Genomic DNA, 57,671 nt, shown 5'->3' on the forward strand with positions numbered 1-57,671 from the left:
GAAAAATCAGAAGAGAAAAATCAGAAGAGAAAAATCAGAAGAGAAAAATCAGAAGAGAAAAATCAGAAGAGAAAAATCAGAAGAGAAAAATTAGAAGAGAAAAATTAGAAGAGAAAAATTAGAAGAGAAAAATTAGAAGAGAAAAATTAGAGCAAACAGATATATTTTTTAGTCTACTCTTAATTATATTTTCGTTATGTAGTAAAATATTTATTTACATATAAGTATATAACTAAATAGTGTATGCTAAAAATATGTTTAGCTTATGGTGTTTTTTCTATCGAGGTTTATAAGTTGTAAAAGTGCCGTCTTTGTAAAAAACAACAATTTGTTCTATGTCTGAAGAAGTAAAAAAATCGGGTATACTTCTCGTTGAATTTGTTTCTTTTTTACTCTCGATTACAGGTGTGGATAGAGGGGGAGTGTCGACTTTATTTTGCACTTCTTCCGAAAATAAATCCGCCGATGTAAGAGGAGAAACTTCCTTTTTTTCTTCCCCAGAAAAGGTGCCATTTCCCTTAATTAACCATTCGATATGTAGGGCTGGAAAAGCGTCGTTTATCTTCAAAATAAAATCCAAACTCGCCTTGTTTCGACCTGATAGAATATGAGATAAACTCGAGCGCTGAACGCCAATTTTATCTGCAAATGCAGAGGCAGATAGTTCGTAATGCTCTAATAAAAATTCCAATCTGTTTACAAAATTCTCCATAGATACAAATGTGTATTTTTAAATTAAATGGTTTACAAATGTAATTAAAAAAATGAATTAACAAATGTGTACACAATTAAAAAAAGAACATAATGTTGTATTATATGTTTAAGTAAAGTTATTTAACCGATTGATAATTAGTGGATAATAGTTATTTTAATTTATTTGTTAAATCTTCTAGTGTTCCTTTGTTGGGAAAGGGTAAATTTTGTTGACAAATGTAAAACAGAAAAAACATTTCAATGTTTACATTTGTAAAAAATGAAATGTTTACATTTGTAATATTGTAAACAAAGGGATAAAATGAACGAACAACACCTAGCAAAGACTTATCAGGTTAAGACCTGTAAAGGCAGGTATATAACCAACGAAAAAATAGAACAATTCTTAACCAACTTAAAGCATTACTTTAAGATTGAGGTAGTCGGGAAATCAGTTGAAAATCGCCCTATATTTTCAGTTGAGTTTGGCTGTGGAAAAACTAAAATTTTGATGTGGTCTCAGATGCACGGAAATGAATCGACTACGACAAAAGCCGTGTTGGATTTGCTGCATTATCTCAACGAATTAACAGCAGAAGAAGTGACCGATTGGCAAGCGAAATTCACGCTGACGATCCTGCCAATTTTAAATCCTGATGGTGCTTTTTACTACACAAGAGCCAATGCAAATCAAGTTGATTTGAATCGAGATTCCGTGGAGTTGACTCAACCTGAAAGTAAAGTATTGCGTCGTATGTTAGAGGAAATTCAACCTGACTTCGCCTTTAATTTACACGACCAACGCAGTATTTTTGGTGTAGGTGACACAGGTAAAGCGGCGGCAATTTCATTTTTAGCGCCTGCTTTTAATGAAGAACGAACAATTAATGAGACGCGAAAAAGGGCTATACAGATCATCGAGGCGATGAATGAAGCGGTTCAAAAAGTAGCCCCAGGACACGTAGGTCGATTTGATGATTCCTTTAATAGGAACTGTATTGGTGACTATGCACAAGCAATGGGGATTCCTACTATATTAATAGAGGCAGGACATTTAGGTACAGATTACCAGCGCGAAAATACACGTGAACTAACTTGTATCAGTCTCTTGCGTGCTCTACATACTATCGCAAATCATACCTATAGTACCTACTCAATGCAAAGCTATTTTTCTCTTCCTGAGAATACAAAGAGCTTTAACGATGTCGAATTGCGAAGTGTCGTAAACGCCTCTTCTACAAGAAAATTTATACTGAAAATTCAATATAAAGAGATATTATCGGAGGGAAATGTTAAATTTTGCCCCATTATTGTGCATATTGATGAAAAAGAAAGTAAATTTGTGCATACTTTAATAGAAAAGGAGTGTCAGTTAAAATCTTTATTTGAACAAACGGACGATATTTTGGAGCAGAATTTTGAGGATGTTGTAGCGTTATCAGTTGAAGAGGTTAATTATTTATTAAAAAAATAGATAAAATTGCTATTTTTTGAATAAATAAGATTTTTTTTTATTATTATTGTACTGAAATATAGATTTAGAATTAACATAAATAATTGATTTATGAGTAAGTTTCGTTTAGATGAAATCGACCACCAGATCTTAGATATGCTGATCGATAATACGAGAGTGCCTTTTACAGATATCGCTAAGAAATTATTAATTTCAGCAGGTACAGTTCACGTACGTGTGAAGAAAATGGAAGACGCTGGAATTATCCAAGGTTCGTCATTAACATTAGATTATGAAAAATTAGGTTATGCATTCATTGCGTATATCGGAATATTTTTACATAATACCTCTCAAACTAAATTCGTTTTAGAGCGTATTAATGAAATTCCATACGTGACAGTGGCTCACGTAACAACTGGTAAGTTCAACGTATTCTGTAAAATTAGAGCGAAAAACACACGTCATGCTAAAGAGGTAATCTACATGATTGACGATATCGATGGTGTATACAGAACAGAATCAATGATTTCTCTAGAAGAGAGTATCAACGATAAAAAACGATTAATGCATACAATTTTTAAAGAATTATAATCAATTTTTTTAAAAAAGCAAATGAATAAAAAACTGCCTTTGTGCAGTTTTTTTTTATATTCGTTGCTGATATATTTAAAAAAAATGGATTCGTTAACTCAAATTGTCTTAGGGGGAGCAGTTGGGAACGCTTTATTAGGGAGAAAGTTAAAAAACAAAGCTGTTCTCTACGGCGCTATTGCTGGAACGATTCCAGATCTGGACGTCTTAGCTGTGTTTTTTACTGATCCTATCAGTGCGCTGGAGTTTCATCGTGGTCTTACTCACTCTATTTTATTCGCCATCTTTGGCGCTTTCTTTTTCGGTTACCTGCTTTACGCATTGGAAAAAAAACGGGGAGTAACCTATGAAGAGAGCTGTTGGTTCTTCTTTTGGGGGCTTTTTACTCACGCTTTATTGGATGTCTTTACAACCTGGGGTACTCGCGTACTTTGGCCTATGGAGTATCCTTTTGCCTTTAAATCAATCTTCGTTGTTGATCCTCTGTATACCCTGCCTTTTGCCTTTTTTCTACTCTGGTCCATGAGAGAAAAAATAGACCTCGATAGACGAATGCGTCTCAATCGTTGGGGACTCTATTGCAGCAGCGCCTATTTGGGCCTTACTCTGCTACTAAAAGCGCTTGCCTTTTATAGTTTTACCGAAGCCCTAGATCAACAACATACCTCGTATAAAGCCATGTCTGTAAAACCTACTGCGCTAAATACTATCTTGTGGACTGCTATTGTTGAAACTGATGACGCTTTCCTCATTGGAGAATATTCTTTTTTTAGCGAAGAACCTATTGTGTTTCAAACCTATCCTAAAAATCATCACTTGATCGGAGGACTTGAAAAACACGATCTTATTATGCGATTAGTTCATATCTCAGAAGGTTATTATACGTTTACTGAAAAAAACAACGATTTTTACTTTAATGATCTGCGCTTTGGTGTGCTGCGCGAGCAAGGAGACGAGGTGCAATTTGCATTTAGTTATAAATTCTATATAGATGAAGAGGGCGAATTGAGAGTAAAAGAAGTTGAGAAAGACAAAAGAGACGGAGTGAAGTTGTTGAAATCTATTTGGCGAAAGATTTGGGGATTGAAAGAAGATTAAGGGAAGAATACTTATATTTGAAAAAAAAAGAAGATGAAGATTGTTGTGTCACCTGCCAAGAGCTTGGATTATACTACAGAAGTACCTTTTACAGCTACCACAGAACCTTTATTTAGTAAAGAAAGTAAGCTTATCAATGCCGTATTAAAAGAGAAAACACCTGCTGAATTGATGGAATTGATGAAAATTTCAGCTAATCTTGCAGACTTGAATTGGCAAAGAAACCAGTCGAGAAGTTATAAGAAAAACAAAAAGAACGAAGCGGATTTTAAACAAGCCGTATTCGCTTTTAGCGGAGATGTATATGTTGGTCTTGATGCTTATACTTTAAAGGAGGATAAAATGGAACGCCTCCAAAATACACTGCGTATCTTGTCTGGTTTATACGGTATTTTACGCCCTTTTGACGAAATAGAACCCTATCGATTAGAAATGGGAACAAAAATGCCGGTTGGCGATAAAGCAAATCTATACGCTTTTTGGAAACCTATTCTCGTCGATTACCTCAATAAAGAAATGAAAGAAGGGGAGTTGTTGGTTAATTTAGCCAGTAACGAATACTTTAGTGCTATTGACCAAAAGAAATTAAAAGCGAAGCTGATCGTACCTGAATTTAAAGAATTGAGAGATGGCAAGCTGAAGGTTATTAGTTTTTACGCAAAAAAAGCTAGGGGTATGATGGTGCGTTATATCATAGATAACGATATTAAAGATTTGGAAGGGTTGAAAAAGTTTAATCTCGACGGATATGCCTGGAGTGAAGAGGAGTCTACAGCAACCCAAATCGTGTTTACTAGATAATAAATAAAAGAATATAGCCAATAAAATTATGGAAACAGTACATTATATAAGTTCAGATGTATTTACAATTGAGAAGTTAAATGAGATTATTACCCAAAACCAAAAGTTGGATATCTCAGAAGAGGCTCGTGCTAATATTGTCAATTGTCGTGCTTATTTGGACAATAAAATGGAAACGCATAAAGATCCAATTTATGGAATCAATACGGGATTTGGGTCATTGTGCAATGTAAAAATTAACGACAGTGATCTAACGAAGTTACAAGAGAATCTAATGAAATCTCACGCTTGTGGAACAGGAGAAATTGTTCCAGATGAGATTGTGAAAATCATGTTGTTGTTGAAGGTAAAATCATTGAGTTACGGAAACTCTGGGGTTCAATTAGAAACCGTAGAGCGCTTAGTGGATTTCTTTAATCACGACATTTTACCAGTAGTATACACCCAAGGTTCATTAGGTGCATCTGGAGATTTAGCGCCTTTAGCACACTTAACGTTGCCGTTAATTGGAGAGGGTGAAGTGATGTACGAAGGATTTAGACAACCGGCAAGCAAGGTGTTGGAGAAAATGGGATGGGCGCCAATACAGCTAAAATCAAAAGAAGGTTTAGCCTTGTTGAACGGAACGCAATTTATGAGCGCATACGGATGTTATGTGTTGATAAAAGCAAAGAAAATGTCTTATTTAGCAGATTTAATTGGGGCAGTATCTTTGGAGGGGTTTGATGGAAGAATCGAGCCATTTAATGAGTTGATTCACCATGTAAGACCGCACCGCGGACAAATTGAAACGGCTGCTTTCTTTACTGAAGTGCTAGAGGGTTCTGAGTTAATTGGCCGTCATAAAGAACACGTACAAGATCCTTATTCTTTTAGATGTATTCCGCAAGTACACGGTGCGTCAAAAGATGCGATTGAGTATGTAAGCAAAGTATTCAAAACAGAAATCAATTCTGTGACCGATAATCCCAATGTCTTCTACAAAGAAGATCTAGTGGTGTCTGGAGGAAATTTCCACGGACAGCCTTTGGCGTTGGCTTTCGACTTTTTAGGAATCGCTTTAGCCGAATTGGGGAACATCTCAGAAAGACGTACCTATCAGTTGATCTCTGGTTTGAGAGCATTGCCTGCTTTCTTAGTGTCAAATCCAGGTCTGAACTCAGGTTTTATGATCCCGCAATACACAGCAGCAAGTATCGTTAGTCAAAATAAGCACTTGGCAAACCCAACAAGTACAGATAGTATTGTGTCTAGTAATGGACAAGAAGATCACGTGAGTATGGGAGCTAATGGTGCAACTAAAACACTGCGTATTATCGATAACCTAGAGCGTATTTTGGCTATTGAGTTGTTGAATGCTGCACAAGCTTTAGAATTTAGACGTCCAGCTAAATCAAGTGATTTTATCGAATCATTTGTTAAATCATATCGACAAGAAGTGCCTTTTGTATCAGAAGACCGCATTTTGCATTATGATATTGAAAAAACTATTGCGTTTTTAGGGAGTTTTCAAATCGATTTAGAAGAATAATCTCGCATTTTTAAAACCGTTGATATAAAAGCTACATCTTTTTTTGAAAAAGAGATGTAGCTTTTTATTATATTGCTATCTTTGTTTCACCTAGTACAAAATAATTTATCATCGTTGATTACAAGTAATAAATTAAAAATACTGAATGATCCTATTTATGGATTTATTTCTATTCCCAATTCATTCGTTTATGATTTGATCGAGCATCCTTATTTTCAAAGATTAAGGAGGATTTCTCAAATGGGGGTTTCTTATTTAGTCTATCCCGGAGCTCATCATACGCGATTTCACCATGCATTAGGGTGTATGCATCTCATGCAAAAAGCAGTCCAAGTACTTCGCTTTAAAAGCATCGCTATTTCGGAGGAGGAAGAAACAGCACTATATGTAGCTATCTTGCTACACGATATAGGGCATGGTCCTTTTTCACATGCGATGGAAGAAAGTATTGTGGAGGGCGTACATCACGAAGCCATTTCCCTTTATTTTATGCACCAACTCAATAAAGCGTTTAAGGGAAAACTAGACCTAGCTATTCAAATTTTCAAAGGAGAATATCATCGCCAATTTATGTTGCAATTGATTTCAAGTCAGTTGGACATGGATCGTATGGACTATTTAAAACGAGATAGTTTCTACAGCGGTGTAGCAGAAGGAGATATCAACTCTGAACGATTAATTCAAATGCTAAACGTCGTGGATGACCAATTGGTTGTAGAGGAAAAGGGAATCTATTCGGTAGAGATGTTTTTGGTGGGACGTCGTTTAATGTATTGGCAAGCTTACTTGCACAAAACAAGCGTTTGTGCTGAATTAATTCTTGTGCGTATCCTAAAAAGAGCTAAAGAACTCGTTAGTAAAGGAAAAAAAATATGGGGTAGTAGTGCCCTTTTGTTTTTTCTGGAACACCAAGGTGTTTTTGACGATTTTGAGCAAACCGCCTTAGAACAATTTGCTTTACTAGATGATTCCGATATTGTTAGCGCTTTAAAGGAATGGCAGTTTCACGATGATTTTGTCTTGTCTCAATTGAGCAAGATGATTGTCAACCGAAAATTGTTGCGCATCGAAATACTAGAGGATAAGAAATTAGTGCAAGAAAAGCTAAAAGAACGATTAGAAGACGTTCAGCTAAAATATAAGCTATCTGCTGAATTAGCTAGCTACTTTGTGTTTAAAGGAAAGGTTAAGAATCAGGCTTATAGCAAAGATAAAGAACCGATTATGATAGTGAGAAAAGATGGACAAGTTGCAGATGTTTTGTCTGTTTCAGATCAATTAAATCTCAAAGCATTAACCAAACCGGTAACAAAGCATTTCGTTTGTTACCCAAAATTCGTTTTTGAAAGTTAATTTTCAATTATATTTTATATTTTTGCGGTAATGAAAATAACAGCAGAACAAATAGCGTCAGTATTAGGAGGAGAAGTTGTAGGGAATCCTCAAGAAGAGGTATCTACCTTAGCCAAGATTGAAGAAGGAGCAAAAGGCGCCATCTCTTTTTTAGCTAACCCTAAATACGTCCACCATATATATACGACCAAGGCATCGGTTGTCATTGTGAACAAAACGTTTGAACCCGAGCATAAAGTGGAGGCAACATTAATTAAAGTTGATGATGCGTATAAAGCCTTTTCCAAACTCTTGGAATACTACAATCAAGTCAAATTAATGAAGTCGGGAATCGAACAACCTAGTGTGATTTCTGAAGGAGCTACATATGGTACAGATTTGTATCTAGGTAGCTTTTGTTATGTAGGGAAAAATACCAAGATTGGAGATAATGTAAAAATTTACCCCAATACTTTTATCGGTGATAACGTGGTAATCGGTGATAATACCGTGCTTTTTGCAGGTGTTCGCGTATATTCTGAATCGATCATCGGAGCAGGCTGTACCTTGCATGCGGGTACGATTATCGGATCGGATGGCTTCGGTTTTGCCCCTAATGGCGATGGAACCTATAGTAAAGTGCCGCAAATTGGAAATGTAATCATAGAAGATAACGTCGAAATCGGTGCCGCAACAACAATTGATCGCGCGACCTTGGGATCAACTATTATCCGAAAAGGTGTTAAATTAGACAACCAAATCCAAATTGCACATAATGTGGAAATTGGTGAGAATACAGTTATTGCTTCTCAAACAGGTGTAGCAGGGTCAACGAAAATTGGCAAAAACTGCATGATCGGTGGACAAGTTGGTATAGTAGGTCACCTGACTATTGGCGACAATGTTAAGATACAAGCCCAATCAGGCGTGACAAAGAATTTAGAATCCAATATTGCCGTACAAGGTTCTCCAGCGATCGGACATACGGATTTCTTAAAATCTTACAGCCACTTTAGAAACCTACCGAAAATCGTAGATGACCTAGAAGAGCTAAAAAACGGAAAATAATAACCTATCGAAATACAAAAAGATTTTATTATGGTTAAGCAAAAAACCATCCAAAGTGAAGTTACCTTAGAAGGAGTTGGACTACATACAGGACAAAATGTTGTTATGACATTAAAACCTGCGCCAATTAACAATGGGTTTACTTTTGTTAGAGTGGATTTAGAAGGGCATCCTGTGATTGAAGCAGATGCAAACTATGTTGTTAATACACAGCGCGGTACAAACCTAGAAAAAAAGGGCGTACGCGTGCAAACAACGGAACATGTACTTGCAGCTTTTGTGGGGTGCGATCTTGATAACGTAATTGTCGAGTTAAATGCATCTGAACCACCTATTATGGATGGATCTTCCAAGTATTTTGTTGAAGCTGTTGAAAAAGCAGGTATTGTTGAACAAGACGCAGAAAGAGATGAATACATCGTCAAAGAAGTAATCTCTTATGTTGATGAAGCAACAGGTAGTGAAATCATCGTAATGCCAGCAGATAGTTACCAAGTTACCGCTATGGTTGACTTTGGAACAAAGGTTTTGGGAACACAAAACGCTACGTTAAAAGACCTAAATGACTTTAAGGTAGAGATCTCTGAAGCGCGTACATTTAGTTTCTTACACGAATTAGAAGCCTTGTTAGCCAATGGACTAATTAAGGGCGGAGACTTAAATAACGCTATTGTTTATGTGGATAAAGAAATATCTCCAGAAACAATGGGGCATTTAAAAAAGGCTTTTGGTAAAGATGAAATCAGCGTAAAACCCAATGGTGTTTTAGATAATCTGACGCTTCACTATCCAAACGAAGCCGCTAGACATAAATTGTTAGACGTAATTGGTGATTTGGCCTTAATCGGTACTCGTATTCGAGGAAAGGTAATCGCAAACAAACCAGGACACGCAATAAATACGGGATTCGCAAAGAAAATGTCCAAAATTATCCGCAACGAAAAACGAAATCAAGTTCCTACGTATGACCTACATAAAGAACCGTTGATGGATATTGTGAAGATTATGGAGTTTTTACCCCATAGACCGCCTTTCTTATTAGTGGATAAAATCTTAGAAATGTCCGAAAATCACGTGGTAGGATTGAAAAATGTAACCATGAATGAGTCTTTCTTTGTTGGACATTTCCCAGGTGCTCCTGTTATGCCAGGGGTATTGATTTGTGAAGCTATGGCACAATCAGGTGGTATCCTGATCTTGAGTACGGTTCCAGATCCAGAAAATTACTTGACCTATTTTATGAAAATGGACAATGTCAAGTTTAAAAACAAAGTAGCACCTGGTGATACCTTGGTGTTTAAATTAGAATTAATTACGCCTATCCGTCGAGGAATATGTCATATGCAAGGTTATGCCTATGCTAATGGTAAATTAGTAGCTGAGGCTGAGCTGATGGCTCAAATATCAAAAGTTAAAAATTAAATATAAATAGTATGAATCAGCCTTTAGCCTATGTTCATCCAGGAGCAAAAATAGCTAGAAATGTCGTAATAGAGCCATTTACTACGATTCATAATAATGTGGAAATCGGTGAGGGAACTTGGATTGGTTCTAACGTTACCATCATGGAAGGTGCGCGTATCGGAAGAAATTGTAAAATTTTTCCTGGTGCCGTTATTTCAGCTGAACCACAAGATTTAAAATTTGAAGGTGAAATTACTACTGTTGAAATCGGTGATAACACAACCATTCGCGAGTGTGTAACGATCAATAGAGGTACAAAAGATAGATATAAAACAGTGATTGGAGAAAATTGTTTAATCCAGGCTTATAGTCATATCGCACATGACTGTATCATCGGAAATAACTGTATCTTCTCTAACTCTAGTACATTGGCAGGACACGTTACTGTAGGGGATTATGTGGTACTAGCTGGTTTAGTAGCTGTACATCAATTCTGTACCATTGGGTCCCATTCTTTTGTTACTGGTGGTACATTGGTTCGCAAAGACGTTCCTCCTTATATCAAAGCAGCAAGAGAGCCTATTTCTTACGCAGGTATCAACTCAGTTGGATTGCGCAGAAGAGGGTATGAACCTGAGAAAATCAGAGAAATACAAGAAATTTATAGAATTTTATTTCAAAAGAACTATAATACAAGTCAAGCACTAGAAATTATAGAAACAGAAATGGAAGCAACTCCAGAACGAGATGAAATCCTTATGTTCGTACGCAATAGTTCAAGAGGAATTATGCGTGGGTATTCAGGAATGTATTAATAATATAATAAAAGATTTAAAAAATGGCAACAACTTCAGATATCAGAAATGGTTTGTGTATTCGTCATAACAACGATATTTATAAAATCACAGAGTTTTTACACGTAAAACCAGGAAAAGGACCTGCATTTGTTAGAACTAAAATGAAGAGTTTAACAACAGGAAGAGTATTGGAAAATACGTTTTCGGCTGGACATAAAATTGACCCAGTTCGCGTGGAAACACATAAATTCCAATATTTATACCCAGAAGGTGATCAGTTTCACTTCATGAACGTTGAGTCTTACGAGCAAATTACCTTGTTAAAAGATATTTTGGACTCTCCAGAATTATTGAAAGAAGGAGAAATGGTAATGGTGCAGATTAATACTGAAACCGATATGCCATTAGCAGTTGATATGCCTGCTTCTGTTATCTTAGAAGTAACCTATGCAGAGCCTGGAGTAAAAGGAAATACAGCGACTAACGCTACAAAACCAGCTACGGTTGAAACTGGAGCTTCTGTAAACGTGCCTTTATTTATCAACGAAGGAGATAAAATCAAAATTGATACGGCTACAGGATCTTACATCGAACGTATCAAAGAATAGGGGTAGATAGAAGATGCGTTTTTCAAAAGTTCAACATTTAGAAACGATAGCTGAAATTATCGGTTGTCAATACGTAGGATCTGCGGATTTTCCTGTGTACGGAATGAATGAAATTCACGTCGTACAAGAAGGAGAAATCGTATTTGTGGATCACCCTAAATACTATGACAAAGCCTTACAATCGAATGCTTCTATCATCCTTATTAATAAAGATGTTGAATGCCCAGAAGGAAAAGCTTTGTTGATTTCTGACGATCCTTTTAGAGATTTTAATAAGCTGTCAACTTATTTTAATCCCTTTAAACCTGCAACTCAATTACAAGCTAAAGATGCAGTAATAGGAGAGGGGACTATCATTCAGCCAGGAACATTTATTGGTAACAATGTTGTGATTGGTTCGAATTGTGTAATCCATCCTAATGTTGTCATCTATGACGGTACAGTGATCGGCAACAATGTTGTCATTCACGCCGGAACTATCTTAGGAGCCGATGCTTTTTACTACAAAAAGAGACCAGAAGGATTCGATCCTTTAATCTCTTGTGGTCGAGTGGTTATTGAAGATAATGTAGGAATTGGTGCAGCATGTACAATTGACCGTGGTGTTACAGGAGATACTACCATCAAAGAAGGAGCTAAAATTGACAATCAAGTGCATATAGGACACGATACCGTTATTGGGGTGCGTTGTTTAATTGCCGCACAAGTAGGAATCGCTGGTTGTGTTGTGATTGAAGATGAAGTAACGCTTTGGGGGCAAGTAGGAACTACGAGTGGAATTACCATTGGTACAAAAGCAGTTGTTTTAGCCCAATCCGGTGTTTCTAAGAGCTTAGAAGGAGGAAAAGTCTATTTTGGTTATCCTGCAGAAGAGTCAAGAGAAAAACTAAAACAAATGGCTAATACCAAGAGAATACCTGCCATTCTAGAAGAGCTGAAAAAAATACAGAACAACTAGACTCCGTACAGGTAAAAGAATAGATAATTAATCGTTAATTGTTAGGCTTATTTGACTAAGATTGCAACTAAAAAGTTTTAAAGCTGATTAGAATTGTTTATTTTTGTCTAAGTAAGTTTTAAAAATAAATTAAAAACAAGATCATGAGTGTTTTAGTAAATAAAGATTCAAAAATAATCGTTCAAGGATTTACTGGAAGCGAAGGTACTTTTCATGCTTCTCAGATGATTGAATATGGAACAAATGTTGTAGGTGGTGTAACGCCAGGAAAAGGTGGAACTAGTCATTTAGATCGTCCAGTATTCAATACTGTTTCAGAAGCAGTTGAAAAAGCTGGTGCAGATACGTCAATCATTTTTGTACCGCCTGCATTTGCTGCAGATGCTATTATGGAAGCTGCAGACGCGGGTATCAAAGTAATCATTTGTATTACAGAAGGTATTCCAGTTGCGGATATGATTAAAGCTTATGACTACATTAAAACAAGAGATTGTAGATTAGTAGGACCAAACTGTCCTGGAGTAATCACACCAGGTGAAGCTAAAGTTGGTATTATGCCAGGATTCGTATTCAAAAAAGGAACGGTTGGAATTGTTTCTAAATCAGGTACTTTAACTTACGAAGCTGCAGACCAAGTAGTAAAAGAAGGTTTAGGAATTACAACAGCAATCGGTATTGGTGGAGATCCAATCATTGGAACAACAACAAAAGAAGCAGTTCAGTTGTTAATGGCTGACCCAGAAACGGAAGCAATCATTATGATTGGTGAAATTGGAGGACAGTTAGAAGCTGATGCTGCAAGATGGATTAAAGAAAACGGAAACAAAAAACCTGTTATCGGATTCATCGCTGGAGAAACTGCACCTAAAGGAAGAACAATGGGACACGCAGGTGCTATTGTTGGTGGAGCAGACGATACGGCAGCAGCTAAGAAAAGAATCATGAGTGAGTGCGGTATTCACGTGGTTGATTCACCAGCTGAAATTGGTAAAAAAGTAAAAGAAGTTTTAGGATAATAAAAAAAACCACATCTACAGATGTGGTTTTTTTTTACGGTTAACTAGGATCGTAACTAAAAAAAGCTGTCGTTAGACAGCTTTTTTTTATTATCTCAATTGAGCTCCAATATTATTTTCTAATTGGTATTGGATTTTACCCATAATCTTCTCAATTTGGCTTTCAGTAAGCGTTTTTGTACTGTCTTCCATTAAGATTGAGATGGCATAGGACTTTTTACCTGCTTCAATTTTATCCCCTTGGTAAACGTCAAATAGGGTAACATCTTTAATGATGGCTTTGTCTACTTGTTTTACGATAGTGAAGATTTCGTCAAAAGTAACCTGTTCGTCCAATAACAAGGCGTAATCTCTTTTTACTGTAGGGAATTTGTTCAAGTCTGTGAACTTGATTTTGCCACTTACTAATTTTAAGATAGCATCCCATTTGAAGTCAGCATAAGCCACCTCTTGTTTAATGTCAAAATGCTTTGTAATAGCCTTTTTAAGCACGCCAAAATCAACAATCGCCTCTTTGCCTACGTAGTAAGTGATTCCTTCTGAAAACACGTCATTTTCCGTTGGTTGCGTTGTGAATTTTCCAATGCCTAAACGATTTAAGATACTTAATACATATCCTTTAAATTCAAAGAAGTTGCTTGCTTTTTGTGTTGCGTTCCAAGATGCAGGTGTGCTGTTTCCTGTTACGAATAAAGCGAAGTGTTTGTCTTCTTCGAAGTTATTCAACATTTTGTGGTATGTTTTTCCAAATTCAAATAGACGCAAATCACTGTTCTTTCTATTGATGTTGTATGAGATAGACTCTAATCCACCGAATAGTAAAGATTGTCTCATAACAGCAAGATCAGCACTTAATGGATTGACAATATCCACTTGATAACTGTTGTTGATGCTTTCTGTAAGTGCGCTATACGTTGGCGTAGTCAACGAGTTGTTCATGATTTCATAGAATCCTTGAGCTACTAATTGATTGGCGATAATGTTTTGTACGCGGTGATCTTCTGTTCTGGAGCTATTTGAAATAGTCGCATTTAACTTAGAAGAGAAGCTAATGTTGTTGTAACCGTAAACGCGCAAGATTTCCTCAATCACGTCAATTTCTCTGGTTACATCTGCGCGATACGCAGGTACAGTAATACCTAATCCAACATCAGACATGCTGTGAACTTTAATATCTAAAGAAACCAAAATTGTTTTGATTGTCTCTTTTGAAATAGCCTCACCCAAAATGCGGTTGATGTTGTTGAAATTCAAGAATACAGAGTGATCTTCTACTTTTTTCGGGTAGAGGTCAACAATATCTGAAGTGATTTCACCACCAGCAACACTTTGAATCAACAAAGCAGCGTGTTTTAGTGCATATTCGGTAATAGATGGATCAATTCCTCGTTCAAAACGGAAGGAAGAATCGGTATTCAAGCTATGTCTTTTTGCTGTTTTTCTAACGCTTACGGGGTTAAAGTAAGCACTTTCTAAGAAAATAGTTGTTGTGTTTTCTGATACGGCTGATTTTAATCCACCGAATACACCAGCGATACACATTGGCCCATTTTCGTCACAGATCATTAGATCGTCTTGGTGTAAAGTGCGTTCAACACCGTCTAAAGTAACGAATTTCGTTCCTTCTTCTACGGTTTTAACGATGACTTTACCTCCTTTTATCTTAGCTGCGTCAAAAGCGTGTAGGGGTTGCCCTAAATCGTGTAGCACGTAATTTGTAACGTCTACGATATTGTTTTTAGGGGTGATGCCGATTGCTTTCAAGCGGTTCTGTAACCACTCAGGAGAAGTTTTTACTTCAATTCCAGAGATAGTTACTCCACAATAACGCGGTGCTTTTTTATAATCTTCAACGCTTACATCCATTTTAAGCGTTCTTCTTTCCACTTTGAATTTGCTTACAGCAGGTGTAATTAATTCTTTGTGTGGGGTTTCTATTTTAGGGTTTTGCAATAAACCTGCGCGCAGATCTCGAGCTACTCCCCAGTGGCTCATAGCATCCGAACGGTTTGGTGTAAGCCCAATTTCAAAAACCTGATCGGTTGTAATATCGAAAATAGTTGCCGCAGCTGTTCCAGGAACCACAGATTCATCGAGTACCAAAATACCACTTCCGTCTGTGCCTATACCTAGTTCAACGGCAGAACAAATCATTCCAAAGCTCTCTTCGCCTCTGATTTTACCCTTTTTAATTTGAAATGCATTTCCTTCGGCATCGTACAATTCTGTGCCAATTGTTGCAACTGCTACTTTTTGTCCAGCAGCTACGTTTGGAGCGCCACAAACAATTTGTACAGGTTCCCCCGTTCCTAAATCGACTTTTGTAACATTTAATTTATCTGCATTGGGGTGTTTAGTGCAAGATAATACATGTCCTACAACAACTCCTCTTAAACCTCCTTTTAGACTTTCGTATTGAGTAATTCCCTCAACTTCAAGACCTAAATCCGTTAAAACCTCTGAGGTTTCTTCTGGGGTGATGTCTAACTTAATGAATTGTTTTAACCAATTGTATGAAATATGCATTCGAAAATAATTTTGTTGTAGGCAAATATACGGATTGCCTGAGTTTAAGTAAAATAATTTTGTTGTTAATATTTAAAATTCCAAGTTTGTATGATTATAAGAATTTTTTGCGAATTGACTCATCGGGAATCATACATTGGTCTTTTTTTCCGTACCATTTATAGCGATTTTTTGCGATAAAGTCATAAAGTGAATCGGCTAGTTTGGTCGGCAATACGAGAAAAGCTGTCAGGAGGTAATACCATCCACCCAGGTATTTTGCTATCATTAAAGCTGCCTGAGATTTGATGTAATACGCTTCTCCGGGTTGGTATAAGACTATGCTGTCCGTTTGGGATCGATCTACGCCAATTTGTTGTAGGATCTGTTGGCCAAGTTCGGAATCTAAGGAGGTAAAGCGAAATTGATCGCGGTGATCTGCTTCAATAACGCGCTTAACGACATTGTCGCACAAATTGCAAACACCGTCAAAAAGGACGATTTTCTTATCTTTTGGGAGTTGTTCTATCATTTTTTGCGTTCTACCATTTCCAGTTGATCAATATTGACTTTAGATACAAAGAATCCGTAATTAACAGTAGCTGTGTTCTTCTCAATATTGTCAATCGTTCCAACAGCACGACCTTCTGTCATGCGCACGCGATCGCCAACTTTGAGCGGAAATTTCGTCTTGTTGCTCGCTTCTTGTTGCTTTTGGATTTCTTTTTTCTCTTTCTTTTCCTTGCGGATTACTTCTACTTTTTTCTCTACTTCTTGAAGTAGAACCTTTTGTTCTGCTTCTTTTTTCTTTTTTTCTTGAAGCGTTATTTTCTTGCGCTTTGAATTCTCTATCTCAACAACTTTTAGGATTTCGCTAAAAAGCGTTTTCTTGCTTTTGTTGTTGAAATACTTCTCGGATAAATCGTCTAGCTTTTGTCCTAAGTATACCAAGCGCTGATTCGAATCGAATAATTCTTGGTAACGCTCTAATTTCTCTTGCACTTTTGCATTGATGCCTTCTAGTTTTTTGCCCTCTTCTCTGGCTTTTGTCTCTTCTTCTTTTAGATTTTGAGACGTTCGTTCCAATTTGTGTCGTTCTTTCTGCAGGTTGGCGATGGTTTTGTCAAAGCGCACCTTTTCGGTTTCAACTTTTTTCTTTGCCCGGTTGATCAGGCTAAAGGGAATGCCGTTTTTCTGTGCTACTTCAAAAGTAAAGGAACTACCTGCTTGTCCAATGTTTAACTTGTATAAAGGCTCTAATGACTGTTCGTCAAAGAGCATGTTGGCATTGGTAGCAGAAGGCAATTGATCGGCCAAGATCTTTAAATTCGTATAGTGGGTGGTAATAATACCATAGGCTTCTCTATCGTAGAACTCTTCTAAGAAAACCTCGGCTAGTGCACCTCCTAATTCTGGATCAGAACCCGTTCCGAATTCGTCTATCAAAAACAAGGTGTTTGCATTGCATTTCTTTAGAAAGTAATTCATGTTTTTTAAGCGGTAACTGTATGTACTTAGGTGATTTTCAATAGATTGATTGTCGCCAATGTCAGTTAAAATACGGTCAAATAAAAACGTATGGCTGCGTTCGTGTACCGGAATTAACAAGCCCGATTGCAACATCAGCTGTAACAAACCAACGGTTTTTAAGGTGATACTTTTCCCCCCAGCATTCGGACCTGAAATAACGATAATTCGACTATCTTGCTCCAATTGAATCGTTTGCGGGTGAGTTGTTTTGCGTTTTTCCTTGTTGTTGAGCCATAAAATCGGGTGATAAGCCTCTCGGAAATAAAGCGTTTTTTCATCGCGTATTTCGGGTAGCAATCCGTTGATTTTTAAAGCGTATTTTGCCTTTGCTGCTGTGATGTCTAAGGAGGTTAAATAGGTGGTGTAGTCCAATAGCAAATCTCTAAACGGACGAATGCTGTTGGTCAACGCCTTTAAAATACGCACTATTTCTTCTCGTTCTTCGTATTCTAAATTGTTTAGCTCTCTGGAGAAGTGCAACGTTGCCTCGGGCTCAATGTAAACAATACTACCTGTTTTGGACTGTCCCAGTACGCTTCCTTTTACCTTGCGGCGGTGCATAGCAATAACCGCCAGCACGCGGCGATTGTCGACAATCGTTTCTCTGATGTCATCCAAATAACCAGCGCTGTTGTACTGTGACAAGGCAAAGCCAAAACTCTGGTTTATCTTGCCGCGAATTAAGTTGATGCTCTTGCGAATCGACAGTAAGTCAACAGAAGCGTTGTCTTTGATCTCTCCATATTTATCCAAGACATTTTCAATTTCCTTTACAATGCTTTTTTCTAAGGTAAGTGCGGCGTTGTCTTCAGCTAAATGCGGGTAATAATCGCTAAACTTTTTAAAGTACGCAATCAGGTTACTCGTGGTTTCTGTTAGGTTGTATATCTTTTTAAAACTGCTGATTTCCAAAAAACTGTCTTCAATCCCCAAGAATTTCAATTCATAGTCAATAGCATCAAAATAGTGATTAGGAATGACGTTGTTATTGGTAAAAGAAGCTAAATATTCTGACGTTTGTTTTAAGGCGTGTAAGGTCTGTTCCTTTGTTTTAAAAGGAACAATTTCCATCGCTCCCTCTTTTCCGCTTTCTGTGACGCATAGGCTAGAAACGAGAGATAAGACGGTATTAAATTCTAAATCTTGTAATGTTTTGTTGTTAATCGATGTCATGTGTTACAATGAGATTATCTAGCAAAAATACTATTTATTTATGGAAAAAAGGAAAGGAGGAATAGAAAGATGCCCCGGTTTTTATTCCGCTTTGCGTTTACTTGAGATTGATTCACCTTTTGTTGTTTCTTTTGTAAAAAGCGATGTTTTTTAAGATAGTATGATCAATATCAGTTCTTTTCTTTGTTAAAAATCAGTAATTTGTGCTTGTATTAAAGCAAACAATACTTAACTTTAAAAAAAAATAAGAACCTATGAAATACGTAACTGCTCAAGAAGCTGCAAAAGTTGTTCAATCAGGGGATCGAGTATACGTCCACGCAGCAGCTGCAACGCCAAATATTTTAACGAAAGCAATTAGTGATCGTGCAAGTGAATTGCGCAATGTTGAATTTTGTCACATTCACACCGAAGGGGAGGCGCCTTATGCTGATCCTGCACTTGCGGAGAGTTTTCACGTCAATTCCTTTTTTATCGGTAAAAACGTGCGTCATACCTTAGCGGCAGGGAATGGTTCTTACACCCCTGTTTTTTTAAGTGAAGTCCCTCTTCTTTTTAGAAAAGGGGTGTTGAAAGTCGATGTGGTTTTGATTCAAGTTTCGCCCCCAGACGAACATGGGTTTTGCTCGTTGGGCGTGTCTGTAGAGGCTTGTGTGGCTGCTATGGAACGCGCACGCGTGGTGATTGCGCAGATCAACCCACAAATGCCACGTACATTTGGCGATAGCGTATTGCACAGTTCGAAGATTCATTTAGCGGTGGATTGCGATTGTCCGATTTATGCCTCAAAAGAAACCCTTATTACAGACAAAGAAGCGACTATTGGAAAATATGTCGCCAATCTTATAGAAGATGAGAGTACACTTCAAATGGGAATTGGCTCCATTCCAAATGCTGTTTTAGCCCAATTAAACAACCACAAAAACCTCGGGTTGCACACAGAAATGTTCTCAGATGGGGTGATTGACCTGATCAAAAGCGGGGTAATCGACTGCTCGAAAAAGAAAATCGCCAAAGGAAGAGCGCTAGCTACTTTTCTCATCGGTTCGAAAAAACTATATGATTTTGTGGATAACAACCCTTTTATCGTTTTAAAAGAGTCTAGTTATGTCAACGATACCGCAATTATTCGCAAAAATCCAAAAGTAGTGGCGATTAACTCGGCTATTGAGGTAGATCTGACGGGACAAATTTGCGCGGATTCTATCGGACACAAGATGTATTCGGGTGTGGGTGGACAAATGGATTTTGTGCGCGGTGCTTCCCTTAGTGAAGGAGGTAAAGCTATTATTGCTTTGTCGTCAACGAGTAATCAAGGGCATAATCGAATAGTGCCCTACTTGCGCCAAGGAGCTGGGGTGGTCACTACACGTGCGCATGCCCAATATATTGTTACCGAATATGGGGTAGCCGATTTATATGGTAAAACCCTCAAACAAAGAGTGGCAGCCATGGCGGAAATTGCCCATCCAGATTTTAGAGAAGAAATTTTAAAAGCGTATTTTGACAATCTAAAAGCTTAGTTGAGGCGAATTGCCCTGCTAAAGAAAAAAATACGATATAAAACAAAAGTAGTAAAGGTTGTTGAAAACGACTGAAAAGATAAGAGGGTGTTCTGATAAGTCGCCCTCTTTGTGTTTTTATGGGACTAGATCAAGGCGCGGATTCAAATCCTTACCCTTGGAATGTCAGTATTTTGAAACATATAAGATAAGTAGTTGTAAAGGGTTTGTAAGGGGATCGTTAGTGTTTACAAGGGTTTTAGGCCTTTTTCCCTTACAAACCCCTTACAAACCCCTTACAAACCCCTTACAAACCCCTTACTATCTACCTGCAATTTGTTATTCGCGCTATAGTTGACGTTTTGTAACGCTTACTTCTTTTACTTTCCTGTTGATTTTTTAACCTATTCAGTGGGAATAAGTTGATTTTTTGTGCAATAAAATATAAAGCAAAGCTGTTTATAAAGGGTATAAATGGTTATATTTGACACTAAAATAAATAGAAAATCAATGCGTAGAATTAATAGGTTGGCTTGTGTAGCTGCACTAATGGGTACGATGAGCCTGTATGCACAACAAACAGTTGTATATACAGGACCTAATGCGACGTTTAATCAGGCAGTTGCCCTGTATAATGAACAAGAGTATTTGGCGGCCCAGTTATTATTTGACAAGATTAAGAAAGAAAATACATCCCAAAATAAAGAAATCGAGGCTGATTGTGCTTATTATATTGCCAATTGTGCCATTCGATTAGATCAAAGCGGAGCTGAGAATAAAATTGACGATTTTGTTGTGAATTATCCAACAAGTTCGAAACAGAATATCGCTTATATCGAAGCAACTGATTACTACTTTACAAGAGGTCAGTTTTCCAAAGCTGCTCATTTTGCAGCTAAAGTGAAGGACCACGTGATTGAAACGGAAAAGGTAGCCGATCGCTTCTTTTTTGAAAAAGGATACAGTGCCTTCTATATGAAGAATAGAAAAGAGGCCAAGAAGTATTTGGAAAAAGTAAGCCAAAATGGAGAGTGGGGAGAACAAGCGACTTATTATTTAGGCTATATTGCTTATGATACGGACAATTTTGACGATGCTAAAAAGCTGTTCGAAAAAGTAGAAAGCAAAGAGAAGTACAAAGAGAAAATGGGGTACTTCCAATCGGACATGAATTTCAAAACGGGTAATTTTGAGCAAGCGATTGCAGATGGTTTAGCGCAAATTAATAAATCCAATCCCCAAGAAAAATCAGAACTTGCTAAGATTATTGGAGAGAGTTATTTCAACTTGAAACAGTATGATAAAGCCTTGCCTTACCTGTTGGAATACAAAGGAAAAAACGGCAAGTGGAACAATACCGATTACTACCAATTGGGGTATGCGTATTACAAATCAAAAGACTACGACAAGGCGATTGAGCAATTTAATAAAATTATCGATGGCGATAACGCTATTGCACAAAATGCCTACTATCACTTAGGGGAGAGTTACTTGCACACCCATAAAAAAACACAAGCGTTAAACGCCTTTAAGAATGCGTCAGAAATGCGTTTTGATGCGAGTATTCAAGAAGATGCTTACCTAAATTACGGCAAACTGAGTTATGATATTGGAAATGCATACCAAAGTGCACCAAAAGTAATTAGTGGATTCTTGGAGAAATATCCGTTGTCTCCAAATAGAGAAGAAATGGAGGGGTTGTTGATCGACTCGTATATTACAGCAAAGAACTTTAAAGAAGCGTTGGTGTTGTTGGAGAAAAATAAAGCAACAGCCAACAAAGAGGCCTATCAAAAAGTGACGTTTTATCGCGGGCAAGAATTGTTTGTTGAAGGCAATTACGAGCAAGCGGCAGCGATGTTTACCAAATCGCTCGTAGAGCGTCAGGATGGTTTGTTTACGGCACGTGCATACTATTGGCAGGCAGAATCAAACTATGCGATGAACAAATTTGCTGAGGCAATTTCTTCTTATGTCAGTTTTATGGGAAGTCCTCAAGCGAAAAATACAGACGAATACAAGCATGTAAATTACGGATTAGGGTATACTTATTTCAAGCAGAAAGACTACGCGAATGCGGCAAAGCAATTTCAAAGTTTTATAGCTACTGCGCCAAAAGACGAGGCGAGACGCATTGATGCTTATCTTCGCTTGGGAGATAGTCAATTTGTAGAAGGTAGTTATTGGCCAGCGATGGAGGCGTATAACAAAGTAATTGAAGCGAATAAAGTGGATGTGGAATATGCGCGTTTCCAAAAAGCATTGGCCTATGGATTTGTTGATCGCCTTCAGAAAAAAGCAGATGATTTAATCGCTTTTACTAAAGACTATCCAAAATCGGGATTGACAGACAATGCGTTATACGAATTGGGAATGACCTATGTTGTGATGCAACAACCACAAAAAGCAACACCGGTTTTTGATCAACTGTTGAAGAATTACCCAAAAAGTGCTTATGCGTCTAAAGCGTTGTTGCGCCAAGGGTTGATTTATTATAACGCCAATAAAGCGGACGAGGCTTTAGTCAAATTCAAGGAAGTTGTAGCGAAATACCCGACCAGTGCAGAGGCTATAGAGGCGGTGCAAAATGCGCGCTTGGTGTATGTAGATCAAGGTAAAGTTGATGAGTATGGAGCGTGGGTAAAAGGGCTGTCATTTGTCAGTGTGAGTGATTTAGAATTAGATAAAGACACCTACGAATCTGCGGAAAAACAATATATGCAGAACAATACGCCAGCTGCAATTATTGGTTTTGAAAAATACTTAGTCGCTTATCCAAAAGGATTAAAGGCCTTGCAAGCACATTTTTACTTGGGACAATTGTACTTTGCATCTAGTGATTTCAAAAAAGCCCAACCACACTACTTAGCTGTTGCCGAAGGCAATAAAAGCGAATATATAGAGGTGAGCTTGTCGCGTTTGTCCGAAATCTACCTAAAAGAAAACAATACAGATCAAGCGTTGTTGATGTTGAGTCGATTGGAAACAGAGGCTACACAAGAACAGAATATCGTATTTGCCAAGTCGAATTTGATGAAATTGTACTATCAAGAAAGCGATTATACCAATGCGTTAAACTATGCAGAACAAGTGCTGAAGTTGGCAAAAATAGACAATAAAGTAAAGAGTGATGCACAGCTAATTATTGCGCGTACTGCTTTTGCAAATAAACAGTTTGACAAAGCGAAAAAGGGATATGCAGAAGTAGCGAAAATCGCCAAGGGTGAAGTAGCGGCAGAAGCGATGTATTACGATGCGTATTTCAAACGCATGGACAATAAATTTGAGGCTTCGAACGAAAGTGTTCAAAAGTTAGCCAAAGATTATTCGGCTTATAAGTACTATGGAGCGAAGGGATTGTTGTTAATGGCTAAAAATTTCTACAGCTTAAAAGATGCCTACCAAGCGACGTATATCTTGGATAGTGTAATTAAGAATTTTAGCGATTTTGAAGATGTTGTAGCAGAAGCACAACAAGAACTCAATACCATTAAAGCGCAAGAAGCGAAAAGTAATTCATCTATTGTACAATAAGGATTAATCGAATTAGAACGTAATTATGAAGAAGATCAATATATTAACCTTTGTATCAAGTGTTTTATTTGTTGGTACAGCGGTTGCTCAAGATAAGAATAAAAGTGATTTAGGAACAGAAGTTGTCGATGTTGTAAGACGATATGACGCGACAGTTTCGGAGGCGTTTAAAGTGAGAGAAATGCCTAATTTAGACGAGGAAGTCAAGGGAAAAAAGAAAGAGGTGGTGTATACGATTACGTCTTTTCCCGTTGCTTCAACCTTCGTTCCTGCTAAAGGAGAAGCGGCAAAAGTCGAAGCCAAACGCAATTTAGAGCGCTTTGATAATTACGCTTTGTTCGCAGGGGGTAACTATACCAATATACACGGAGAATTATTTGTTAGCGGACAAGTTGATCCCGATAGCTATATCGCGGGGTTTCTTCGTCATTTCTCTTCTCAAGGAGGAATAAAAAATCTACTGCTAGACGATGATTTTTCCAAAACAACAGGGGGCATTAACTTCTCAGGACAAAAGAAAAAAATCGGATGGAATACCGAAGTGGGAGGTTCTTATCAAACTGTAAATTGGTATGGTTTGCCGCAAGAAGAATTTGACTTTCCTAGAAATACAGTGGCGAGTATTAACTCAAAGCAAAAGTATAAGTCTTTTTATGTAGACGGTTCTGTTACTTTTGAAGACCTGCCAATAAAAGGAGTGGACGTTTATTTCAATTCGTTTAGCGATGACTTTAATCGCGCTGAGAATCACTTTGTGTTTAAACCGAGAATTGAAACTGCTTTTGGCGAAGGTTTTTTTGGTAAGTTGGACATCGCTGTTGATTATGTGAGTTCAAAATACAAAAGACAAGACTTTTTGAATGAAGGCGGAATAGTAGATTACAATAACGAGGCAATTGTCACGTATAGAGGAACAGATGAGCACTTTAATTTTGGAGCTGAACCTTGTGTTGTGCTTCAGGGAGAGGATTACTTTCTTCAATTAGGTGTTGGGTTGTACTACAACAATGGAAAGATTGGCGGAACCTCAGACAACAATTTTTACTTCTACCCCCAAGTGAAGGCGTCTTATAATTTAGTGCCTAATCTCGTGATTGCATATGCGGGAATTGACGGGGGATTAACGCAAAATACGTTTAAGGATTTTGTCGATCAAAATCCATTTGTATCTCCAGAAGCAGGATTGCGTCCTACGGATAAGTCCTATGATTTCTATGTGGGGATGAAAGGAAAACTCGATCACACGATTTCCTACAATATTAAGGGGTCTTACACCAAAGAAAATGACAAGGCTTTGTTTAGGTCTACGCCTTTTTCTTCTAACGTAAATCGACTAGACTATTTGTATGGCAATGCGATGGATGTTGCCTATGCAGAGGTTGAAACCTTGAGTGTGTTTGGAGAATTGCGCTTTGATATAGACAACACCGTGTTATTGGGTATTCGCGGGGAGTACAATCACTACGATTCAAATACGAGAGAAGCGTGGGGGTTGCCTTCCATTAAAGTTGGAGCTGATGCTTTAATCAATTTTACCGATCAATGGTTTGCGGGAATGGATTTACAATACATTGGTGAACGCAAAGATTTGTTGGTAAACCAAGACGATATGCACACGACAGCAAATGGACCAGTGGAAACGACAAAAACACTGGATGGATTTGCTGATCTAAGTTTAAAGTTGGGGTATAGACCTACAAAAAATTGGACTGTATTTTTAAAAGGGAATAATGTGTTAGATCAAAAGTACAACCAATGGGGAAGTTTTAGATCGCAGGGTGTGCAGATAATGGCGGGTGCTATTTATAAATTCGATTTTTGAGAATAATTACAACTTAATTACTGTTAAAAGTCACTTTTTTTTGGTTAAAAGCAGTTTTATTCCTGCGTTTTAATTTTTTTTGATACTTAATTGGACTATTTTTGTCAGCAAACAACAAAAGGGATCCTATAAGGTATTTTAAGAAATTGGAAATGACACTAAAACAAGAACTAAAGGCTACATTTTTGCAGCGCTTAGATGATAAAATAGACGCGCTTCGCGGTATTGTAGAAGATTTAGCAGAAGACGCTCAAACCGATGCGAAAAGTTCTGCAGGGGATAAACACGAAACGGCTTTGTCTATGATGCATTTAGAGCAGGAAAACATAGTGAAGAAAATCAGAGAAAGTCTTGATTTGAGAGAGGTGGTGAAGCGAATTGACGAAAACAAGAATTCTGATGTAGTAGAATTTGGAAGCATTGTAAAAGTCAATACGGTATATTTGTTTTTGGCGGCTGCGTTGCCAAAGGTTACTATAGCGGATAGAGCTGTATTGGGGGTGTCTATGGATGCGCCTATTGCAAAAGCGCTTTTAGGACGTAAATTACACGATTCATTTTCTTTTAACAATTGTGATTTTACCGTTAACTTTTTAGAATAGAGAACAAGTAATTTATATAGATAAAAACAGGTGTAAGCGAAAGTTTACACCTGTTTTTTTTGGTGTTAAAAAAAATATAAAAGAAAAGCGTTTCAATTTTGTGAAAAGACAGATTTATATTGTAATTTGAAATTCTTCTTTCGCCATTCAAAAATGTTTAAATTAAAAGGCAAAAACAAGGAGAATAGGCGTGGAGAAGTTGATAAATTGTTTTAAAAAAGCTATATTTGTACGTTACTTATTTTAGAAAATTATTATGAGCCAAGAAGTAAATAAGGGAAATTATTCAGCCGATAGTATTCAGGCACTAGAAGGAATGGAGCACGTAAGAATGCGTCCTTCCATGTATATTGGAGATGTAGGAGTGCGCGGATTACACCACCTTGTATATGAAGTAGTAGATAACTCTATTGATGAGGCATTAGCGGGGCATTGTGATACGATCAATGTAATTATTAACGAGGATAATTCCATTTCTGTTGAAGACAACGGTCGTGGTATTCCAGTTGATATGCACAAAAAAGAGGGGGTATCAGCTTTAGAGGTCGTAATGACCAAAATTGGAGCAGGAGGTAAGTTCGATAAAGATTCTTATAAAGTTTCGGGAGGATTACACGGGGTAGGTGTATCGTGTGTGAACGCCTTGTCGGATTTATTGAAAGCAACTGTTTTTCGCGATGGAAAAATCTACGAACAAGAATACTCAAAGGGAAAAGCTTTATATCCAGTAAAAGTTGTTGGTGAAACTGATAAAAGAGGGACAACAGTTACCTTCCGACCAGATCCAACTATTTTTACTCAAACACTAGAGTATTCGTATGATACCTTAGCTTCTCGTTTACGCGAATTAGCCTTTTTAAATAAAGGCCTAAAAATTACGTTGACAGATGCCCGTGAGGTAGATGAAAAAGGAGAGGTGAAAAAAGAAGAGTTTTTCTCCAAAGAAGGGTTGAAAGAATTTATCAAATTCTTGGACGGTAACCGTACGCCAATTATCAACGAAGTGATATGGATGGAATCTGACAAAGGCGATGTGCCTGTGGAGGTTGCTTTGATTTACAACGACACCTATTCAGAAAATATCTATTCCTACGTAAACAATATTAATACACACGAAGGAGGTACGCATTTACAAGGGTTCCGTATGGGATTAACTCGTACGCTTAAGAAATATGCAGATGCTTCTGGATTGTTAGATAAGTTGAAATTCGAAATTAGTGGGGATGATTTCCGCGAAGGATTGACGGCAATTATTTCGGTAAAAGTCATGGAGCCACAGTTCGAAGGACAGACGAAAACAAAACTGGGGAATAGAGAGGTAGTATCTCCTGTGAGCCAGGCGGTTTCTGAGATGTTAGAGAACTATTTGGAAGAGAATCCAAATGATGCGAAGATCATCGTGCAGAAAGTAATTTTAGCTGCTCAAGCTAGACATGCAGCGAAGAAAGCTCGTGAGATGGTACAGCGCAAAACGGTAATGACTGGAGGAGGACTTCCAGGGAAGTTATCGGATTGCTCTGAACAAGATCCAGCAAAATGTGAGGTATTCCTTGTCGAGGGAGACTCGGCGGGTGGAACTGCCAAACAAGGACGCGATAGAAACTTCCAAGCGATTTTACCACTTCGCGGTAAAATCTTGAACGTTGAAAAGGCAATGGGACACAAAGTGTTTGAAAGTGAGGAGATTAAAAATATCTTTACCGCTTTAGGAGTAACCATTGGAACCGAAGAAGACAGTAAAGCCTTGAACCTTGAGAAATTGCGTTACCACAAAGTAGTGATCATGTGTGATGCCGACGTGGACGGTAGCCACATTGCAACGCTTATTTTGACTTTCTTCTTCCGCTATATGCGAGGGTTAATTGAAAATGGACACGTGTTCATTGCTACGCCACCTTTGTTTATGGTGAAGAAAGGACAACGCAAAGTCTATGCTTGGAGTGATGAAGAACGCATTGCCTTATTAGAAGAAATGGGCAGTGGATCAAGCGTACAACGATACAAAGGTCTTGGAGAGATGAATGCGGAACAATTGTGGGAAACGACAATGAATCCAGAACACCGTATCTTAAGACAAGTAAAAATAGACGATTTAAAAGAAGCAGATTTAGTGTTTTCTATGCTGATGGGAGATGAAGTTCCACCGCGTAGAGAGTTTATTGAGAAGAACGCAACATATGCGAAAATCGACGCTTAATTAAAAATATCTAGTAGAAAAGGTCAAGCCTCTTGCATTGACCTTTTTTTGTTTAACGTAAACTTAAAAGCCATTTAATTATGAAAGTATCTGTAATTGGAGCAGGTAACGTTGGTGCAACATGCGCTGAAGTTATCGCATTTAGGCAAATCGCTAGTGAAGTAGTCCTAGTAGATATTACTGAAGGATTAGCTGAAGGTAAAGCGATGGACATCATGCAATGTGCTGCAAATTCTGGTTTTGACACCGTTGTTAAAGGAGTAACAAAACAGTATGCACGTACAGTAAACAGTGATGTAGTTGTGATTACTTCTGGGATTCCCAGAAAACCGGGCATGACTCGCGAAGAATTAATTGGAACGAATACAGCTATTGTAAAGAGTGTGATGGAAAATGCGTTGACCGTTTCTCCAAACGCTATTTTTGTAATTGTGACTAACCCTATGGACACGATGGCTTTGGCAGCCTTGAAAATTTCGGGATTGCCTAAGAATAGAATTATCGGAATGGGAGGAGCCTTAGACTCCGCTCGTTTCAAGTATTTCTTGAGCCAAAAATTGGACAAACCTGTGGCAGATATTGAAGGAATGGTTATTGGAGGACACGGAGATACAACCATGATCCCGTTAATTCGCTTGGCTACCTATAAGGGAATTCCTGTTACCCAACTGTTGACTGTGGAAGATCAACAAGAAGTAGTGAAGCAAACCATGGTTGGTGGAGCAACGTTGACAAAACTATTGGGAACTTCTGCTTGGTATGCTCCTGGAGCTGCTGTGGCACAATTAGTAGACAGCATTTTGCACGACAGAAAGAAATTAATTCCATGTTCTACTTTGTTAGAGGGCGAATACGGTGAACAAAATATCTTTATCGGAGTTCCGTGTATTATCGGAAAAAATGGGGTAGAGGAAATTGTTGATATCGCTTTAAATAAAGAAGAAAAAGAAGAATTTAGTAAGAGTGCGGAAGCTATAAAAGAGGTGAATAAAGAACTTCACCACATACTTTCATAAAATTATTATAAGACGTCGAGCAAATAGAAGGGGAAATCCTCGTTTTTTTAGCGATAAACTTGCCAAAAGAATTGGTTAATCTAGCATCATATTTTATATTTGCTCGTTTTAAAAAAATAATTAATTAATTTTTAGTAATAATGCAAAACAAGGGACTTGTTAAATTTTTTGCAATAATTTTTGCTCTGGTAAGTATCTACCAGTTGTCTTTCACCTTTGTTACAGGCCATTATGAGGACAAAGCGAAAGCTTTTGCTAATGGTGATTCGGAAAAAGAATTACAGTATTTAGACTCAATTGGCAATCAAACAGTTTTTTTAGGACAGACATTTAATGAAGTAAGAGCTAAACAAATCAACAAAGGATTGGATTTAGAGGGAGGAATTAACGTAACGTTACAAATCTCGATCAAAGACATTCTTAAAGGTTTAGCAAATAATTCTAAAAATGCTGTGTTTAATAAAGCATTGGCAGAGGCAGAGGCATTGAGACAAGGTAATCAAAGTTACCTTGACGCGTTTTATACTGCATTCGAAAAAGAATCTAAAGGCAGTGTAAAATTAGCTTCGGGAGATATTTTTGCAAACAGAAATTTAAGTGAGATTACAGTAGGAATGTCAGATAACCAAGTAAAGGCTATCTTAGACAAAAAAGTAAAGGAATCTATTGAGAGTGCGTACCGCGTATTCAGAGAGCGTATTGACAAATTTGGTGTTTCACAACCCAATATTCAAATGCTTGGTGATACAGGGCGTATTTTAGTTGAATTGCCAGGTGCAAAAGATGTAGATCGTATCAAGAATCTTTTACAAAGTACTGCTCAGTTAGAGTTTTGGGAAACGTATAAAGTTGAAGAAATCGGTAATTATTTAGCTTCTGCGAATGAGTACTTGAAGTCAACGGAAAAAGCGGCTAAACCTGAAACAAAAGAAATCGAACAAGCACAAGATTCAACAAAAACTGATGTTGATGCATTATTAGGTGGAATTAAAGCAGAGGATACAGAAGCTCAAACGCAAGAGTTAGGTCCATTATTCAGCTTATTTGTTGGAATTGGACAGCAAGGAAGCCCTGTTTTAGGTTATGTTCAGACGAAAGATACAGTAAAGGTAAATGCGTTATTAAAACGTCAAGACGTTAAAAACTTATTGCCAGCTGATCAAAAATACGCGCGTTTTGTATGGGGTAAACCAAGCAAAAAAGCACCAGATGTCGTAGAAATGTACGCGTTAAAAACCAACCGCGAGGGAGTTCCTCCTTTGAGTGGAAGCGTGATAACAGGTGCACAAGACGAGTATGATAACTTCGGCCGTCCAGTTGTGGGCATGTCGATGAGTCCAAAAGGAGCAAAAATCTGGGAAGAATTAACAGGAAAAGCATTTACAGAGCGCTCAAATATCGCTATTGTTTTAGATAATGTTGTTTATTCTGCTCCAGGGGTTACTAACGGACCAATTACTGGTGGTAGATCATCAATCTCTGGTGATTTTACTGTAGCTGACGCAAAAGACTTAGCGAATATCTTACGTGCAGGTAAATTACCAGCAGGTGCAGATATCGTACAATCAGAAATCGTAGGACCATCATTAGGACAACAAGCAATTGACGCTGGTATGCTATCAGCAATCGCTGGTTTAATCGTTGTTTGGTTGTGGATGGCCTTCTACTATGGAAGAGCAGGTTGGTATGCAAACATCGCGTTGTTAGCTAACTTATTATTCATGTTTGGTATTTTAGCTAGTTTAGGTGCTGTGTTGACTTTACCTGGTATTGCCGGTATCGTATTGACAATGGGTACTGCAGTGGATGCCAACATTATTATTTCCGAACGAGCCAAAGAGTGTTTGCGAAAGGGAATGAATCTAGCCGATACGATCAAAGAATCCTATAGTTGGAAAGGTGCTATGCGCCCAATCGTTGATGCAAACGTAACGCATATCCTAACAGGGGTTATCTTATTCGCTTTCGGATCAGGACCTATCAAAGGATTCGCTACTACGTTGTTAATTGGTATCGCTACTTCGTTGTTTACCTCAATCTTCATCGCTCGCATCTTTATGGATAGAGACGTGAAAGCAGGTAGAAGCTTAATGTTCTCAACGAATATCACTAAAAACTGGTTTACTAACTTCAACTTTGACTTCTTGAAAATGAAGAAAGCAACCTACGGTTTATCAGCTGTTATTGTTGTTGTTTCTTTTGCTTCATTCTTTATCAACGGATTTGATGAAGGTACAGATTTCGTTGGTGGTAGAACCTTCCAAGTGAAATTCGACAAAGAAGTTTCAGCAAATGACGTGAGTGAAAAACTAGGAGACATTTTTGGTGTAAACGTAGAAGCAAAAGTTTTTGGTAATAAAGAGCAATTGAAAATTACTACTAAGTACAAAGTAGAAGAAGAAGGTGCTGCAGTTGACCAAGAAGTAAACGAATTGCTGTATAAAGGATTGAAACCGTATTACGAGAAAGAGATCACTTACCAAGAGTTCGTCAATGCAACAGAAGGAAAAGTATACGGAGTTATTCAAGCGTCTAAAATCGGACCAAGTGTTGCGAAAGACGTAAAACAAAATGCTTATTGGGCCGTTTTAGGTTCTATGGCTGCCATCTTCGTTTACTTGGTGATTTCATTCCGCAAATGGCAATACTCTTTAGGTGCTATCGTTTCTGTGGCACACGACGTAATCTTTGTATTGGGAGTATACTCTTTAACATACAAATTTATGCCTTGGCACATGGAAATCGACCAACACTTTATTGCTGCTATTCTTACAGTAATTGGGTACTCGATGAACGATACCGTAATTGTATTTGACCGTGTGCGTGAGTTTATCGCTGGTAAAACAAAAGGAGATTTCAATAAGATCGTAAATGATTCAGTAAATACTACCTTATCGAGAACAATCAATACTTCGTTAACTTTAATCTTTGTATTGTTAATCATGTTCATCTTTGGTGGAGATTCAATCCGCGGATTCATCTTCGCTATGTTAATCGGTATTATTGTAGGTACTTATTCATCTTTATTCTTAGCTACACCTGTATTAGTTGATACAATGCCAAGAAAAGACAAAGAGGAAATTGAAAGATTACACCGTGAAGCGCAAGAAGAAGAACTTGCAGGCGAACAAGCTTAATTTACGTGTATCACACATAGAATATAAAAGAGGAAGTAGGTCGACTACTTCCTCTTTTTGTTTGTATCCCTTGTCGTTTTTTTAGTTACTTTAGACGAGATTATGAAAATTAAAAAAGATGCTTACGATTGAAACAGTCGCTTTAGAAGAAAAGCAAGTATTGCGCAATTTGATGCAATTGTATAAATATGACTTTACGGTATTTGATCCAGAGGATGTCGATGTAATGGGGTTGTATGATTATCCTTACCTGGATTACTATTTCGTAGAACACGATCGACAGGCTTATTTTATCAAAATAAAGGGTGTTTTAGCGGGTTTCGCTTTGGTGCGCTCTACTGTGTTAACCCAAACGAAAGAACCTGTTTGGGAGCTTGTAGAATACTTTGTATTGAAAAAGTATAGAAGAGAAGGAGTAGGAAGTCAAGCAGCAAGGAGAATTTTGGATAAGCACCAAGGTAAGTGGAAGATTGGAGTTATGGCGAATAATGCGCCTGCATTGGCTTTTTGGCGTAAAATTACAACCGCGTATGACCCAAATACCGTAGAATTGGAAGAAAAAGACTGGGAAGGTATATTTTTGGTTTTGGAGTCTAAAAAAGAAGGCTATTAGATAAGACGCAGATTTTTATGTTCTTAAGTTGGAATTTACGCGCTAAACTTAACTTAAAATTAAGGCTTTATCCCTTTGTTTATAAGGGAATGCAAAAAAAATGCGTTAAGTATTTTTAAATTTTGTATTTTTGATACAAGAAAAAGAAAATCGACGAAATAGAAAGGAAATAATCTAGGAAGTCTTTGAATGGATAAGTTATAATTAACCGTGTAAATTCAACAAGAAATAGAGCGTAAAAGAGTTGTTAGCCTTGTACAATCTGTTTGGGTCATTGTAGAAGTTATACAAGATAAATGAATTGAAAAATAAAGTGCTAGAAAATTCTTTACAACAGGCTATAAAAGTATACCCGAGTGCAGATGCTGCATCGTTATACGTTGCTGATAAAATTGCGCAAATAATAAAGAGAAAACAAGAGGTGGGAGACCTTGCAATCTTGGGATTAGCCACGGGATCTACACCAAAAGGGGTGTATAAAGAGCTCGTGCGTTTACATCAAAATGAAGGGTTAAGCTTTCAAAATGTAGTGACCTTCAACCTAGATGAATATTATCCGATGCATCCTGTAGAAGAGCAGAGTTATGTGACTTTTATGAAACAAAATCTCTTTAATCACCTCGATATTCCTGCACATCAAATTCACATTCCCGATGGAACTTTATCCCTAGAAGGAATTCAGGCATATTGTGAATTGTATGAAAAAAAGATCCAAGATTTTGGTGGTTTAGACATGCAATTATTGGGAATTGGCAGAAGTGGACACATCGGATTTAACGAACCAGGTTCACTGAAAGATTCGTTGACGAGATTGGTTCAATTAAACGACATCACAAGAACTGATGCTTCGGATGACTTTGGCGGGTTAGATAATGTTCCTACGCAGGCTATTACCATGGGAATTCAAACCATCATGCAAGCCAAGCAAATATTCTTGTTGGCACTGAGTGAACGAAAAGCAGAAATCATAGAAAAGGCTTTGAAAGGCGAAATTTCTGCAGCAGTACCTGCTACGTTTTTACAACAATTAGAGCAGGTAGAGTATATTCTAGATCAAAAAGCAGCCGCTTTGCTATAGGTAAAGCTAGTGTAGAAATAAACTGATTCACAGTTAATTAAAAGAGCGATGCATTGTACTGCATCGCTTTTTTTATGGTTCTAATCCAGCACCTTGACTCCTTTCCCTACCTAAGTCTAAGCCGAGCAATAGAGCGGGAATTTACAGCTGTTGTTCTAGGTTTTTCGATAGTTATCCATGATAGACCGGAAGAGTTCCGCATTGGAAGGCGGAGTTAATATAACTGCGCTAACTTTTTTATTCACAATGTTTTGTAGGGAATCATAGGTCTTACCTCCCGTAGAAATTACCGGAAAATCGGGATAGTGTTGCTGTAAGTATTCTACTATTTGAATGGTATTGCCTCCTCCCGTAATATTAAAACAACTAACTCCCGCTTGAATACGTGCCTCAAAATCAAAATTTAAGGTAGATATGCTGGATATGATGGGAATAGTGAGGTGCTGTTTGAGTATAGCAATGTCCTCATTTTTAAAAGGTTGGTTTACAATCACCGCTGCCGCACCACATTTCTGTGCCTCTAATGCGATTTCAATGGCAAAATCACCTTGAGTCATTCCTCCACCAATACCACAAATAACAGGTTTGTTTGAAAATGCAATCAACGTTTTAATGATGTGCAATGAAGGAGTAAAAGGGTAAACCGCTAGTAGCGCATCTGCATCGTTATTTTCTATTAAGGCTAAATCAGTTGAGTACAGAATGGTCTTGATTTTCTTGCCATGGAGTTCTAGTCCTTTACATCGTTTAGTAATGTGGTTGGGGGTTGGAATTTTTGCCTTTTGTTTGGCAGGCGCTTTCCAAAAAAAGAAGATGTCCCAAAAACGCCTTTTAGGCGGGGGCGTGTTCCAAATAGAGTTTGTATGATTGGTCGTTGCCATTTTTCTTATACTTTAAAACGATATACAAAGATGAAAAATAGGACGCGTTGGCTGGGCCCATTGTAAGTAATCGAAGAGATCTTGTAATGAACTTCGAATTTTGTGTAACGAACGCTGTAGATACTTTCCTATTCCCGAATTATTTATCATAGGATAAATAGATTGTCTGCGACAACCTGTACTTTTGTCCCGTTATTTTAACCTAAAAGATTGAAAGACAATGACAGAGAAAACCTTCGCTTTATCGCAAATTTTTCCAACACGCACAAGAATTAGATTAGTTGCGGTTTGGTTAATCGTGATTTTATTTATGGTCTTTGGACAAAGGCTCCTAGGAGATTCCATAACGGGAACAATTGCGTTAGGCACATTTTTAGTTTTACTATTTACAATAATTGGTGCTGCTTTTGGCGTGGTTAAGGAAGCAGATGAATTGGCACATAAACTAGGGGAACCCTATGGAACGCTCATTTTGACGCTTTCCATTGTTTCCATTGAAGTGATTTTAATTGCTGCGGTGATGCTAGGCCCTGGTGAAAATCCTACTATCGGAAAGGATTCGATTTTTTCGGTGATGATGATTATAATGAATTTAGTCATTGGATTGTGTATTTTGTTGGGAGGGCTGAAATTTGGTGAGCAAGAGTACAATGCACAGGGCACCTTATCGTATTTAGGAATGATTATTATGCTTGGTGGAATAGGGTTGTTACTGCCTAATTTTATTCAAGGAGCAGGTGGTGGTGCATTTACTACGACACAAGCTATTGTTTTGGCGGGATTTGTAATTGTGTTGTATGGTGTATTTCTCTTGTTTCAGATGAAGGGGTACAAGCATTTGTATATACAACCTAAAACGGGAAGCATGGAGATTCTTTTTTCTCAGCGCCATGAGGTGATTCAAAGGGAAGCAACAGCAGGGCATGAGGGAGTTCCGTCTAGTAATAAAAGGGAAATAGTCATTCGCACTTTGATTTTATTGGGTATGATTTTGCCGATTGTCTTGTTGTCGCACAACATGGCTGTGGTGGTGGATTACGGGATTAAAGCGGCTAATCTACCTCCATTATTAGGGGGCGTATTGATTGCAATTATCGTGTTTACCCCAGAATCAATGACGGCTGTAAAAGCGGCCTTAAACAACGAATTTCAACGCGCAATAAACCTTTGTCACGGTGCATTTGTTTCTACTGTAGGGTTGACGATTCCATCAGTCTTACTCGTTGGATTGATCACTGGTAAAACCGTGCTTTTTGGAATGACTCCCACAGAAACCATTCTGTTTATTATCACCTTGCTGTTGAGCTTGATGACCTTTATAGGCAAGCGTACAACGCCTATTATGGGGATGATGCATTTGGTGCTATTTGCTGTCTTTATACTGTTGATTTTTAATCCTTAATATATAAAAACGTAAAATGGAACACAAAAAAGGACCTGTTTCACAATTTTTGGAAAGTAATTTCTTACATTTTAATGCCGCTTCAACCATAGATGCTGCCAAAGGATATGAGGCGCATTTAGCAGCTGGAGGAAAAATGTTAATCTCATTAGCAGGTGCTATGAGTACCGCTGAGTTAGGTATTTCCCTAGCTGAAATGATTCGACAAGGAAAAGTGGATATCATCAGCTGTACGGGAGCCAACTTGGAAGAGGATATTATGAACTTAGTGGCACATTCGCAATATAAGAGAATACCTAATTATCGCGATTTAACCCCACAAGATGAGCTAGACTTACTTCAAAATAAGTATAACCGCGTAACGGATACTTGTATTCCTGAAGAAGAAGCCTTCCGCAAAATTCAACATCACATTGAAAAAATATGGAAGGATGCTCAAGCTAAGGGCGAGCGTTATTTTCCACACGAATACATGTACCAATTGCTGTTGAGTGGTGTCTTGGAACAAGATTATGAAATAGACCCGAAGAACTCGTGGATGTTAGCCGCTGCAGAGCGTAATTTGCCCATTGTAGTGCCCGGATGGGAAGATTCAACCATGGGGAATATTTTCGCGTCTTATGTGATCAAGAAAGAACTGCAAGCCTCTACAGTAAAAAGTGGTATTGAGTACATGGTTTGGCTTACGGATTTTTACGAAGCAAATGCCGTGGACCAAGGCATTGGATTCTTTCAAATCGGAGGGGGAATTGCCGGAGATTTCTCGATGTGTGTAGCGCCAATGCTCACACAAGACTTGGAAAAAGACAACGTATTAAAATGGAGATACTACTGTCAAATTACTGATTCAACTACTTCCTATGGATCGTATTCGGGTTGTATCCCCAATGAAAAAATAACTTGGGGAAAACTCGATGTTGATACACCTAGTTATGTGATCGAATCAGATGCAACAATTGTTGCTCCCCTTATATTTGCTTGGATATTAGGCAAATAATTTAATTCTTTACCAGTAGTTTGCCCTGTGGTCGAGCTACTGGTTTTTTTGTTTTTCAGGCTTCTTTTTCTAGGTTAGATTAAGCGATTATCACGAAAAAAGGGGTACATTAGTTCTCCACGTTAAAGGAGATAAAAATCATGGCTTTAAAGATTTATCCTGAATATCCTCTCGATGAACTCGAGCAACTCATCATCAATGGCAATAAAGTACCCTATGGGGAATTTTTAATTTATGGCGATTTAGTTCAATCCCTTAGCGAAAGCGAGCACGATTGGTATGTGTGGTATAGCTTGCGCTTGCCTTTTCACGACAATACGAGAATTCAACGGGCAAAAGCAGACGCAGAACTTGACTTCATTATCGTTTCAAGATTTGGCATTATTGTCCTGGAAGTCAAAGGGGGCAACGTAGTCGTGGATCAAGGACGCTTCTGTTTTAAAGATGGCGACCATATGAAATGGCTGCCTCAAAATCCATTTGAGCAAGTAAAAGGCTATAAGTATACGCTAATGAATAAGGTATTTCCGAATTTTAAACACGTGCAATTCTGTGAAGCCGTTGCCTTTCCTACAACTAAAATAGCGATCGAAAATACTATTTATGACAAGAACCTGATATACAGTGATTATACGCGTAAAAACGAGTATCACAATATTGAACGCTTTCTCCTGCATATTTATGACTATACACGTGAGAAATTACAAAGCGTACATCCGATTGCATTTAAGAAATTAAAAGCCAATGACTTGAGCTATATCGTTAACACCTTTAGCCCTAAAGTACAAGACACCAATGTATTCGCATCTCGAAATTCCTATTTGTGGTTGAAAGAGAGAAACTTGGATTATTTGTATTCTTTGGCAGAGAATCCGCGATTGATGATTGAAGGATCTCCAGGAACGGGAAAAACCACGATGGCCATGGCTTATGCGGAGATGCAAGTGGAACGAGAGGGAATCTATCTTTGTTGGAATGCCTTGCTATGTGCCTACAATCAACAGCGATTCAAAGAGCGCAACGTTCGCATCGAATGCATGACGTTCAAACAGCTTATTGCCAACTATCATCCCCATGTGAGTGAAAAGGAAATATACTACTTAAAACCCTTGTCTTGTGCAAAACTCGTAAAGGAAACCCTAGAGCACCTAGAAGAACAAAATCAGCTGCCCGATTACGATTATATGATTATTGACGAAGCACAAGATCTCTTGGATCGAAATTTAGCCTTATTAATCGATAAACTCTGCGGAGATGGCCAAGGATTAACCCAAGGAAACGTGATGTTGTTGTATGACTTAGATCAAAGTTTCTCTTTATTTGGACGGGATGTGACGGAATACGCCTATTTTTTGAAAGACTATTTTACCCATTTCAAACTGCATAAAATAAGGCGTAGCGCCCAAAAATCGCAAATCCGCCAAATTGCAGAACACATCCAAGAATCGCCAGAAGAGTGGGAGGAAATAACGGTGCATCAACAAGAATACGACGAAATTGAATTGCGCTCTTTTGAGGAGGTAGAAGAATTGAAAAACGCAATGGTCACTATTATTGATAATATTACTGATCCGAGTTCTTCGTTAACAGCGGAGGACGTGATCGTTTTGGTACAGAGTAAAGTATGGCAACGCAGAAATAACGTAGCTGATCTGATTGTCGATTTGCAAATGGAAGAACTCACACCAGATAAACTGACCTTAACACCTTCGGTATTGCAATATACAACCGCATTGAAATACAAGGGCTTAGAACGAAAAAATGTGATCTTAATTGTCGATAAACCCGATCAATTTACTCCTTTTGAATGGTATGTGGGGTGCACGCGCGCCATTGATAACCTGAGCATCTGGCAATTGCATACCTACCAAGAACACGAGGAGGAATAAGGAGTTTGCGCAGTTGAAACTGAAAAAAGTACTTTTGTACTTCTACTAAACAAAACCACAGGAGTGTAGCAGAATTAGTAAAAAAGAGAAAACAACAGGTAGAACAAGCCCATATCCTCATATTGGAGGTGGAACTAGGCCCTATTGCATCTTAGGCTAGAGGAATCGTATGTCCTAGGACTTTTTTTTCGCTTTCTGGCGGAGTACATACAGGTATAAGCTTTCCGTTTTTTCTCTTGCCCATGGGGTTTTTCTCAAAAACTTCAAGGAGGAGTTTATACTGGGATCATGGGTGAAACAACGAATATTGATCTCTTTGCTCAAGCCTTCAAAACCTTGATAGTAATCTACTAATTCTTCTAAAATATCCGCGAGCTTCTTCCCGTGTAAAGGATCTTTTGACGTCTCCATAAAACCTGTTTTTATGCAAAGATACTGTTTATTCTCGGGGTGTAAGGGCACACACCTTGTCATTCGAAGCAAATAATAAGAATCATTTAACAGCACTGAGCTTTTTAGATAACTTATATTGAGCTTTTGAAGCAAGTAATTAAACCGTTTTACACCTATTTTTACACCCAGATAAGTTTAACCTAAAAACTAATAGCAGTGAGAAGCAAAGGAATAAATAGACGTGAGCACAAGCGAAAATACGGATGGAAATACGCGAAGCGCATCGGATTTTTTTTTGTTGGAATACTACTATTAACCCCTGTATATATGATGCATCCAAAGTTTGGTAAACGTCCTTCAGGAGAGCGTTTACAGCGAATCAAAGAATCGGTAAACTACAGAGATGGAAAGTTTCAAAACCAGAGTCATACTCCTCAATTAACGCAGGCATTTACTACGGCTTTATACGATTATTTATTTGGTAAATCCAAGGAGAGTAAGCCAAAGGGAAGTGTACCAACAAAAGAAGTAGATTGGGAGATCCTACAAGGGGAAGCGCCTCAATTGGTTTGGTTTGGTCATTCTTCTTATTTGTTGCAACTAGAAGGGCAAGTGCTTTTAGTTGATCCAGTATTGAGCGGAAGTGCTTCTCCAATTCCCGGTGGAACCAGAGCATTTAAAGGAACAGACATTGTTCGTCCAGCGGATTTACCCGCTATTGATGTGCTGTTTATCACCCATGATCACTACGATCACATGGATTACCAAACACTAAAAGCAATCAAAGATAAAGTAAAATACGTCATTTGCGGATTAGGAGTAGGGGAGCACTTGGAGTATTGGGGGTATCGTCCACAACAGATTATTGAAAGAGATTGGTGGGAAACAGTGCAATTGGACAACGGTTTCAAAGTTACATTAGCGCCAGCGCGTCACTTCTCAGGGCGAAGTATTTTCGCAGCTAATACCCTATGGACTTCTTTTGTATTGGAGGGTAGAAAACAAAAAATATTTATAGGTGGTGATAGTGGATATGATACACATTTTAAAGAAATTGGCGACAAATTTGGTCCGTTTGACTTGGCCATTTTAGAAAATGGACAATATGATCACAGTTGGAAATACATCCACATGATGCCCGAAGAAGTGGTTCAAGCTGCCAAAGATCTGCAAGCGGGTGTTTTATTTCCTGTGCATTCCGCTAAATTTGTACTGGCGAATCACGCGTGGACCGAACCGTTAACACGTATTACACAAGCTTGTCTTAAAGAAAATATGCCTTTGATTACACCTATGATCGGAGAAAGTGTTAATTTAGAGACAATGGACGGTCAGCCAACCTATTGGTGGAGAAATTAGTTTGAAGATGACACAATCAGTTGATTTATTTGGCATTCAGTTAGCCTGTTATACCCAAAGTAAAAAAGCGGGGGAACAGTTGGTGAAAGAGCACGGCATTTCCTATTTGATTTCTGGAGAGTTAGAGGCCTTTGATGGTAAAACAACGTATTACTACCGAAAAGGTGATATTATTGTCTACCGAAAAAATAGCTTAATTCGATTTGTCAAGTACCCCTATAAAGAAGAGGTGTTTCAGGCTATTTCTGTGGTATTGGATGAGGAGTTGCTCCAAGAATTTGCGTTGAACAAAGGGTATAAACCCGAAATAAAAGCCACTGCTAATTTGCTGCGCTTAGAACCAAACGATTTATTACAAGATTATTTTACAACCTTAAAAGGGTGGTTTACCCATGAACTCGCTGATAGGGAGTTGATCAATCTCAAAAAGAAAGAATTGATTTACTTGTTGTTGCACCACAATCCCAACCTTCAACATCTGCTTTTTCACTTTGGACAACCAGGAAAAGTTGATTTAGAAAGTTATATGAATCTTCATTTTCGCTTTAATATTCCTCTTGTTGAGTTTGCTTTTCTCACTGGGAGAAGCCTAGCAACCTTCAAACGCGATTTTGAAAAAATATTTCACCAGTCTCCCAATAAATGGTTAGTCAATAGGCGATTGGAGGAATCGTATTATTTGCTGGAACAAAAAAAAATGAAAGTAAAAGACGTGTATATGGAAGTTGGTTTTGAGAGCCTTTCTCACTTTTCCCATGCCTTTAAGCAGCGATTTGGCGTGAATCCTTCCAAACTATAACAAGGGGGCATCGGTATTGCTCTTCCTTAATTGGTTTAGGATAAAATGGCTACAGTATTAAAAGATACGAAAATATTTTGTGTATAAAGCTGTTATGTATCATCTCTTTACAAAAAAAAGAAGCGGAACTTTAACTAAACAAAATAGAAAGCTATGAAACAAAGAGTGCCCGTATCACAAATTATGACAAAGGTATTAATCGCCGTACCTCCTACAAAAAAAATAAGCGAAGTAAATCAACTATTTACCGATTATAAGATTCGACATATTCCCGTTGTAGAAGGTGAGCAGCTGGTGGGGATTATTTCGAGCAATGATATTTTAAAAATCGGATATAGTACGGCAGAAATGGATGCTGAAGCGATTAACGCGATTTATGACGCTTATCAATTAGAAGATATTATGACCGCTAACCCCATCGTAGTAGACGATGAAACAACAATTAAAGAAGTAGCCGAATTATTAGTTAACCAACAATTCCACTCCTTACCCGTGGTAGATAAAAACAAAACCTTGGTTGGAATTGTTACAACAACAGACCTCATTAATTATTTAATCGCACAGTATTAATCGTAGATGAGTTTAGCTTTTTAGCCTTTTATTCTCCGAATAAAAGGCTTTTTTTTGTTCAAAACTGTACCTTTGTACCTAAACCAAGATAAGTGAAAATGAATTCTTTTGTTGCTTTAGACTTTGAAACTGCCAATCAGCATAGAAGTAGTGTCTGTAGTGTTGGATTGGTCTTTGTTGAAGACAGACAAATCGTTGATAAATACTACGAATTAATAAAACCGACACCCAATTTTTATAGCTATTGGAATACCAAAGTGCACGGCTTAACGCAAAAGGATACAGCTCAAGCAGCAGAATTTCCTGAATTGTGGGAGTATTTGCTCGACCGCATTAAAGACTTGCCTCTTGTTGCGCACAATAGTGCTTTTGATCAAAGTTGCCTCAAAGCCGTGTTAGCGAGCTACAATTTGCCAGTTCACCAAAATCCGTTTTATTGTACTTTTCGCACATCTAAGCGTCTATTTCCGTCATTACCCAATCACAAGCTCGATACGGTATCCCAATACTTGGGATTCAAATTGGACAACCACCACCATGCGCTAGCTGATGCTGAAGCTTGTGCACACATCGCTTTGCACGTGTTTTAGTTGAATAGATTCAAGTATGTTGGCAGACGCCACTATACTTGAATCTATTCATGTACCTACCAATCAACGAGATATAGACAAATTAGTTGTCTAATTGCAACAAAATTGTCGTTCCTTGTTTGGGATTAGAGTGGATTTGTAAAACTGCGTCAATGAGCTCTGCTCGTTCTTTCATATTCGTTAAACCTATCCCGCGATGGATCGACTTCCCAATTCCTAAACCATTGTCTTTAACTTCAAAATAAAGGTGATAGGCATCTGTATATACCCTTAACTGACAGCTGCTCGCCTGGGCGTGCTTGTTGACATTTTGAAAAGCTTCTTGAATAATCTGATAAATATTAACTTTTTGAAGGGTAGTTAGTTGTTCTAAACACAATTGGTTTTCAATAGAAAAAGAAAAAACGGTTTTGTTTTTATTCTTTTGTTTGTTCACTAATTCACTTAATAAATTCTCAAACGACTTGTTTTGGAATCGATTTTTCTGCGAAAAGGAATGTGAAATCTCTCGAATGGTATTTTCTAAATTTACCAATTCATCGACCAACATACTCTTTAGTGTTTTATTGGGTATTTCGAGTAATTGAGTATTAAAACGCAAAGTGAATATGCTGTTGATTACCCCATCGTGTAAGTCTTTAGCAATTCGATTTCGCTCTTTTAAAATGGTGTCATTCTCAATCGTATTATTCTCAATTAGCAAGTTTAAAATTCGCTCGTTTTTAGATTTTTCGCTATTGGTGTGAATCAGTTCCCTATTCTTAGATTTTAGTCTAAACCAAAGTAAGAAAAACAGCAAACTGCCGATAACAATAAATGCGCTGAGGTAGATTAGGTATATTTTTTGCTTTAAAGTTTCATTTTCTTGTTCCAACAAGAATGAATTGTATTCAATTTTGGCAAATTTCCCTTTGGTTTCCAAATGAGTATCCTCTAATAGCGCAGAGAGGTCGACAAATTCTTTGATTAGTTCTGCCGTTTGTTGATCGGCGTGGAAGAGTAGGAGCTTTTGTAGAATCGCTTTCTTTTTGGTGTACAAATTGTTTTCATCGGTCAAGTCGTACGCTTTTTTTAACCAGTGTAACGATGCTGCGCGTTGGCCTAAGTCCAGGTAGATATCGGCAATATGACCACAAATATCCACGGAGTAAAACGGGTGATTGAGCTTGTTGTATATCTCGTATGATTCTAATAGACGGGCAATAATATCCTCTTCTTTACCTTGTTGATAACGGGTGAGGTGATAGGTCGTATGAAGGTGGGCAAATAGTTGTTTGGGTGCACTACTTTTGTGATAGTATTCAAGGGCTTGTAAAGCAAAGGTTTCTGCCTTTTCTAATTGATTGAGCTCTTCGTAATACAACGCTATATTACCCAATAAGTTAGACATCGCCATATTGTACTTTTTTTCTGGTAAAGTTGCATAGCGACCTTCGTCTTTTTTCAGCGTTTCATAGGTATCTAGCATCGTCTGAAGGGCTTGAGGATTGTTGAAAAGATCTGTTGTATAAAAGGTCTTCAACTGATTAGCCTCAATGTGAATCGGGTGATCAGGTGTTTTTTTAAGTAGCTTTAGTGCTTGATATAACTTGTTTTCTGACTCTTTGTGGAATCCTACTTCATACAACAATCTGGCTTGGTAATAGATGTTTTCAGCTAGGCCCAAACTATCCCCGCTTTTTCCATAAAAGCGCTCTGCCTTTAAGTAATACGCATAAACGCTATCGAGTTGTTGATTGTCGTGATAAAAAACGGCAATGTTTTCGTAAATATCAGCCAAACGCGTATAGTCTTTTTGTTTTACAGCCTGTCTTTCGGCAAGATCTGAAAGCGCAAAGAACGCGTTGGTATTACTGCTCCAACGCATGCGATCGAGCAAGCGGTCAACCTCTTCGCGTGGTTGATCTTTTGACTGAAGTAGTGCTGCTACAGCAGCTTCGTATTTTTTTGAAATGCTGTCCTTTTGAACAGTTGTTCGCTTAAAGGCATAAAGATTGTCTAAATCGGTTTGGTGTTGGCTCTGCTTATGCTGACAGCTACTGCTTAGTAGCAACAAAGACGATACAAGTAAATATAGTGAGTACAGTAGCTTCTTATAAGTCATATAAAATTGTTGTTGTTGTTGTTGTTTACATTTCCTTAGGCAATTGAATGGTCACTTGGGTATACTGTCCCAATTGAGACTCAATAATCAAATGTCCATGGTGGAGATTGATTATCTTCCAGGCTAAAGATAAGCCTAATCCTGTTCCTTGAATAGGCAAAGCATTGGAAGATCGATAGAAAGGCAAGGTTAGTTTTTCCAAGTCTTCTGCTGTAATACCTATGCCATAATCTTTGATTTGGATGATAATAGCGGTAGACGTAGTATCAAGAATGAGATCGACTGGTTGATTAAAAGAGAATTTATCGGCATTTAGAATCACATTGGATAGGGCTAAACTCAACAGTTGTTGATTGCCCTTTATGTGGAGCTTATGCAGTTCTTCCGCAGTTTTAACCACAAAATTTAGCTTTAAATCTTTGTGGTGTATCAGTAAGCTATCAGTGGTTTGCCACCAAAAGTGCTCAAAATCAAGCGTGGAGAAGTTGTGGTTGTTTTGATCTAACTTTGCTAATGTCAGCAGGTTGTTTATAATTTGATCGGTGTAAATTGTATCTTGAATGATGGACTGAAGCGTTTCTTTATACTCCTTTTGGGAGCGGTCTTGGCTTAAAGCAATTTCAGCTGTCCCTAGAATTGCTGCTATCGGTGTTTTAAGTTCGTGTGAGGCGTGAGCAATAAAAGCCTTTTGGTTTTCAAAGGATTCGTGTAAGCGCTCGAATAAGGTATTAATAGCTTCGCTCAACGATCGTATTTCATCTTTAGACATCTCAGCAGTAGAAAGAGGCTCTGCTAAAGTATCTACATTTCTAGATTGAACGTGATTAATGATATTTTTGATAGGGTGTAAAAACGATTCTGCAAACAGGCGCGAGAGCATAAAGGTGATGAATAGTGCAATCAATAAGCTAATCAACATGATGGAGCGCAACTGTTTTAAGGCATCGAGTCCCGTTTGATCAACGGCCTTTGCCATGACAATATAATTGCCAGAATTATCCTTATACAAGACTCCAAAAACATATTCATCTCCTTGTTTAAACCACACTTTGTTTTCATCGACGACGGCTTGTAGAATATCTTTGTTCCACTTTAGGTCTTCTTCAGCAATGAAAATTGGATTGAAGTCAAGGGTGTAAATGCGTATTTGTTCTTTGGGAAGTGTGCGGGGAAATTTGCGCAAAACTTCTTGAAACTCGGTAAAAGTAAAGTTGTCTTCGGCTAAATAGTTGTGTCCCACTATATAAGCTCGATCTTCCAATTGCTTGAAAAAGTTTTTTTGCCAGTGATTCGCCACTACGACGTAAATCGCAATAAGTACAATAGAAAGTAGAATGGCAAATAAACCAATGAATTGAAGAGATAAGCGGGTGCGAATTTTCATTACAACTAGTTTTTACAAGTGATCTTGGTTGATGGTTTCATTTGCGGAGGCCATGGCTTTTTCCTTGACCCTGGACTACTCTTTGCTTAGCAAAACGACATATTGCGCCCATAAAGGTATTTTATTATTTAGAATAAAGAAAGGAAGTCTGCCTTGTTATTTGCAAATGTTTTTTCGTATGAGCAAAAAATTAAGATATAAATAGGGGAAGGAGAACCGCTTGCAGTAAAATATATCCCAAACAATAACGCTTGTTTTTTCGTTACTAAGCAAGCAAATCAATAGGAGGAAAATGAATGTACCAAAAAAAAGACCACTATACTGTTGTATATGTGGTCTACTTTATTCCTTTGTCAAGCTGTGGATAACAGCCTAATGATGTCTTTATTTTTTCCAGCGCACTTCTTGTGCTTCGTATTCATCCTGTTCCGCAACGAATATTTTAAAGCGCACTTCATAGTCTTCAGGTACATAGATTACGATTGGCATTCTTCCGTTGTAACGCGTTGTTTCGGGTTGACTTGATACGTATAAATGGCGTTTTGGAGCATCAGGACACCCCATTTGGGTAGCAGCTACATCTCCTTTCGATTCAAATACATAGTAGTCATACCCCCAACCTTGTAAGTCTTTTTTCTCTAATGTTCCCATTAATCCGTAGTGGTTACAACCATCGACTTCCATCATTTTACCTACAGTAAACTCAATCTTCTTGGAGTTATCTAGTTTTGAATGTGGTACTTCAATAACCATTTGTTTATATCCTTTTTCTGGTTTTGGAAAAATAGATACATCCACTTTTTGTGCTAAAGCTCCTGTAGTAAGACCTAAAAACACAACCAATAATCCAATTGCTTTTTTCATGCTATTTATTTTTTTAAAAAATTGCTTGGTTAAAGTTACATCTTTCGAGGAATATAAGTATAGTTTTAATAAAAGATTAAAGTTTGAGCGGTAAAAGAAGTGAATATCCATACTGAATTAGGTGTTCAAAAAGTAAAATATGCTGCTTGTATATTCACTGTTAAAAGCGTTTTCTGTACTGACTTGGTGTTAAGCCGAGTAGTTTTTTTACGTAGCGAGTAAAAAAAGATCGACTCGAAAATTCCATTTTGTCAGCGATTTCAGAAATAGTTAGGGTTTTGTCATTCAATAGTTTCGTAATTAAATCTTCAGTATAGCGTTTGATCCATTCAGAGGCAGTGATCCCTGTGTTTACCGTACAGATATGATTCAGGTGTTTAGCTGTAATACATAACCTATCGCTGTAAAACTGCACACTTCTTTGGGTGATACAGTGTTTTTCAACTAGTTCAATAAATCGAATATAGTGTGTGCCACTTTGAAAATTGCTTTCTTGTTTGCTTAATTCTCCCTCAAAAATATGCCACATTTCCAACAAAAATAGTTGCATATGAAGATTTAATACTTTCTGATAAAAGTGATGCGTGGTGTCTAATGATTTAGCATAAAGGGTTTTAAAACTCGAGATAATCCTCTTTTCGTCTTGGGCGGAAGGGTGAAGGATAGGGTATTCTTTGGCGTATAGGATGCTTTTTATTTTGCGGTTAACGCTTGGGGTGTTTTCTAGGACCAAAGTTCTGGAAATCAATAAGATTGTGGCGTTGAAATCTGCCGAAAACGTCAAGAACTCAATGGATTGCTCCGCTAGCCAAAAAGCAAATTCTCCTTGCCGACAGTGGTATTGCTGCTTGTTGAATACAAAGTGCATACTCCCTTCGTTGCAATACAAATGCAGGTGATAATGGATGCGAAAGTATGGAGGAACCGATAAAGACGCATTCGCTTGGTAGAGGATGACTGCTTTTTTCTCATCTATTTTTTTAAACATAGCGTATTTTGTGTTAAAAATACGTAATATTTGACATTATTAGCGTTATTGGTGTAGGATTATTTCCTATAAATAGAACTATGTTTGTATAACACGGCAGAATAAGTAGATGTAGCCGTACTATTACTAGCTATTTCAGAGGCGTGCATTCTTCATTTTTTGCCTTTTGAAGCAGATAGAACAGCAAAGTAAAACGCCACTACACCGTGGTTTCCCTGAGATAGAGTCAAAAAAAAGTACGCAAGTTGCGTAAAAAAATATAAAGAGTTTAGAAAAAGATCGCATTTATAGCCAATACTTACCATTTTGGCATAAATAATGTAGTATAATAATCGAATAATATAAATTGTAATGTTATGAAAAATAGCCAAAAAATGAGATTTGAAAACAAAGTTGTATTTATTACAGGAGCAGGAGGAGGTATCGGACGTGAAACAGCTTTGGCATTCGCTAGAGAAGGTGCAAGTGTTGTTGCCACAGATATTTCCGAAAAAGCCAATCAAGAAACGGCAAAGTTGATTGAAGATGAAGGAGGAAAAGTACTCGCTGTAACGGTTGACGTAACGGATTCAAAGAGTATTCAAGAAGCTTTAAACCAAACTATTGCAAAATATGGGAAGCTAGATTTTGCTTTCAACAATGCAGGAGTAGAGAACAAAGTAGAACCGCTACATGAAGTGGACGAAGAAGAATTTAAACGCGTTGTAAATATTGATTTAACCGGTGTGTTTTTGTGTATGAAGTACCAATTGCCACTACTGTTGAAAAATGGGAGCGGATCTATTGTCAATACAGCATCCATTGCAGGAGTAACTGGATTCACTGGAGGTGCTAGTTATGGTGCAGCAAAACACGGGGTCATCGGTTTAACAAAAACAGCAGCGTTAGACTACGCAGCTAAAGGAATACGCGTCAACGCAATTTGTCCGAGTGTAGTTGAAACAGAAATGATTAAGCGCTATAATAAAGACGGAAGTATGGACGCCTTAAAAGCCAACCTACCTATTGGGCGATTTGGTCGTGTAGAGGAAATCGCGGCGGCAGTGTTGTGGTTGTGTTCAGACGAAAGTGAATTTATTGTAGGACAATCGCTAATTTTAGATGGTGGACAGTTAGCTGGATTCTAAGGTATACCAGACCAATATAAATACCAAAGTACAAATGCACGCCGCATTTGTACTTTGTGTTTTTATAAGATTATATGGAAGTCTACGTGGCGTATATGGCTTAGCTGATATAATTCCAAATACTAGTATTTTGATTCAATCGATGTAATTTCTCTTTAATCTTATTGTTCTCTGGGTGTTCCAATGTGGGGTCTTCTTTGAGTAATTGTATGGCTTGATGTCTGGCGTAATGTAAAATCTCCTGATCCTGTACGATATCAGCAATTTTTAGGGGGAGTGTTCCACTTTGTTGCGTACCCATAATATTACCAGGGCCACGAAGTTTGAGGTCGACTTCTGAGATCTCAAAACCATCATTGGTGCGGCACATGGTTTCCATGCGTATTTTACTGTCATTACTCAATTTATCTCCTGTCATCAGGATACAGAAACTCTGTTCTGCTCCTCGTCCTACGCGACCTCGTAATTGGTGTAATTGAGATAGTCCAAATCGCTCTGCGCTTTCAATAATCATCACCGAGGCATTGGGCACATTTACCCCCACTTCAATCACCGTTGTAGCCACCATAATATTGGTTTCTCCTTTGGCGAATCGATCCATTTCTCTGTCTTTTTCGGCAGGAGTCATTTGGCCGTGTACGATACTTACACTGTATTGCGGAAGGGGGAAATCTCGTGATATTCCCTCGTAGCCCTCCATTAAGTTTTTATAGTCCAGGGTTTCGCTTTCTTCAATTAGAGGATAAACAATATAGACTTGTCGGCCTTTGGCAATTTCTTGCTTGATGAAGTGCCACACGGCAAGGCGTTTTCCCTCGAAATAGTGCATGGTTTGAATGGGTTTTCGCCCCGGAGGAAGCTCATCAATCACCGAGATGTCCAAATCGCCGTACAGGCTCATGGCTAAGGTACGGGGAATAGGTGTAGCGGTCATCACCAAAATATGAGGGGGGATGGTGTTTTTCTTCCAAAGTTTAGAGCGTTGTTCCACCCCAAATCGATGCTGTTCGTCAATAATGGCTAAGCCCAAATTCTTAAAGATTACTTTGTCTTCAAAAAGGGCATGTGTACCGATGAGGATGTGCAAACTTCCCTCTTCTAAGTCGTGATGAATCACTCGACGTTCTGCTGTTTTAGTAGAACCCGTAAGTAATTTCACCTGTATGCCCAAGGGAGCCGCCAGTTCAGAAATACCGATAAAGTGTTGGGTGGCTAAGATTTCAGTTGGCGCTACGATACACGCCTGAAAACCATTGTCTAAAGCGAATAGTGTACTAATAAACGCAACGATGGTTTTTCCTGAGCCAACATCCCCTTGTAGCAAGCGATTCATCTGTGCAGGCGCTCCTACGTCATTGCGGATTTCTTTAATCACCCTTTTTTGGGCATTGGTCAAAGGAAAGGGCAGATGATGGTTGTAAAACGCATTGAAATAATCGCCTACATGTGTAAAAGGAAAGCCTTTAATCTTGCCCTTACGCGCAATATTTTTAATCAAGAGTTGCATTTGAATGTAGAACAACTCTTCGAATTTTAAGCGAAACTGAGCTTTGTTGAGCTCGTTGGGGTTTTTGGGGAAGTGTATGTTAACCATGGCTTGATTCATTGGCATTAACCCCAATTTACTGCGCATGGCTTCGGGTAGTGAATCGCGAAATAAAGGATAGGTTTCCTGTACCAATTGGTGCATGAGTTTATTCATTGCTTTATTGGTGATACGACTGCCCAATTTTTCTGTGGAGGGATAGACCGCTTGCATGGTTGACGCCAAGTTATTTTGGTGTTCCTCTAGGGTTTCCATTTCTGGGTGAGGCATAGAGTAGGTGTAGTTGAAATGATTCAGCTTACCAAAAATAACGTAAGGAGCGTTGAGTTTTATATTTTCTTTGATCCACTTGAATCCTTGAAACCATACAATCTCCAATTGACCTGTCCCGTCTGTAAAGGTCGCAACTAAGCGAGTTCCCCTTTTTTGTTCGACCGTTTTTAGGTGGATGATTTTACCGATTAGCTGTACTTCTGCTAAGGTAGTTGTCAGTTCATTGATCTTGTAATAACGCGTGCGATCAATATATCGATTTGGATATAGATGTAGTAAATCACTGTACTTAAAAATACCTAGTTCTTTTTTGAGTAAGTCACCGCGCTGAGGACCAACCCCTTTCAAGTATTCAATCGGTGTGTCAAGTAAGTTATTGTACATGGTTGTAATCAAATCAAATTAAAAGTCCTAAGATACGGGTTTTTGAGGGAATAGGTCAAGGGGTTTTTGAGAGAATGCTTCGCAATTTTGCAACGCATTTGCCTTGTATTCATTCTGCACTAGGTAGGAAAAGAGGAGTAGCTGAGGTTTACCGGTTAAAAAGTTGTAATTTAGAGAAAGACTTAAGGTAGATTAAGTAAAAGAGGGTAAAACAGTTGTATTTTTACCTGTAAAGAAAAATAAACGTATAAAACCAGATAGATTATGTCAAATGTAGATTTAGTTATTGAAGAAAGAGCTGCGAGTATTGGTAATTTTCTTGTGGGAAGATTGCTTCCTTTCCGCCAAAAGCGTACGGTAGGTCCCTTTGCTTTTATTGATCATATGGGTCCAGTAGCAGTTAAAGATCACGATAATTTAGATGTTGACCCACATCCTCATATTGGTTTATCCACATTAACCTATCTCTTTGAGGGGTCGATTATGCACCGAGATAGTTTGGGAAGTCACGTAGAGATTACGCCAGGTGCGGTGAATTGGATGACGGCGGGACGCGGTGTCGTTCATTCTGAGCGTATGCCTGTCAATGTTCGCCAAGAACGACCGGATATGGTGATGCATGGCTTACAAATTTGGATTGCCTTGCCCAAAGAGTTGGAAGAAATTGAACCGTCATTCGTACATATAGAGGCAAAGGAATTGCCGAGTTGGCAAGAAAATGGGGTAGACTATAAGCTTATTGCAGGAAAAGCCTTAGGATATGAGTCACCTGTTCCCGTACACAGCCCTTTATACTATATAGAAATCAAGTCTAAAGATGCAGCAAAAATTAATATTGGCGCAGGCTTATTCGGAGAATCAGCTTTATACATTCTCGAAGGGGAAGTAAAAAGCGGGGAGCATACCTATGGTAATAAGAATATTTTAATTGCCAATGACAGTACGCTGTGTGAATTTGAAATGGCTGCCAATACAACCGTATATATCTTTGGAGGAGAGCCATTGCCAGAAGAGCGCTACATTCTATGGAACTTTGTTTCGCATGATGTAGATCGCCTTGAAAAAGCAAAACAAGATTGGATTGATCAAAATCACGAGGCTTTTCCACTAATTGAAGGAGATGACACCACCTATGTTCCATTTCCAGACGGAATGAAAAATTTTAGAAACAAAACAGTAGATTCATCAAAATAAAACTATGGAAGTAAGAGTAATTGCTACATTAGGCACCACTTTATATCAAACCGAAGTAAAAGCGGGAAAACACAGGATCATTAGCGATGAACCTCTTGATTTAGGAGGAGGGGATACGGGTTTAAACCCGTTTGAATTATTGGCCTCATCGCTGGCTACGTGTACAGCAGCTACGCTGCGCATGTATATGGATATGAAAAAATGGAGTGTGGATAAAATTGTAGTTACTGTTGAGATGGAAGATGATAAACCCAATAAAGTAGCCAACTTTAAACGCAACATTGAGTTCGTAGGAGGGACTTTAGATGAGGATCAGAAAAAACGCCTCTTGACAATAGCAGAAAAATGTCCAGTTCACCGAATAATAACCGGTAATGTTGCAATTGCAACAGCCATAAAAAACGAAGCACACATGGAAATAAAACACGAACAAACCCCAACCAAAGGCGCGTTTACCGCTTGGATTGACGGAAAAAAAGCAGGAGAAATGACTTATAGCGTGGCTGGCGAGTCGATGATTATTGTCGATGCCACCCATGTAGATGAAGCATTTAAAGGCCAAGGCGTAGGAGGAAAGTTACTACACGAGGGCGTAATCCCATTTGCCCGTGAGAAAAAAGTAAAAGTAATGCCGTTGTGCCCTTTTGTTAAAGCGATGTTTGACAGACATGAAGAGCTGTCTGATATTCGTGCATAAGCGAGGAAGAAATACAAATAATTGATCGAAAAGACTTAGTAGACAAAATTAGGAGGCAAGAGGCTCCTTTGTCTGCTAAGTTTTTTTACCTTTGCACTAAGTTTAACTGCTATAAATATTGCTTTATGAATGAAAAAACATCATTTGGTTTATGTTCAACGATTGAAGTGCCTTTTGCTATTCAAGCAATGGGGAGTTGTTGGTCTAAGAAGGGCTTATTAGTAGCAAACTACGTATGTACAGATGCGGAAGACCCTACGACATTTGAATTGGTTTATACCTTGATCGATGAAGAGGGCAATCGACGAGAAATTGTCGAGTCAGAAGGGGTGTTACCTACGTTGTTCTTAAATCCTCTAGCAACTAATTTTGTGGCTGTTATGGGGGATAAAGATGAAACAGCATCTCGCGAAATTCTCCCCGTTTTTAAACGTGAAAAAACAGGACATTTCTGTTTTGATAAAGATTTGGCTGGACGATTTGTAGGCTGTACCAAGGCATCTACCATTTTTTATGAGGTTGACATCTGGAAGGAAAGCAAACAAGACGTGATGACTTGTCTTACCTTTCAAGAAAATGATATTTTAGGCGGAAAACAAATTACAGTACCTATGCCCAAAGGGAATAAGGTTTGTGTGCAAAACAATGAAATTCATCTTATTACAGAGGTGGAATCAGGGTGGTTACACCGCCAAATTAACGAAAGCGGCCAAGAAATACGCAGTCGTGTATTGGAGTTTGACTTTCCGTTTGTACACGAAGCACTGTCGCTGTCTTTCGATACAAAATCGTATTTGTTGTGTGAAGAAAATGGAGAAATTGGCTTGGTTGAAATCGACGAAGAAGGCAATTGTCTCTATGGAGATTTATACAACTTGGGCGATGAATTCTTCGGTACATGGCACCCACAACACCTAAATGAGCAAACAAGTGCTATACAATTTACAACAGAACACGGCAATGGTTGGCTAGTTATCCGTCAGGATCAATTGGTGGAATTAGTGTACAACAAAAATAAAAGTGGCTATAAAAACTTGCTCTCAGGTGAGGTTTTTTCGCTGGAAACAAATGATTTAGCCGTTTCGTCGATTAGTCCAATCACAGAAAATAAAATAGGAATCGTCTTCCATCCACGCAAATCTAGAAAGGAAAAATACCAGAAGATTTATGTGTTGCAACACGAGGTTGTATAGTTGACGCTTTGTTTTTTTACGCTTTGTTTTTTGTACCTGTTATCCATGACAAGGTCACTTGTCGATCGTTTATTTTCTTCACAAAAAACCGTTAACTTTTCTGTTTTTTCTGTCAATTCCTCTACTTTTGGAAACTTGAGTAAAATGTAGAGATATAAGAAAACTATGAGTATAAGTTTAGCTACGTGGAATGTAGATCCAGAGATTTTTAGAATCGGCGATTTTGCCATTCGTTATTACGGTGTGTTATTTGCAGTTGGTATGATTTTGAGCTATCAACTGATGAAGCGCCTTTTCACCAATGAGCAGATTGCAATTAAATATTTGGATAAACTACTGATTTATATTGCGATAGGAACTGTTGTAGGAGCTCGATTAGGACATTGTTTATTTTATGATTTTGACTATTACGCTCAACATCCGCTAGAGATTATCTTGCCGATTGCCCAGGTAGATGGGAGCTATCACTTTGTAGGATTTATGGGGTTAGCAAGTCATGGTGGGGCGATTGGTGTACTGCTAAGTTTAGCTTTGTTCTGCAGAAAATACAAGGTCAATCTCTTGCAATTACTCGATCGACTAGTGATTGCGATTCCTATTACTGGTGCCTTCATCCGATTTGGAAATTTTATGAATTCGGAAATTTACGGCAAACCCACAGCTAGTATTTTTGGTGTTGTATTTTTACGCGATGACAATTTAGCGCGACATCCCACTCAATTGTATGAAGCTTTTGCCTATTTAACGGTAACTATTTTACTCTATGTTTTATATCAAAAGAAATATGCAACATACAAAGGCTTGCTCTTTGGACTCTTTCTGATTTTGATGTTTACGGCTCGCTTTATTTTGGAGTATTTCAAGGAGAATCAAGTGGCTTTCGAAGAGGGTATGGTGCTGAATATGGGGCAAATTTTGAGTATCCCTTTTATGGTTGTTGGACTTTTGTTAGTTGTTTGGAGTCTGAGACAGCCCAAAGACCATTCAAATTTAAGAATAAATGAAGAAAATGCTTCTACAAATATTGAGGCGAGAACGGAAGAATAAGACTACATAAAAAACCTTTTAACCCCTGTTAAAAGGTTTTTTTGTGCACGTTACTTAATGTAGGTTAAGCCCTCTAATGGATTAGATGTTGTAACTTTATACTGTACTTAAAAACAAGAAGTTATGGAAATAGGAATCAGTATGTTTGGAGATTTGCGTCTGAATAAACAGACCAATACATATCAAGCTCCACAACAGCGTTTAGGCGAATTGATAGAAGAAATAAAACTGATGGATGAAGTAGGCTTGGATGTTTTCGGAATTGGAGAGCACCACCGTCCGGATTATGCGGTCTCAACACCGGATATTATTTTGGCAGCTGCAGCTAGTGTGACCCAACATATCAAGTTAACTAGTGCTGTAACGGTTTTGAGTTCTAACGATCCTGTTCGTGTGTATCAATCATTTTCAACGATTGATTTACTGTCAAAAGGAAGAGCAGAGATCACGGTGGGACGCGGGAGTTTTATAGAGTCATTTCCTCTATTTGGGTATAATTTGGAGGATTATAACGAATTGTTTACAGAAAAATTAAATCTCTTATTGAATATTAATGCAACGGAAGAACCACTGACCTGGACGGGTAAACACCGCGCGTCTTTACAGGGGCAACAAGTATTTCCACGAGCAGAAAAACCCATGGCTGTTTGGATTGCAGCTGGAGGAACACCTGAATCGGTTTTGCGTGCCGCTAAATTAGGCTTGCCTTTGGTCTTTGCAATTATTGGAGGAATGCCTGAACAATACAAGCCTTTCTTCGACTATTACAAAGCGGAGTATCTTGCAGCAGGACACGATCCTAATGCGATGCAAATAGCTACGCATTCACATGGTTTACTAGGAGCAGACGGCAATCAACTGTCCAAAGCATATTTTGATTTATACAAAGGACAAATGGACCGCATTGGAGCATCTAGAGGATGGCAACCCTATACCTATGAGCAATACGAAGGCGGTAGAAGTAAAGACGGAGCTTTATTTATTGGAGATGCCAACCAAGTCATTGACAAAATCTTGTATCATCAAGAGATGTTTGGTTTAACGCGTTGGTTGATGCACATGGATTTAGGGGCACCTGATCATCAAACGATGATGAAGTCCATTGAATTATTGGGTACAAAAGTAGCCCCTGCTGTAAAAAAAGCACTAAAACAGTAAAAAATACAGGCGTAAATAGTTAATTTTGTTTTTTATAGATTATTTGGTTGAAAGAGATTGAGGTATTCAATCTCTTTTTCCGTTTTAAACCCATAAGATGATGATATATATAGAAACAGAACGCCTAGTGTTGAGGCAGTATAAACCGACAGATGAAGCTGATTTTATCCGTTTGTTTCAAGATCCCCTAGTCATGCGTTATTTTTTAGAAGCAAAGACCACAGCAGAAGCACAAGCTAGCTTTGTCAAGTTTCAGCGTCTTATTGCGGAAAATGGCTATGGTGTTTTTGCCGTAGAGGAGAAGGCAAGTCAACAGTTTATTGGGTTTATCGGATTAAATCGCTTTGAATTTGACGTTGACTTTGCTCCTGCAATAGAAATTGCCTGGCGTTTATTACCAGAGTTTTGGAACAAAGGCTATGCAACAGAAGGCGCCAAGGCGTGTTTGGATTTTGCTAAAAATCAACTGAAACTCGATCAGGTATATGCCTTTACAACGGTATCCAATACCCCCTCTGAGCAGGTGATGATCAAATGTGGTATGACCTATGTAAAGAATTTTAACCACCCTTTAGTTCCGAAGGAGCATCCTCTTTTAGACCATCGTCTTTATGTGATTTAGTTTGTGATCAACATATACAAAAGCAAAGAGCGCTACAAGCGCTCTTTACTTTTATTAACCTATGCTTTGGTTTTTGAGATTTCTTTTACTAAGATATAGCGAATGGAAGGCGCATCAGCAGGTGGGTTTGGAACATCTTCTCTGCGTACTT

General features: G+C 38.1%; 47 protein-coding genes (1 of these 47 running past the window's edge). 35 read left to right on the forward strand and 12 right to left on the reverse strand.

Features of this window, described 5'->3' with window-relative positions:
• Positions 1–277 precede the first annotated feature (277 nt).
• Positions 278–712: a helix-turn-helix transcriptional regulator gene (locus HX062_RS11500; RefSeq protein WP_182626707.1), complete on the reverse strand. Its 435-nt coding sequence runs from the start codon at positions 710–712 to the stop codon at positions 278–280.
• Positions 713–1,015: 303 nt separating this feature from the next.
• Here HX062_RS11500 and HX062_RS11505 point away from each other — a divergent pair, with 303 nt between their 5' ends.
• The 12 genes from HX062_RS11505 to sucD all read left to right on the forward strand — a co-directional run bounded on the left by HX062_RS11505 (position 1,016) and on the right by sucD (position 13,350).
• Positions 1,016–2,167, forward strand: a complete 1,152-nt coding sequence (locus HX062_RS11505; RefSeq protein ID WP_182626706.1) for a M14 family metallopeptidase — start codon at positions 1,016–1,018, stop codon at positions 2,165–2,167.
• 90 nt (positions 2,168–2,257) lie between these two features.
• Positions 2,258–2,737, forward strand: coding sequence for an Lrp/AsnC family transcriptional regulator (locus tag HX062_RS11510; RefSeq protein ID WP_002985664.1), 480 nt, complete (start codon positions 2,258–2,260; stop codon positions 2,735–2,737).
• Positions 2,738–2,821: 84 nt separating this feature from the next.
• A complete protein-coding gene (locus HX062_RS11515) occupies positions 2,822–3,835 on the forward strand; it encodes a metal-dependent hydrolase (protein WP_182626705.1) in 1,014 nt (337 codons plus the stop codon).
• Positions 3,836–3,868: 33 nt separating this feature from the next.
• The gene (gene yaaA, locus HX062_RS11520) at positions 3,869–4,636 is read left to right on the forward strand and encodes a peroxide stress protein YaaA (protein WP_182626704.1); all 768 of its coding nucleotides are present in this window, start codon (positions 3,869–3,871) and stop codon (positions 4,634–4,636) included.
• A 28-nt stretch (positions 4,637–4,664) separates the two neighbouring features.
• Positions 4,665–6,167, forward strand: coding sequence for a histidine ammonia-lyase (gene hutH / locus HX062_RS11525; RefSeq protein ID WP_182626703.1), 1,503 nt, complete (start codon positions 4,665–4,667; stop codon positions 6,165–6,167).
• Between the two features lie 114 nt (positions 6,168–6,281).
• On the forward strand, positions 6,282–7,520 hold the full coding sequence (locus HX062_RS11530) for an HD domain-containing protein (RefSeq protein ID WP_182626702.1): 1,239 nt from the start codon (positions 6,282–6,284) through the stop codon (positions 7,518–7,520).
• Positions 7,521–7,550: 30 nt separating this feature from the next.
• Positions 7,551–8,567 (forward strand): UDP-3-O-(3-hydroxymyristoyl)glucosamine N-acyltransferase, encoded by a 1,017-nt coding sequence (gene lpxD / locus HX062_RS11535; protein WP_182626701.1) that lies wholly within the window; start codon positions 7,551–7,553, stop codon positions 8,565–8,567.
• Positions 8,568–8,597: 30 nt separating this feature from the next.
• Positions 8,598–9,989, forward strand: coding sequence for a bifunctional UDP-3-O-[3-hydroxymyristoyl] N-acetylglucosamine deacetylase/3-hydroxyacyl-ACP dehydratase (locus HX062_RS11540; RefSeq protein WP_182626700.1), 1,392 nt, complete (start codon positions 8,598–8,600; stop codon positions 9,987–9,989).
• Positions 9,990–10,000: 11 nt separating this feature from the next.
• Entirely contained in the window at positions 10,001–10,786 is a 786-nt protein-coding gene (gene lpxA, locus HX062_RS11545; RefSeq protein WP_182626699.1) for an acyl-ACP--UDP-N-acetylglucosamine O-acyltransferase, read from the forward strand.
• Positions 10,787–10,809: 23 nt separating this feature from the next.
• A complete protein-coding gene (efp, locus tag HX062_RS11550) occupies positions 10,810–11,376 on the forward strand; it encodes an elongation factor P (protein WP_286467523.1) in 567 nt (188 codons plus the stop codon).
• Between the two features lie 13 nt (positions 11,377–11,389).
• Positions 11,390–12,334, forward strand: a complete 945-nt coding sequence (locus HX062_RS11555) for a UDP-3-O-(3-hydroxymyristoyl)glucosamine N-acyltransferase (RefSeq protein WP_182626697.1) — start codon at positions 11,390–11,392, stop codon at positions 12,332–12,334.
• 143 nt (positions 12,335–12,477) lie between these two features.
• Positions 12,478–13,350, forward strand: coding sequence for a succinate--CoA ligase subunit alpha (sucD, locus tag HX062_RS11560; protein WP_182626696.1), 873 nt, complete (start codon positions 12,478–12,480; stop codon positions 13,348–13,350).
• Positions 13,351–13,440: 90 nt separating this feature from the next.
• Here sucD and pheT read toward each other — a convergent pair whose 3' ends face one another.
• The 3 genes from pheT to HX062_RS11575 all read right to left on the reverse strand — a co-directional run bounded on the left by pheT (position 13,441) and on the right by HX062_RS11575 (position 18,558).
• Complete coding sequence (pheT, locus tag HX062_RS11565) at positions 13,441–15,876, reverse strand: phenylalanine--tRNA ligase subunit beta (RefSeq protein ID WP_182626695.1); 2,436 nt, start codon at positions 15,874–15,876, stop codon at positions 13,441–13,443.
• Between the two features lie 94 nt (positions 15,877–15,970).
• Entirely contained in the window at positions 15,971–16,387 is a 417-nt protein-coding gene (locus tag HX062_RS11570; RefSeq protein WP_182626694.1) for a thiol-disulfide oxidoreductase DCC family protein, read from the reverse strand.
• The gene (locus tag HX062_RS11575; protein ID WP_182626693.1) at positions 16,384–18,558 is read right to left on the reverse strand and encodes an endonuclease MutS2; all 2,175 of its coding nucleotides are present in this window, start codon (positions 18,556–18,558) and stop codon (positions 16,384–16,386) included. The genes HX062_RS11570 and HX062_RS11575 overlap by 4 nt, the downstream gene beginning before the upstream one ends.
• A 254-nt stretch (positions 18,559–18,812) precedes the next feature.
• On the opposite strand from HX062_RS11575, the gene HX062_RS11580 reads away from it, so the two are divergent.
• The 9 genes from HX062_RS11580 to nagB all read left to right on the forward strand — a co-directional run bounded on the left by HX062_RS11580 (position 18,813) and on the right by nagB (position 34,059).
• Positions 18,813–20,081 carry an acetyl-CoA hydrolase/transferase family protein gene (locus tag HX062_RS11580; RefSeq protein WP_182626692.1) on the forward strand — a complete coding sequence of 423 codons (1,269 nt, stop codon included), beginning with the start codon at positions 18,813–18,815 and terminating at the stop codon, positions 20,079–20,081.
• Between the two features lie 489 nt (positions 20,082–20,570).
• A complete protein-coding gene (locus HX062_RS11585; protein WP_286467524.1) occupies positions 20,571–23,594 on the forward strand; it encodes a tetratricopeptide repeat protein in 3,024 nt (1,007 codons plus the stop codon).
• Positions 23,595–23,619: 25 nt separating this feature from the next.
• The gene (locus HX062_RS11590; protein ID WP_286467525.1) at positions 23,620–25,416 is read left to right on the forward strand and encodes a TonB-dependent receptor; all 1,797 of its coding nucleotides are present in this window, start codon (positions 23,620–23,622) and stop codon (positions 25,414–25,416) included.
• Positions 25,417–25,568: 152 nt separating this feature from the next.
• Positions 25,569–26,018 carry a hypothetical protein gene (locus HX062_RS11595; RefSeq protein WP_182626689.1) on the forward strand — a complete coding sequence of 150 codons (450 nt, stop codon included), beginning with the start codon at positions 25,569–25,571 and terminating at the stop codon, positions 26,016–26,018.
• Between the two features lie 256 nt (positions 26,019–26,274).
• The gene (gene gyrB / locus HX062_RS11600) at positions 26,275–28,215 is read left to right on the forward strand and encodes a DNA topoisomerase (ATP-hydrolyzing) subunit B (RefSeq protein WP_182626688.1); all 1,941 of its coding nucleotides are present in this window, start codon (positions 26,275–26,277) and stop codon (positions 28,213–28,215) included.
• An 80-nt stretch (positions 28,216–28,295) separates the two neighbouring features.
• Positions 28,296–29,231: a malate dehydrogenase gene (locus HX062_RS11605; RefSeq protein WP_182626687.1), complete on the forward strand. Its 936-nt coding sequence runs from the start codon at positions 28,296–28,298 to the stop codon at positions 29,229–29,231.
• Between the two features lie 140 nt (positions 29,232–29,371).
• Positions 29,372–32,368, forward strand: a complete 2,997-nt coding sequence (gene secDF, locus HX062_RS11610) for a protein translocase subunit SecDF (protein WP_182626686.1) — start codon at positions 29,372–29,374, stop codon at positions 32,366–32,368.
• 118 nt (positions 32,369–32,486) lie between these two features.
• Positions 32,487–32,981, forward strand: a complete 495-nt coding sequence (locus tag HX062_RS11615) for a GNAT family N-acetyltransferase (RefSeq protein WP_286467527.1) — start codon at positions 32,487–32,489, stop codon at positions 32,979–32,981.
• Positions 32,982–33,282: 301 nt separating this feature from the next.
• The gene (nagB, locus tag HX062_RS11620) at positions 33,283–34,059 is read left to right on the forward strand and encodes a glucosamine-6-phosphate deaminase (protein ID WP_286467529.1); all 777 of its coding nucleotides are present in this window, start codon (positions 33,283–33,285) and stop codon (positions 34,057–34,059) included.
• Between the two features lie 155 nt (positions 34,060–34,214).
• On the opposite strand, the gene HX062_RS11625 is transcribed toward nagB, so the two are convergent.
• A complete protein-coding gene (locus tag HX062_RS11625; RefSeq protein ID WP_286467530.1) occupies positions 34,215–34,940 on the reverse strand; it encodes a beta/alpha barrel domain-containing protein in 726 nt (241 codons plus the stop codon).
• A 220-nt stretch (positions 34,941–35,160) separates the two neighbouring features.
• Here HX062_RS11625 and HX062_RS11630 point away from each other — a divergent pair, with 220 nt between their 5' ends.
• The 3 genes from HX062_RS11630 to HX062_RS11640 all read left to right on the forward strand — a co-directional run bounded on the left by HX062_RS11630 (position 35,161) and on the right by HX062_RS11640 (position 39,228).
• Entirely contained in the window at positions 35,161–36,342 is a 1,182-nt protein-coding gene (locus HX062_RS11630) for a calcium:cation antiporter (RefSeq protein WP_286467532.1), read from the forward strand.
• A gap of 16 nt (positions 36,343–36,358) precedes the next feature.
• Positions 36,359–37,339 (forward strand): deoxyhypusine synthase family protein, encoded by a 981-nt coding sequence (locus HX062_RS11635; RefSeq protein ID WP_286467533.1) that lies wholly within the window; start codon positions 36,359–36,361, stop codon positions 37,337–37,339.
• A 140-nt stretch (positions 37,340–37,479) separates the two neighbouring features.
• Positions 37,480–39,228 carry a nuclease-related domain-containing DEAD/DEAH box helicase gene (locus HX062_RS11640; RefSeq protein WP_286467534.1) on the forward strand — a complete coding sequence of 583 codons (1,749 nt, stop codon included), beginning with the start codon at positions 37,480–37,482 and terminating at the stop codon, positions 39,226–39,228.
• 174 nt (positions 39,229–39,402) lie between these two features.
• Here the strand turns inward: HX062_RS11640 and HX062_RS11645 are convergent, their stop codons facing one another.
• Positions 39,403–39,639, reverse strand: coding sequence for a VF530 family protein (locus HX062_RS11645; protein ID WP_182626680.1), 237 nt, complete (start codon positions 39,637–39,639; stop codon positions 39,403–39,405).
• 198 nt (positions 39,640–39,837) lie between these two features.
• On the opposite strand from HX062_RS11645, the gene HX062_RS11650 reads away from it, so the two are divergent.
• The 4 genes from HX062_RS11650 (at position 39,838) to HX062_RS11665 (ending at position 42,939) form a co-directional block, all read left to right on the forward strand.
• Positions 39,838–40,980 carry an MBL fold metallo-hydrolase gene (locus HX062_RS11650; RefSeq protein ID WP_353620075.1) on the forward strand — a complete coding sequence of 381 codons (1,143 nt, stop codon included), beginning with the start codon at positions 39,838–39,840 and terminating at the stop codon, positions 40,978–40,980.
• Between the two features lie 7 nt (positions 40,981–40,987).
• Entirely contained in the window at positions 40,988–41,779 is a 792-nt protein-coding gene (locus tag HX062_RS11655; protein WP_286467535.1) for a helix-turn-helix domain-containing protein, read from the forward strand.
• Between the two features lie 153 nt (positions 41,780–41,932).
• Positions 41,933–42,349, forward strand: coding sequence for a CBS domain-containing protein (locus tag HX062_RS11660; RefSeq protein WP_182626679.1), 417 nt, complete (start codon positions 41,933–41,935; stop codon positions 42,347–42,349).
• Between the two features lie 98 nt (positions 42,350–42,447).
• Positions 42,448–42,939: a 3'-5' exonuclease gene (locus HX062_RS11665; RefSeq protein WP_182626716.1), complete on the forward strand. Its 492-nt coding sequence runs from the start codon at positions 42,448–42,450 to the stop codon at positions 42,937–42,939.
• A gap of 82 nt (positions 42,940–43,021) precedes the next feature.
• Here the strand turns inward: HX062_RS11665 and HX062_RS11670 are convergent, their stop codons facing one another.
• From HX062_RS11670 to HX062_RS11685, 4 genes are all read right to left on the reverse strand, one after another.
• Positions 43,022–45,043 carry a tetratricopeptide repeat-containing sensor histidine kinase gene (locus tag HX062_RS11670; protein ID WP_286467537.1) on the reverse strand — a complete coding sequence of 674 codons (2,022 nt, stop codon included), beginning with the start codon at positions 45,041–45,043 and terminating at the stop codon, positions 43,022–43,024.
• Between the two features lie 25 nt (positions 45,044–45,068).
• On the reverse strand, positions 45,069–46,427 hold the full coding sequence (locus tag HX062_RS11675; protein ID WP_286467538.1) for a sensor histidine kinase: 1,359 nt from the start codon (positions 46,425–46,427) through the stop codon (positions 45,069–45,071).
• Between the two features lie 384 nt (positions 46,428–46,811).
• On the reverse strand, positions 46,812–47,291 hold the full coding sequence (locus HX062_RS11680) for an ecotin (protein WP_286467539.1): 480 nt from the start codon (positions 47,289–47,291) through the stop codon (positions 46,812–46,814).
• A gap of 160 nt (positions 47,292–47,451) precedes the next feature.
• Entirely contained in the window at positions 47,452–48,279 is an 828-nt protein-coding gene (locus HX062_RS11685; protein ID WP_286467540.1) for a helix-turn-helix domain-containing protein, read from the reverse strand.
• Positions 48,280–48,653: 374 nt separating this feature from the next.
• On the opposite strand from HX062_RS11685, the gene HX062_RS11690 reads away from it, so the two are divergent.
• The gene (locus HX062_RS11690; RefSeq protein WP_220497663.1) at positions 48,654–49,406 is read left to right on the forward strand and encodes an SDR family oxidoreductase; all 753 of its coding nucleotides are present in this window, start codon (positions 48,654–48,656) and stop codon (positions 49,404–49,406) included.
• A gap of 100 nt (positions 49,407–49,506) precedes the next feature.
• Here HX062_RS11690 and recG read toward each other — a convergent pair whose 3' ends face one another.
• Positions 49,507–51,609: an ATP-dependent DNA helicase RecG gene (recG, locus tag HX062_RS11695; RefSeq protein WP_286467542.1), complete on the reverse strand. Its 2,103-nt coding sequence runs from the start codon at positions 51,607–51,609 to the stop codon at positions 49,507–49,509.
• 264 nt (positions 51,610–51,873) lie between these two features.
• Between recG and HX062_RS11700 the strand changes: the two genes are divergently transcribed.
• The 6 genes from HX062_RS11700 (at position 51,874) to HX062_RS11730 (ending at position 57,520) form a co-directional block, all read left to right on the forward strand.
• On the forward strand, positions 51,874–52,803 hold the full coding sequence (locus HX062_RS11700; protein WP_286467543.1) for a pirin family protein: 930 nt from the start codon (positions 51,874–51,876) through the stop codon (positions 52,801–52,803).
• A gap of 4 nt (positions 52,804–52,807) precedes the next feature.
• Entirely contained in the window at positions 52,808–53,500 is a 693-nt protein-coding gene (locus HX062_RS16250) for an N-acetyltransferase (RefSeq protein ID WP_430530284.1), read from the forward strand.
• 125 nt (positions 53,501–53,625) lie between these two features.
• Positions 53,626–54,693 carry a hypothetical protein gene (locus tag HX062_RS11715; protein ID WP_182626671.1) on the forward strand — a complete coding sequence of 356 codons (1,068 nt, stop codon included), beginning with the start codon at positions 53,626–53,628 and terminating at the stop codon, positions 54,691–54,693.
• A gap of 165 nt (positions 54,694–54,858) precedes the next feature.
• Positions 54,859–55,740 (forward strand): prolipoprotein diacylglyceryl transferase, encoded by an 882-nt coding sequence (lgt, locus tag HX062_RS11720; protein WP_286467544.1) that lies wholly within the window; start codon positions 54,859–54,861, stop codon positions 55,738–55,740.
• A 123-nt stretch (positions 55,741–55,863) separates the two neighbouring features.
• Positions 55,864–56,898: an LLM class flavin-dependent oxidoreductase gene (locus HX062_RS11725; protein ID WP_182626669.1), complete on the forward strand. Its 1,035-nt coding sequence runs from the start codon at positions 55,864–55,866 to the stop codon at positions 56,896–56,898.
• A 97-nt stretch (positions 56,899–56,995) separates the two neighbouring features.
• Entirely contained in the window at positions 56,996–57,520 is a 525-nt protein-coding gene (locus HX062_RS11730) for a GNAT family N-acetyltransferase (RefSeq protein ID WP_220497662.1), read from the forward strand.
• A 59-nt stretch (positions 57,521–57,579) separates the two neighbouring features.
• Here the strand turns inward: HX062_RS11730 and HX062_RS11735 are convergent, their stop codons facing one another.
• Positions 57,580–57,671, reverse strand: partial view of a DUF4377 domain-containing protein gene (locus HX062_RS11735; protein WP_182626668.1) — the 3' end only. 313 nt of this gene lie beyond the right edge of the window; the window shows 92 of its 405 coding nt (coding positions 314–405); its start codon lies off the right edge, out of view; it ends in the stop codon at positions 57,580–57,582.

This window comes from Myroides sp. DF42-4-2, assembly GCF_030326445.1.
Taxonomy (GTDB): Bacteria; Bacteroidota; Bacteroidia; order Flavobacteriales; family Flavobacteriaceae; genus Flavobacterium.

Bases quoted from the DNA above. Each gene is read 5' to 3' on its own strand.
- HX062_RS11500 (WP_182626707.1), bottom strand. From the start codon at position 712: ATGGAGAATTTTGTAAACAGATTGGAATTTTTATTAGAGCATTACGAA.
- HX062_RS11505 (WP_182626706.1), top strand. From the start codon at position 1,016: ATGAACGAACAACACCTAGCAAAGACTTATCAGGTTAAGACCTGTAAA.
- HX062_RS11510 (WP_002985664.1), top strand. From the start codon at position 2,258: ATGAGTAAGTTTCGTTTAGATGAAATCGACCACCAGATCTTAGATATG.
- HX062_RS11515 (WP_182626705.1), top strand. From the start codon at position 2,822: ATGGATTCGTTAACTCAAATTGTCTTAGGGGGAGCAGTTGGGAACGCT.
- yaaA (WP_182626704.1), top strand. From the start codon at position 3,869: ATGAAGATTGTTGTGTCACCTGCCAAGAGCTTGGATTATACTACAGAA.
- hutH (WP_182626703.1), top strand. From the start codon at position 4,665: ATGGAAACAGTACATTATATAAGTTCAGATGTATTTACAATTGAGAAG.
- lpxD (WP_182626701.1), top strand. From the start codon at position 7,551: ATGAAAATAACAGCAGAACAAATAGCGTCAGTATTAGGAGGAGAAGTT.
- HX062_RS11540 (WP_182626700.1), top strand. From the start codon at position 8,598: ATGGTTAAGCAAAAAACCATCCAAAGTGAAGTTACCTTAGAAGGAGTT.
- lpxA (WP_182626699.1), top strand. From the start codon at position 10,001: ATGAATCAGCCTTTAGCCTATGTTCATCCAGGAGCAAAAATAGCTAGA.
- efp (WP_286467523.1), top strand. From the start codon at position 10,810: ATGGCAACAACTTCAGATATCAGAAATGGTTTGTGTATTCGTCATAAC.
- HX062_RS11555 (WP_182626697.1), top strand. From the start codon at position 11,390: ATGCGTTTTTCAAAAGTTCAACATTTAGAAACGATAGCTGAAATTATC.
- sucD (WP_182626696.1), top strand. From the start codon at position 12,478: ATGAGTGTTTTAGTAAATAAAGATTCAAAAATAATCGTTCAAGGATTT.
- pheT (WP_182626695.1), bottom strand. From the start codon at position 15,876: ATGCATATTTCATACAATTGGTTAAAACAATTCATTAAGTTAGACATC.
- HX062_RS11570 (WP_182626694.1), bottom strand. From the start codon at position 16,387: ATGATAGAACAACTCCCAAAAGATAAGAAAATCGTCCTTTTTGACGGT.
- HX062_RS11575 (WP_182626693.1), bottom strand. From the start codon at position 18,558: ATGACATCGATTAACAACAAAACATTACAAGATTTAGAATTTAATACC.
- HX062_RS11580 (WP_182626692.1), top strand. From the start codon at position 18,813: ATGAAATACGTAACTGCTCAAGAAGCTGCAAAAGTTGTTCAATCAGGG.
- HX062_RS11585 (WP_286467524.1), top strand. From the start codon at position 20,571: ATGCGTAGAATTAATAGGTTGGCTTGTGTAGCTGCACTAATGGGTACG.
- HX062_RS11590 (WP_286467525.1), top strand. From the start codon at position 23,620: ATGAAGAAGATCAATATATTAACCTTTGTATCAAGTGTTTTATTTGTT.
- HX062_RS11595 (WP_182626689.1), top strand. From the start codon at position 25,569: ATGACACTAAAACAAGAACTAAAGGCTACATTTTTGCAGCGCTTAGAT.
- gyrB (WP_182626688.1), top strand. From the start codon at position 26,275: ATGAGCCAAGAAGTAAATAAGGGAAATTATTCAGCCGATAGTATTCAG.
- HX062_RS11605 (WP_182626687.1), top strand. From the start codon at position 28,296: ATGAAAGTATCTGTAATTGGAGCAGGTAACGTTGGTGCAACATGCGCT.
- secDF (WP_182626686.1), top strand. From the start codon at position 29,372: ATGCAAAACAAGGGACTTGTTAAATTTTTTGCAATAATTTTTGCTCTG.
- HX062_RS11615 (WP_286467527.1), top strand. From the start codon at position 32,487: ATGCTTACGATTGAAACAGTCGCTTTAGAAGAAAAGCAAGTATTGCGC.
- HX062_RS11625 (WP_286467530.1), bottom strand. From the start codon at position 34,940: ATGGCAACGACCAATCATACAAACTCTATTTGGAACACGCCCCCGCCT.
- HX062_RS11630 (WP_286467532.1), top strand. From the start codon at position 35,161: ATGACAGAGAAAACCTTCGCTTTATCGCAAATTTTTCCAACACGCACA.
- HX062_RS11635 (WP_286467533.1), top strand. From the start codon at position 36,359: ATGGAACACAAAAAAGGACCTGTTTCACAATTTTTGGAAAGTAATTTC.
- HX062_RS11640 (WP_286467534.1), top strand. From the start codon at position 37,480: ATGGCTTTAAAGATTTATCCTGAATATCCTCTCGATGAACTCGAGCAA.
- HX062_RS11645 (WP_182626680.1), bottom strand. From the start codon at position 39,639: ATGGAGACGTCAAAAGATCCTTTACACGGGAAGAAGCTCGCGGATATT.
- HX062_RS11655 (WP_286467535.1), top strand. From the start codon at position 40,988: ATGACACAATCAGTTGATTTATTTGGCATTCAGTTAGCCTGTTATACC.
- HX062_RS11660 (WP_182626679.1), top strand. From the start codon at position 41,933: ATGAAACAAAGAGTGCCCGTATCACAAATTATGACAAAGGTATTAATC.
- HX062_RS11665 (WP_182626716.1), top strand. From the start codon at position 42,448: ATGAATTCTTTTGTTGCTTTAGACTTTGAAACTGCCAATCAGCATAGA.
- HX062_RS11670 (WP_286467537.1), bottom strand. From the start codon at position 45,043: ATGACTTATAAGAAGCTACTGTACTCACTATATTTACTTGTATCGTCT.
- HX062_RS11675 (WP_286467538.1), bottom strand. From the start codon at position 46,427: ATGAAAATTCGCACCCGCTTATCTCTTCAATTCATTGGTTTATTTGCC.
- HX062_RS11680 (WP_286467539.1), bottom strand. From the start codon at position 47,291: ATGAAAAAAGCAATTGGATTATTGGTTGTGTTTTTAGGTCTTACTACA.
- HX062_RS11685 (WP_286467540.1), bottom strand. From the start codon at position 48,279: ATGTTTAAAAAAATAGATGAGAAAAAAGCAGTCATCCTCTACCAAGCG.
- HX062_RS11690 (WP_220497663.1), top strand. From the start codon at position 48,654: ATGAGATTTGAAAACAAAGTTGTATTTATTACAGGAGCAGGAGGAGGT.
- recG (WP_286467542.1), bottom strand. From the start codon at position 51,609: ATGTACAATAACTTACTTGACACACCGATTGAATACTTGAAAGGGGTT.
- HX062_RS11700 (WP_286467543.1), top strand. From the start codon at position 51,874: ATGTCAAATGTAGATTTAGTTATTGAAGAAAGAGCTGCGAGTATTGGT.
- HX062_RS16250 (WP_430530284.1), top strand. From the start codon at position 52,808: ATGGAAGTAAGAGTAATTGCTACATTAGGCACCACTTTATATCAAACC.
- HX062_RS11715 (WP_182626671.1), top strand. From the start codon at position 53,626: ATGAATGAAAAAACATCATTTGGTTTATGTTCAACGATTGAAGTGCCT.
- lgt (WP_286467544.1), top strand. From the start codon at position 54,859: ATGAGTATAAGTTTAGCTACGTGGAATGTAGATCCAGAGATTTTTAGA.
- HX062_RS11725 (WP_182626669.1), top strand. From the start codon at position 55,864: ATGGAAATAGGAATCAGTATGTTTGGAGATTTGCGTCTGAATAAACAG.
- HX062_RS11730 (WP_220497662.1), top strand. From the start codon at position 56,996: ATGATGATATATATAGAAACAGAACGCCTAGTGTTGAGGCAGTATAAA.